This window comes from Aquisphaera insulae (assembly GCF_011064615.1).
Taxonomy (GTDB): Bacteria; Planctomycetota; Planctomycetia; order Isosphaerales; family Isosphaeraceae; genus Aquisphaera; species Aquisphaera insulae.
Window position 1 is genome coordinate 1 of record NZ_JAALJH010000034.1, and the last position, 57,671, is coordinate 57,671.

General features: G+C 68.0%; 27 protein-coding genes and 2 tRNA genes (1 of these 29 running past the window's edge). 18 read left to right on the forward strand and 11 right to left on the reverse strand.

Features of this window, described 5'->3' with window-relative positions; translation table 11 throughout:
- Nucleotides 1-63: 63 nt before the first annotated feature.
- The 4 genes from G6O54_RS18410 to G6O54_RS18425 all read left to right on the forward strand — a co-directional run bounded on the left by G6O54_RS18410 (nucleotide 64) and on the right by G6O54_RS18425 (nucleotide 25,060).
- Nucleotides 64-21,042 (forward strand): CARDB domain-containing protein, encoded by a 20,979-nt coding sequence (locus tag G6O54_RS18410; RefSeq protein WP_205678900.1) that lies wholly within the window; start codon nucleotides 64-66, stop codon nucleotides 21,040-21,042.
- A 185-nt stretch (nucleotides 21,043-21,227) separates the two neighbouring features.
- Entirely contained in the window at nucleotides 21,228-23,339 is a 2,112-nt protein-coding gene (locus G6O54_RS18415) for a LamG-like jellyroll fold domain-containing protein (RefSeq protein WP_165227130.1), read from the forward strand.
- Between the two features lie 153 nt (nucleotides 23,340-23,492).
- A complete protein-coding gene (locus G6O54_RS18420; RefSeq protein ID WP_250846965.1) occupies nucleotides 23,493-24,341 on the forward strand; it encodes a hypothetical protein in 849 nt (282 codons plus the stop codon).
- A 23-nt stretch (nucleotides 24,342-24,364) separates the two neighbouring features.
- Nucleotides 24,365-25,060, forward strand: a complete 696-nt coding sequence (locus G6O54_RS18425) for a hypothetical protein (protein WP_165227131.1) — start codon at nucleotides 24,365-24,367, stop codon at nucleotides 25,058-25,060.
- 15 nt (nucleotides 25,061-25,075) lie between these two features.
- On the opposite strand, the gene G6O54_RS18430 is transcribed toward G6O54_RS18425, so the two are convergent.
- Nucleotides 25,076-26,194: an alpha/beta hydrolase gene (locus G6O54_RS18430; RefSeq protein ID WP_165227132.1), complete on the reverse strand. Its 1,119-nt coding sequence runs from the start codon at nucleotides 26,192-26,194 to the stop codon at nucleotides 25,076-25,078.
- Nucleotides 26,195-26,538: 344 nt separating this feature from the next.
- Between G6O54_RS18430 and G6O54_RS18435 the strand changes: the two genes are divergently transcribed.
- From G6O54_RS18435 to G6O54_RS18445, 3 genes are all read left to right on the forward strand, one after another.
- Nucleotides 26,539-31,449 (forward strand): MBG domain-containing protein, encoded by a 4,911-nt coding sequence (locus G6O54_RS18435; protein WP_165227133.1) that lies wholly within the window; start codon nucleotides 26,539-26,541, stop codon nucleotides 31,447-31,449.
- 191 nt (nucleotides 31,450-31,640) lie between these two features.
- The gene (locus G6O54_RS18440; RefSeq protein ID WP_205678902.1) at nucleotides 31,641-33,239 is read left to right on the forward strand and encodes a pseudouridine synthase; all 1,599 of its coding nucleotides are present in this window, start codon (nucleotides 31,641-31,643) and stop codon (nucleotides 33,237-33,239) included.
- 119 nt (nucleotides 33,240-33,358) lie between these two features.
- Nucleotides 33,359-34,198, forward strand: a complete 840-nt coding sequence (locus tag G6O54_RS18445) for a dihydroorotate dehydrogenase electron transfer subunit (RefSeq protein ID WP_250846971.1) — start codon at nucleotides 33,359-33,361, stop codon at nucleotides 34,196-34,198.
- Nucleotides 34,199-34,221: 23 nt separating this feature from the next.
- On the opposite strand, the gene G6O54_RS18450 is transcribed toward G6O54_RS18445, so the two are convergent.
- Together G6O54_RS18450 and G6O54_RS18455 are read right to left on the reverse strand one after the other, a co-directional pair.
- Nucleotides 34,222-35,004: a UvrB/UvrC motif-containing protein gene (locus tag G6O54_RS18450; RefSeq protein WP_165227135.1), complete on the reverse strand. Its 783-nt coding sequence runs from the start codon at nucleotides 35,002-35,004 to the stop codon at nucleotides 34,222-34,224.
- Between the two features lie 166 nt (nucleotides 35,005-35,170).
- Entirely contained in the window at nucleotides 35,171-35,335 is a 165-nt protein-coding gene (locus tag G6O54_RS18455; RefSeq protein WP_165227136.1) for a hypothetical protein, read from the reverse strand.
- A 166-nt stretch (nucleotides 35,336-35,501) separates the two neighbouring features.
- Between G6O54_RS18455 and G6O54_RS18460 the strand changes: the two genes are divergently transcribed.
- Nucleotides 35,502-35,574, forward strand: a tRNA-Lys gene (locus tag G6O54_RS18460).
- 43 nt (nucleotides 35,575-35,617) lie between these two features.
- Here G6O54_RS18460 and G6O54_RS18465 read toward each other — a convergent pair.
- Nucleotides 35,618-39,454: an ankyrin repeat domain-containing protein gene (locus G6O54_RS18465; protein ID WP_165227137.1), complete on the reverse strand. Its 3,837-nt coding sequence runs from the start codon at nucleotides 39,452-39,454 to the stop codon at nucleotides 35,618-35,620.
- A 246-nt stretch (nucleotides 39,455-39,700) separates the two neighbouring features.
- On the opposite strand from G6O54_RS18465, the gene G6O54_RS18470 reads away from it, so the two are divergent.
- Nucleotides 39,701-41,029, forward strand: coding sequence for a 4Fe-4S binding protein (locus G6O54_RS18470; RefSeq protein WP_165227163.1), 1,329 nt, complete (start codon nucleotides 39,701-39,703; stop codon nucleotides 41,027-41,029).
- An 18-nt stretch (nucleotides 41,030-41,047) separates the two neighbouring features.
- Here G6O54_RS18470 and G6O54_RS18475 read toward each other — a convergent pair.
- The 3 genes from G6O54_RS18475 to amrA all read right to left on the reverse strand — a co-directional run bounded on the left by G6O54_RS18475 (nucleotide 41,048) and on the right by amrA (nucleotide 42,276).
- Nucleotides 41,048-41,119, reverse strand: a tRNA-Lys gene (locus G6O54_RS18475).
- A 9-nt stretch (nucleotides 41,120-41,128) separates the two neighbouring features.
- Nucleotides 41,129-41,566, reverse strand: coding sequence for a response regulator (locus tag G6O54_RS18480; RefSeq protein ID WP_165227138.1), 438 nt, complete (start codon nucleotides 41,564-41,566; stop codon nucleotides 41,129-41,131).
- 119 nt (nucleotides 41,567-41,685) lie between these two features.
- Nucleotides 41,686-42,276, reverse strand: a complete 591-nt coding sequence (amrA, locus tag G6O54_RS18485; protein ID WP_165227139.1) for an AmmeMemoRadiSam system protein A — start codon at nucleotides 42,274-42,276, stop codon at nucleotides 41,686-41,688.
- Nucleotides 42,277-42,414: 138 nt separating this feature from the next.
- Between amrA and G6O54_RS18490 the strand changes: the two genes are divergently transcribed.
- The 4 genes from G6O54_RS18490 (at nucleotide 42,415) to G6O54_RS18505 (ending at nucleotide 46,211) form a co-directional block, all read left to right on the forward strand.
- A complete protein-coding gene (locus G6O54_RS18490) occupies nucleotides 42,415-43,254 on the forward strand; it encodes a M90 family metallopeptidase (protein WP_165227140.1) in 840 nt (279 codons plus the stop codon).
- A gap of 110 nt (nucleotides 43,255-43,364) precedes the next feature.
- A complete protein-coding gene (locus G6O54_RS18495; RefSeq protein WP_165227141.1) occupies nucleotides 43,365-44,072 on the forward strand; it encodes a 3-keto-disaccharide hydrolase in 708 nt (235 codons plus the stop codon).
- Nucleotides 44,069-45,388 carry an MFS transporter gene (locus tag G6O54_RS18500; protein WP_205678906.1) on the forward strand — a complete coding sequence of 440 codons (1,320 nt, stop codon included), beginning with the start codon at nucleotides 44,069-44,071 and terminating at the stop codon, nucleotides 45,386-45,388. Before G6O54_RS18495 ends, G6O54_RS18500 begins: the two co-directional genes overlap by 4 nt.
- 55 nt (nucleotides 45,389-45,443) lie before the next feature.
- Nucleotides 45,444-46,211, forward strand: a complete 768-nt coding sequence (locus tag G6O54_RS18505; protein WP_165227142.1) for a class I SAM-dependent methyltransferase — start codon at nucleotides 45,444-45,446, stop codon at nucleotides 46,209-46,211.
- An 81-nt stretch (nucleotides 46,212-46,292) separates the two neighbouring features.
- Here the strand turns inward: G6O54_RS18505 and G6O54_RS18510 are convergent, their stop codons facing one another.
- Nucleotides 46,293-47,456 carry a prenyltransferase/squalene oxidase repeat-containing protein gene (locus tag G6O54_RS18510; RefSeq protein WP_250846966.1) on the reverse strand — a complete coding sequence of 388 codons (1,164 nt, stop codon included), beginning with the start codon at nucleotides 47,454-47,456 and terminating at the stop codon, nucleotides 46,293-46,295.
- A gap of 520 nt (nucleotides 47,457-47,976) precedes the next feature.
- Here G6O54_RS18510 and G6O54_RS37970 point away from each other — a divergent pair.
- Complete coding sequence (locus tag G6O54_RS37970) at nucleotides 47,977-50,145, forward strand: alpha-amylase family protein (RefSeq protein ID WP_250846967.1); 2,169 nt, start codon at nucleotides 47,977-47,979, stop codon at nucleotides 50,143-50,145.
- A 78-nt stretch (nucleotides 50,146-50,223) separates the two neighbouring features.
- Here the strand turns inward: G6O54_RS37970 and G6O54_RS18530 are convergent, their stop codons facing one another.
- Both G6O54_RS18530 and G6O54_RS18535 read right to left on the reverse strand, forming a co-directional pair.
- Nucleotides 50,224-50,628 (reverse strand): Imm1 family immunity protein, encoded by a 405-nt coding sequence (locus tag G6O54_RS18530; protein WP_165227144.1) that lies wholly within the window; start codon nucleotides 50,626-50,628, stop codon nucleotides 50,224-50,226.
- Between the two features lie 142 nt (nucleotides 50,629-50,770).
- A complete protein-coding gene (locus G6O54_RS18535) occupies nucleotides 50,771-51,187 on the reverse strand; it encodes a hypothetical protein (RefSeq protein WP_165227145.1) in 417 nt (138 codons plus the stop codon).
- 246 nt (nucleotides 51,188-51,433) lie between these two features.
- Between G6O54_RS18535 and G6O54_RS18540 the strand changes: the two genes are divergently transcribed.
- The 3 genes from G6O54_RS18540 to G6O54_RS18550 all read left to right on the forward strand — a co-directional run bounded on the left by G6O54_RS18540 (nucleotide 51,434) and on the right by G6O54_RS18550 (nucleotide 56,144).
- Complete coding sequence (locus G6O54_RS18540; protein ID WP_250846968.1) at nucleotides 51,434-52,795, forward strand: APC family permease; 1,362 nt, start codon at nucleotides 51,434-51,436, stop codon at nucleotides 52,793-52,795.
- A 216-nt stretch (nucleotides 52,796-53,011) separates the two neighbouring features.
- Nucleotides 53,012-53,965 carry a HEAT repeat domain-containing protein gene (locus G6O54_RS18545; protein WP_250846969.1) on the forward strand — a complete coding sequence of 318 codons (954 nt, stop codon included), beginning with the start codon at nucleotides 53,012-53,014 and terminating at the stop codon, nucleotides 53,963-53,965.
- A 601-nt stretch (nucleotides 53,966-54,566) separates the two neighbouring features.
- The gene (locus tag G6O54_RS18550; protein ID WP_165227148.1) at nucleotides 54,567-56,144 is read left to right on the forward strand and encodes a hypothetical protein; all 1,578 of its coding nucleotides are present in this window, start codon (nucleotides 54,567-54,569) and stop codon (nucleotides 56,142-56,144) included.
- A 108-nt stretch (nucleotides 56,145-56,252) separates the two neighbouring features.
- On the opposite strand, the gene G6O54_RS18555 is transcribed toward G6O54_RS18550, so the two are convergent.
- Nucleotides 56,253-56,738, reverse strand: a complete 486-nt coding sequence (locus G6O54_RS18555) for a hypothetical protein (protein ID WP_165227149.1) — start codon at nucleotides 56,736-56,738, stop codon at nucleotides 56,253-56,255.
- A 664-nt stretch (nucleotides 56,739-57,402) separates the two neighbouring features.
- Between G6O54_RS18555 and G6O54_RS18560 the strand changes: the two genes are divergently transcribed.
- Nucleotides 57,403-57,671: the 5' end (the start) of an alpha/beta hydrolase fold domain-containing protein gene (locus tag G6O54_RS18560; protein WP_165227150.1), read on the forward strand. It continues 895 nt past the right edge of the window; only the first 269 of its 1,164 coding nucleotides appear in the window; the start codon lies at nucleotides 57,403-57,405; its stop codon lies off the right edge, out of view.

Sequence of the window (57,671 nt, forward strand, 5' to 3'; positions counted from 1 at the left end):
GTCGAATCCAACAACTCCGCGACTCTCGCCAACCGGATTACGCTGACGGAGGTCCTGACGGGGTTGGCCCTCGCTGGAGCCCGCGGATCGCTCTCGACCGACTCGGACACCGATTACTGGTCGTTTGAAGGAACGACAGGGCAAGTCGTCTCCTTCAGCACGGAGAATCCAGGCAGCCAGCCCTACACCGGTTTGCAGTACAGCATCACCGGACCGGGCGGCAGCTATGTCGGGAGCTATGGCTCCTACGACGGCCGCAACCAGTCTCGACTCACCCTGACCTCGTCCGGGACGTATACGATTCGGGTCGGTCGATACTACAACTATGCCGGCGAGTACCGGATCACGCTGGCGTCGGCGTCCCAGCCGCTCGAGCTCGCGGCGGACAATGGCGATACGATCTCGGCGGCGTCTCCGATCAAGCTGACGACCTTCGGCTCATCGCGACTGGGTAGCATCGCCGGCGCGATCTCCGGGCCGGGCGACCTGGATTACTACAGCCTGGGGACGATCGACGCCGGCGAGACCGTGCGACTGTCGCTGCGCCGACCGGCGGGCAGCACGCTGCTGCCGGCCGTCAGCCTCTATGACGCCGCCAACGGCTACCTGGTCGAGGACTTCGGCCAGGTCCCCTTCGACGACATCGCCCAGATTCGCATCCCCTATCGGGGGGTCTTCTACGCGGTCGTCTGGGGCCGCAACGGGACCGGCGGCCCGCGCGAGTACTACGTGCTCGACGTCCAGGTTGGCCCGTCCGGGCCGGCCACGGTGCCCAACCTCCAGGTCAGCGCGGTCGTCACGCCGACGGCCACCGATCTCCGCAGCGGCGGGCCGGTCCAGTTCTCGTACACGGTCCGGAACTCCGGCCTGCTGGCGACCCAGGTCCCGGCCTGGTCCGATCGCGCGGTGCTCTCGAAGAACAGCGTGGCGGGGGACGCAGACGACATCCCCCTGGGCCTCTTCCGCCACGAGGGGGCGCTGGCCGTCAACGGTTCCTACACCGCCACGATCAACACGACGCTTCCGGACGGAATCGACGGCCCGTACTACCTGATCATCTCGGCCGATGCGCTGAACGAGGTCAACGAGTTCCTCGACGAGCGCGACAATTCGCGCGTGTCCGGCTCGACGTTCCGCGTGACGCGAGCCCCCTACCCGGACCTCGTGGTCGAGTCGATCACGCCTTCCGGCGGGGATGCCAACGGCCTGGTGACGATCTCCTGGCAGACGGCCAACCGCGGCACAATCGCCGCCACGGGCGGCTTCCGCGAGCGTGTGACGGTCACCGACAAGGCCGGCGGCTACGTCGTCTACGACCGGACCTATGAGGTGAGCGGCGACCTCGCCACCGGGGCGATCCGCGCCGGCTCCGATCAGTTCTATCTCACGTATGGCCGCGTCTACACGGTCCGGGTGACGACCGATTCCGGCGGTCGGCTCTATGAGTACAACGACACGGGCCATGAGGCCGCGGAGGCCAACAACGTCCGCGATCTGGACTTCACGGCGCAGCAGTTGGCCGACGCCGACCTGGTGGTGTCCGTGTTCACGGCCCCGACGAGCCTGCTCGTCGGCGACCCGGCGACCGCGGCCCTGAGCTGGACCGTGGAGAATCGGGGCGAGTCCACGGGCTCGGCCACGCGCTGGATCGATCGCGTGGTCCTCAGCCGCGACGCCGTGCTGGGCAACGGCGACGACGTGACGGTGGTCGAGGTCGAGCATACCGGGGCGCTCGCCACGAATGGCTCGTACTCGGTGAGCCGGTCGGTGACGCTGCCGGGCGGACTCTCCGGCGATTACACCCTGTTCGTGGTCGCCGACGCGACCGGCCAGGTCTCCGAGGGGGGCGACGAGTCGAACAACGCCTCCGCCGGCCGCGCGATCGAGGTCGTCCCCCGAGCCTTCGCCGATCTCGTGGTCGACACGATCTCCGCTCCCGGAGCCGTCCGCAGCGGCGGCTCGGTCACGGTCGGCTGGACGGTCTCCAATCGGGGTATCGCGGCAACGGGTGCAGGCCCGTGGATCGATCGGGTGGTCCTCTCCAGTGATGCCGTGCTCGATACCGGCGACCTGGAGCTGGCGCGAGTCTCGCACGGCGGCTCGCTGGCGGTCGGCGGCTCTTACCCGGCCACGGCCACGGCCGTCGTGCCCAACGGGATCTCCGGCACGTACTACGTCTTCGTGACGACCGACGCGGGCGAGGTCCTCTACGAGTACCGCTACGAGGCGAATAACACGCTCCGCGCCGCCGACCCGGTCGTGGTCTCGCTTACTCCGCCCGACCTGAAGGTCACCTCGATCTCAAACCCGACGCGCGGCCAGGCAGGGCAGGTTGCCCACATGGCCTGGACCGTCAAGAACGACGGGACCGGATCGGCCGACGGGTCGTGGGACGACCGCGTCTACATCTCGGCCAACGGCAGCCTCTCCGGAGCAACCCTCCTGACCACCGTACGGCGGACGTCGTCCCTGGCCGTCGGCGCCAGCTACTCGGCGTCGGCGGACGTCTCGCTCCCGGATCTCGCGGACGGCAGCTACACGATCCTGGTGGTCACCGATGCGTCCGGCGAGGTCTACGAGGATCAGTTCGAGGGGAACAACACCACGGCTTCGAGCAGCGTGCTGGTCCTGGGCCATCCCGACCTCGCCGCGCAGGTGCTCTCGCTCCCCGCCTCGGCCGTGGCGGGCACGTCCATCACGGTCCGCTGGTCGGTCCGCAACACGGGCACCGAGGTCGCCACGGCCCCGTGGGCCGACCGAGTCTACCTGTCAACGGACGGGACGCTCGACCCCCAGGACATCCTCCTGGTCGAGGTCGCCCGCGCCTCGAGCCTCGCCCAAGGGGCCTCGTACGAGGCCCAGGCCGCGGCCGTGGTGCCGCCGATCGGCCAGTCCGGAACCTACTACCTCATCATCCGGGCGGACGCCGGGGAGAAGGTCGCGGAGAGCGGCTCCGAGGCGAACAACGTGGCGTTGTCGTCGATTCGCCTGGCGCGGGAGCCGTACGCCGATCTGACCGTCGCCGACGTCGTGGCACCCGCGCTGACCGTCGGCGACCCGGCCAGGGTGACGGTGAGCTGGAAGGTGGCCAACCAGGGCACCGGAGCCGGCTCGGCGACCGGCTGGACCGACGTCGTCATGGCCTCGACCGACGACGTGGCGGGCAACGGCGATGATGTCGTCCTCGCCCGCTTCTCGCACGCCGGGGCGCTGGCCGTCGGCGAGTCGTACGCGCGATCGGAGACGTTCCGCCTCCCCCCGGCCTTCCAGTTCCACGGGCGGCTCTTCGTCAAGGCCGACGCGGATAACGCCGTCGACGAGTTCGACTTCGAAGGCAACAACGCGGCCCGGTCGCCTGGTGCCTTCGATGTGACGCCGAGGCCCTACGCCGACCTGGTCGTCCGCTCGGTCGTCCCCGGCGCCGGTGCGTCCAGCGGACGAGCGTTGCACGTCACCTGGACGGTCGCCAACCAGGGGATCGGCCTGACTGACATCCCGGATTGGAACGACGCGGTCTACCTGGCCACGAGCCCCGACGGATCGGGGGCTCAATACCTCGGAAGCTTCAGCCATCAAGGCCACCTCTCGGTCGGGGCGTTCTACACTCGCGAGGCCGATGTCGTCCTGCCGAACGGCATTTCGGGCACCTACTACCTCATGGTGGCCACCGGCGGGCCTTATGAGTTTATTTACGGGAACAACAACTCGACCGTATCCGCCGCGTTCTCGGTGCAACTGACGCCGCCTCCCGACCTGACCGTGGTCGACATCACGGCCCCGCCCGAGGTCGTGTCGGGCACCAAGATCGACCTGACGTGGCAGGTCCGCAACGTAGGGCCGGGCGCGGCGCTCGGCTCGTGGTCGGATTCCGTGGAGCTCCGCTCGACCGACGGCGCCAGCGTGATCCCGCTCGGCAACTTCTCCTACAACAGCGGCCTGGAGGCCGGGAAGTCCTACACGCGGAGCGAGCAGTTCGCCCTGCCCGATAACATCCAGGGCCTCTACCGCGTCCAGGTCCGGACCAACGCGAACAACGCCCTGTACGAGCATGGCGCCACCGGCAACAACTTGGTGGCCGACGACGCGACGATCCTGGTCCGCCTGGCCCCCCATCCCGACCTCCAGGTCTCGTCGGTCTCCGCACCCGATCGGGTCCAGGGCGGCGGCACGATCGCGGTCGAGTTCACGGTGCGGAACCAGGGGACGGCGATGACCTCGACGCCCCGCTGGACCGACTACGTCTACATGTCGATCGACGACACGATCTCGGGAGATGATATCCTGATCGGGGCTTTCGAGAACGGCTCGGCCCTGGCACCCGGCGACAGCTACCCGACCCGCGCCGGAAGCCTGGTGGTGCCCAAGCGATTCCGCGGCGACGCGTATATCCTTGTGCGGACCGATGGCAACGACGCCGTCAACGAGTTCCCCAACGAGGACAACAACCTCTTCGTGAAGCCGGTCTACGTCCAGCCGCTCCCCCCCGCGGATCTGGTCATCGGGGCCGGCGACGTGGTGGCCCCGGCCCAGGCCTTCAACGGCTCGTCCATCGACGTCCGCTACACGGTCCGGAACCTCGGGGCGAACTCCACCGACCAGGACGCCTGGACCGACACGCTCTGGCTGATGCCCGACCGCAAGGAGCCCCGCGCGCGGGTCCAGAACCCGTTCAAGGAAGGGGGCATCCTGCTGGGCAGCTACTACCACTCCGGCGCCCTGGCCGTGGGCGGGAGCTACCAGACGACCGCCCGCGTCACCCTGCCCGAGACGATTTTCGACGAGAACGGCGTCCAGGTCGCCCTGTCCGGCCAGTGGTACATCACGCCCTGGGCCGACGCATACGACGTCGTGCTCGAGGATACGTTCTCGAACGTCCTGAACCCGGACGACCCGACCGAGACGGACAACAACAACTACAAGGCCCGGCCCATCACGATCCTCGTGGTTCCGCCGCCGGACCTGGTCGTCACGTCGGTCTCGCCGACGGCCTCGGCGGTGGGGGGCGACTCGTTCAAGGTCCAATGGACGGTCACCAACCGCGGCGCCGGCGAGACGATCCAGGACGGCTGGTACGACGAGGTCTACCTCTCCGACAGGCCCACGCTGAACGCGCCGGGCGCGAAGCAGTGGCGGCTCGACAACTACCCGGGCATCCTCCACAACGGACGGCTCGGGCCCGACCAGTCGTATGCGGCCGAGGCCACGTTCGCACTGACGCCCGAGATCGCGGGCCTGTACGTCCTGGTGAAGACGGGCGTGGGGGCCTGGGAGGGCCCGTACACGACCAACAACACGACGTCCGCGGGCACCTCGGTCGTGCCGCTCGCGCCGGCCGACCTCCGCGTCGAGTCGATCACGGTGCCCGCGTCCAACTCCTCGGGCGAGAAGGCGACCATCTCCTGGACGGTCGTCAACGCCGGAGCCTCCGCCTGGGAGGGGACTCGGTACTGGTACGACGCGGTCTACATCTCGCCGGACCCGGAGTTCATCCCGAGCCGGGCGATCGGCCTGGGGTCGTTCTACCAGGGCAACGCCCCGGGCCTGCCCGCGGGGGCGAGGTACACGCGGACAGTAGAAGTCACGCTGCCCCGTGGCATCGGCGGCGAGTACTTCATCCACATCGTGACGGACCCGAACGGCGCCCTCTCGGCCGGGTTCCCCAGTAATGACAACAGCCGGGGCTACTTCACGACGAACGGCTACGAGGATCCGTCGAACAACCTCAAGAGCGTGCCGATCCCCGTCGTCTACCGCGAGCCCGACCTGAAGGTGACGAGCCTCACGGTGCCGAACACGACGCCGAAGTCGGGCGAGACCATCCGCGTCGGCTGGACGGTCAGCAACATCGGCACCCGCGCCACCCGCGAGGACGAGTGGGTCGATCGGGTCTACCTCTCGCTCGATCCGTCGCTCGACTTCGGCGATCAGCTCCTGGGCGAGTCGCTCCGGTCCGGCGCCCCGCTCGCGATCGGCGGGACGTACGACCGCACCCTCGACGTGTCCCTCCCGGACGGCATCCAGGGCACGTTCTACATCCTCGTCTTCGTGGATTCGAACGTCACCGGCCCCCTGCCCCCGGCCGATCCTTCGCTCCGCTACGAATACTACTCCGGCGACTTCGTCAGGATGGCGCGGGTGCAGGAGTTCCAGGACGAGGGGAACAACGTGACCTCGAGCTCGCTGCCGATCACGCTGACTCCGCCGCCGGACCTGAAAGTCTCGCTGGTTGACGTCCCCGCGCAAGTGATCGCGGGCCAGCCGTTCAGTCTGACCTACACCGTGACCAACGCGGGCCCGGGGGGCACGCCCGCCCGGCAGTCGTCGTGGGACGATTACATCTACCTCTCTCGCGACGCCTTCCTGGACCTCCAGGCCGATCGTTACCTCGGGGCCGTGTCTCACCAGGGCGGCCTGGCGGCCGGCGATAAGTACACGATCACCCAGCTCCTCCGCGCCCCTCGCGACCTGACCGGACCGTTCTATGTCTTCGTGCTCACCGATCCGCCCCTGTACGGCAACCGCGGCCGGGTCTTCGAGCTGGACAAGGAAGGGAACAACGCCTCCCCCTCTCCACAGCCGATGATCATCAGCGTGCCCCCGCCGTCCGACCTGCAAGTGCGCACGATCAACCTCCCGGACACGGTGAAATCGGGCGAGCCGATCACGGTCTCCTGGACGGTTGGGAATGAGGGCCGCAACCCCGCCGAAGGGTCGTGGACCGATGCCGTTTACCTGTCCGTGGATGCCACGTGGGACATCGGCGACATCCCGCTCGGCCGCGTCGTCCACTCGGGGACGCTCGGCCGCGGCGAGTCGTACACCTCGACCCTCAACGTCGCCCTGCCTCCCGCGCGTCCGGGAAGCTACCGGATCATCGTCCGCCCGGACATCCTGAACGAGGTTTACGAAGGGCCGGACGAGGCCAACAACCGAACGGCCTCGCCGAACGTCCTGCGCGTGACCGTGGACGAGCTCCAACTCGGTGTGCCGAAGCCGATCACGCTTAGCACCGGCCAGGAATTGCTCTTCCAGGTCACCGTCGATCAGGGCCGCACGCTCCGGATCAGCCTCGACGGATCGGCCGTCGGCGCGGCCAACGAGCTGTTCGTGCGATTCGGTGACGTGCCGACCGGGATCGCCTACGACGCCTCTTATGAAGGCCCCCTGGCACCCGACCAGATTGCCGTCATCCCGACGACGAAGCCGGGCGTGTATTACATCCTGGTGCGAGGCCATTCCGAGCCTGCGCCGGGGACGCCGGCGACGATCCTGGCGGAGCTGGTGCCGCTGGCCATCACGTCCATCACGCCCGACTCCGGCGGCGACAGCCGATGGGTGACCACGACGATTCGCGGCGCGCGCTTCGATCCCTCGGCCATCGTCAAGCTCGTCCGCCCCGGCTTCGCGGAGTACGAGCCGGTCCAGTATCAGGTCATCGACAGCACCAGGATCATCGCCACGTTCGACCTCAGGGACGCGCCCCACGGACTGTACGACGTCCGGGTCACGAACCCCGGCGGCGAGTCCGCGGTCGTCCCGTACCGCTACCTGGTCGAGACGGCCCTCGAGCCGGAGGTCCGCGTCGGCCTGGGAGGCCCCCGCACCCTGGCGCCGGGGGCCACGGGGACCTATGGGGTCTCGCTCGAGAATCTCAGCAACGTCGATCAGCCCTACATCTACTTCAAGTTCGGCGTCCCCGAGCTCGGGGTGAATCCCAACCTCGACCTGCGCTATCTCAACTTCTTCAACAACCTCCGGGGCAGTCCGGATCTCGGCGGCCTGGACAATCTGCCCTGGGCGAGCCTGGAATCGACCGTCAACACAACCGCGGAGGATCTCGCGCCGGGCTTTGCCTTCGATCTCTATGCCCGCGGCTACGTCGGCATGACGTTCAACGTGGAGACCTATCCCGGGCTGGCCGAGAAGCTCAAGCAGGATCCCGACTTCCTGCTCAAGTTCGCGGACACGCCGGAGGAGATCGCCTTTCAGTTCTACATGCTCGCCGCGGCGACGCCGATGACCCGCGCCGAGTTCGTCGCCTTCCAGCGTGAGGAGGCGGAGAAGCTCCGCCTGCGAGCGCTCGCCGATCCGACGGCCAGCCAGGCCCTCTCGGTCCTGGCCGCCGACGCGACCACGTGGGGCGACCTCTACATCGCCGCGCTCGAGGACGCCGGCCTGCTCCGGCCCGAAGACCAGGCGCCGCCGATCCGCCAGGATCCGAAGGTGATGAGCCTGGTCGCGACCCTGGCCAGCGGCCTGCTCGTCGGCCCGGCGGGCGACCAGATCGTCACCAACGGCAACCTGCTGAACTTCTGGGCGCAGGTCCGCCGCTGGTACGGCAACGACCCGAGCCTCGTCGCGCCGGGCGCCGGGGATGAGCCTCGAATCGTCCCCGCGCCGGGCTCCGATGCCTACGACCTGAAGATGTCGAGCGCGACCGCCTTCGAGGCGTTCAACCTCTACGTCCCCTTCGGCGACATCACCTTCGAGCGAGGGATCGCCAAGGCGCCGCCGCCGGATTTCGCCCAGTACTTCAATCTGCCCGGATCCACCACGCGGAACGTGGCGATGACCGGGCCGGAAGGCCAGGGTCCTCGACAGTTCGTCCCGGTGGGTCAGTCGCTGCCTTACACGGTCAACTTCGAGAACCCGGCCACGGCCGCCTCCGCCGTGGGCGAGGTCCAGATCGTCCAGAAGCTCGACTCCGACCTGGACCCACGCTCCTTCCGGCTGGGCGACCTTCGGCTGGGCGATATTACCGTGCACATCCCGTCCGGCCGCGGGATCTTCCAGGGCGAGTTCGATTTCACCAAGTCGAAGGGCTTCATCCTTCGCGTGAGTGCCGGGCTCGACGTCTTCTCGAACACCGCCACCTGGCTCCTCCAGGCGATCGACCCCGACACCGGCGAGGTCATCCAGGATCCCGCGCGTGGCCTCCTGCGTCCCAATGACGCCGCCGGCCTGGGCAGCGGCTACGTCGGCTACACGATCGAGCCGCTCGAGGCCACGCCGACCGGCACCGAGATCCGGTCGACGGCGCGGATTCTCTTCAACAACGCGCCGCCCCAGGATACCGAGGAGATCGTCTCCACGATCGACGGCCAGGCCCCGACGACGACGCTCACGGTGGCCCCCCTGACTTCCGGCGGGAGCGACCTCCTGGTCTCGTGGTCGTCGGCGGATGACGGCGGCGGCTCGGGCGTGAAGCATGTGACGGTCTACGTCTCGGAGGACGGCGGCGACTACACCATCTGGCTGCGGCAATCGACGGCAACGTCCGGCGTCTACGCCGCGAAGCCCGGCCACAACTACCGCTTCCTCGCCCTGGCCACCGACCTCGCCGGCAACCGCGAGCGGCCCGGCGCGGGCGTCTCGGCCCCCGACGACGGGTCGACCGTGAACCTCGGGGCACTCCCCGTCGCCCCCGAGACGACCACCGATGAGGACCTCGGGCCGGTCGCCTCGCCGAGCCCGTCGCCCTCGACCAACCCGCTTTTCCTGGAGGCCGAGCAGGCCATCCCGTCGGCCGGCAACGCGAGCCGTCCGAGCGAGTTCGCCACGGTCCTGCGGCCGTTCGTGGGCGAGTCGTTCGCCACGGGCATCGCGACGAGCCACGCCGGGATCGGGCCGATGGCGATCGTCGTGCTGCCCGATCGCTCGGTGATCATCAGCGGCGGGGCTGGCCGGAACCAGCTCTTCCGCCTGACGGCGGCCGGCGGCGCCGTCGGGACGCCCCTGGCAACGCTCGATGTTCCCGTCTTCGACCTGGCCCTGGACGCGTCCGGCCAGCTCTGGGCGTCGACCGGCGGCGGCCCGCTCCTCAAGCTGGATCCCGCGACCGGAGCCGTCCTGGGCCGCTACGGCGATGCGATCACCCAGGCGGTGGCGGTCCAGCCCTCGACGGGGCGGGTGTATGTCTCCTCCAGCGGCGGTGTCGAGATCTTCGACCCGGTCTCTCTGACCTTCAGCCACTTCTCGGACGTCCGCGTGGGCAACCTCGCGTTCGCCCCCGACGGCACCCTTTGGGGCACGACCTGGCCGAACCGCGGGAGCGTCGTTCGGTTCGACCATCGGGGCCGCGCCGAGCGGATGCTCGCATTCGACACGCCCGTCGATTCGATCGCCTTCGGCCAGGCGGGCAGCCGGCTCGATGGGCTGCTCTTCGTCTCGAACAACGCCGGCAAGCAGGCGGGCGCCGGCGGCGACGTCGTCATGGTCGACCTGGTCACCCTCAGGACGGTCGTGGTGGCGAAGGCCGGGACCCGCGGCGACATCATCCGGACGACGCCGGACGGGCGAGTGCTGATCAGCGAGTCCCACCAGGTCGATGTCCTGAGCCCCGCCCTCGCCCCGCGCGTGGCCGCGACCAATCCCGCGCCCGGGGGCGTCGTCGCGCTCCCGCTCGGCTCGCTCACGGTGACGTTCGACCGCGACATGTACGACGGGCCGGCCGACGATCTGACGTCGGTCCTGAACCCGGCGAACTACGCCCTCTCCGGCGACGTCTCCGGGGTCATCCGGATCCGGGGCGTGGCCTACGATCGCACCAGCCGGACGGTCGCCTTGAGCGTGGAACCCCTGGTTCCGGACCGCTACTCCTTGAAGGTCGTGGCGAACGTCCGGAGTGCCGATGGCCTGTCGCTGGCCGAGCCGTACGAGGGACGCTTCACCGGGATCTCCGATTTCACCTCGCAGGTCCGGGTCAGCCTCAGCAATGTCCGCGTCGATTCCAGGTCTGGCACGGTCACCTACGACGTGCGTGTCACGAACACGTCGTCGTACGACCTTCGCGGCCCGCTGATGTTGAGGCTCGACGGCCTCCAGCCGGCCGACGCCCGATTGCTGGGCTCTCGCTTCGATCCGTCCGACGGCACCTTCTGGCTGGACCTCACATCGGCCGCGACGGGCGGCGTGCTCACGGCCGGCCAGACGACCGCGGTGAGGCCGCTCACGATCGCCTACCCGATCGGCTCCAAGCTGACGTTCCGCCCCGCGCTCCTCGCCCTGCCCTACCCGAACGCGGCCCCGGTATTCGATTCGCTGCCGATCACGACCGCGACCGCCGGCACCGCATACCGCTACCAACCGCAAGCCCACGATCCAGACGGCGTGAGCCTGGGCTATCTGCTGGTCAAGGGCCCGGCCGGGATGACCGTTGACGCGAAGACCGGGCTCGTCTTCTGGGCCCCCGATGCGTCCGCCCCGGCGCTGGCGCAGGTCATCCTCCACGTGTACGACGCCCGGGGCGGCCGCGGTTCGCAGGAGTTCGCCATCTCCGTCGCCGGGGTGAATGCCCCGCCGACCCTGGGCGCAATCGGGCCGATCGTCCAGGCCACCGAGGGGCAGCCCCTTGCCCTGCCCCTTCAGGTTGCGGATCCCGAGGGGGACACGCTCCTCTCCTGGGCCGAGAACCTGCCGCCCGGCGCGACCTATGACGCCGCCGCCCGGACCCTCAACTGGACCCCGGGATTCGACGCGGCGGGGACCTACGAGGACGTCCGCCTGGTCGTCAGCGATGGCTACCATCGCGTGCTTCGTACGTTCACCATCCTCGTTGCGCCGGCCAACCAGGCGCCCACGCTTGTCCGACCGGCTGATCGCGTGGTCCGCGAAGGAGACCCGATCCGGATTAACCTCCGGGCCCAGGATCCCGAGGGGTCGGCGCTGACCTTCTTCAGCGACTTGCTTCCCGGCGGCGCCACGATCGATCCGGCCACCGGCCTGTTCGAGTGGACGCCGCTCTTCATCCAGCACGGCGAGTACGACATCCCGATCAGCGTGAGCGACGGCGTCAACACCACGACCCGGACCATGCATCTGACGGTGCTGAACGTCAACGCACCGCCGGAGTTCGACGACCTCAGCCGGTGGGAGGTCCAGGAAGGGCAGGTGCTCCACTTCCGCGCCTTCGCCTTCGACCCGGATAACCCGACCTTCGTGCTCCAGACCAGGATGGCCAATGGCGAGTTGACGCCCCTTGAGGAGACGGCGGCCAGTGTGACCTATGCTGTCGAGGGGCTTCCCGCCGGCGCGAATTTCGATCCCGTGAGCGCCACTCTCACGTGGGTGCCCGGCTACGACCAGGCCGGGACCTACACGATCACTTTCACCGCCACCGACGACGGCGACGGCACCGGGATCCCCGCCACCGCCACGGCGACCGCCCGGATCACGGTGAAGAACACGAACCGGCCGCCGGTGCTGACTCCCATCGACAACCTCAGCGTCGACCGCGGCGCGAGCGTCTCGCTGGTCGTCCAGGCGGTCGATCCCGACGGCGACCCGATCCGGCTGTCGGCCACGGGCTTGCCGGGCTTCCCCATCCCCGGATTCGCGACCTTCGTGGACAACGGCAACGGCACCGGCCGTTTCGTCTTCGCCCCGAGGCCCGGCGATCGCGGCAACCACACGATCACGATCGTGGCCGCCGACGATGGCGACAAGGACGGCCCGTGGGCGGTCAGCACGTCGGAAACCAGCTTCGTGGTCACGGTGGTCTCTCCCAACGAGCCGCCCAGCCTCGCCTTCATCGGCGACAGCGTCGCGATCGTGGGCAGGACGCTTCACCTCCCGATCTCGGCCTTCGATTTCGACGAGGAGCCCCTGACCTTCACGGCCACGGGACTCCCCGCGGGAGCCAGCCTCGTCCCTTCGTCGACCTACGGCCAGGCCGAGATTGTCTGGACACCGTCGGCCGCCACCTCCTCCACCGTGACGGTCCGCGTCGCCGACGGCGGCAACGGCGACATCTCGCGCGGCCTCTTCGCCGAGCGGACATTCCGACTCGTGGCCAGGGCCGCCAATGCAGCGCCGGTGCTTGCACCGGTCGGCTCGAAATCCGTCACCGAAGGGCAGCTCCTCGGCTTCACTCTCGCGGCAACGGACCCCGACGGCGACACCCCGAGCTACCGCGTCGACACGCTCCCCCCGGGAGCCTCGTTCGACCCGGCCTCCGGCCGGTTCTCCTGGACCCCCAACCTCTTCCAGGCCGGTTCGTACAGCCTGGTCTTCTCGGCGACCGATGGGAACCTGTCCGACTCCGAATCCGTAACGATTACGGTGGCGAACAAGAATCAGTCGCCCACGATCGTGCCCCTGGCCCCGCAATCAGGCCGCGAAGGCGTGACGCTCCAGTTCACGCTTGCAACGGGCGATCTCGACGGCGACTTGCTGCTGAATAGCCTGGTGTCTCCCCTTCCGGCCGGGGCGAGGTTCGACGCACGGACCGGGCAGTTCACCTGGACGCCCGGCTATGAGCAGGCGGGAACCTACACGCTCACCTTCCGCACCGTCGATCCGGAGGGCCTGACGGCCACGGCGGACGTCATCCTGAAGATCGAGAACGCGAATCGCTCCCCCTCGCTCCAGGTCTCGAGCCATCAGGTCGCGCTCGGCGAGCCGCTGACGTTCACGCTCCGCGGCTCCGATCCGGACCTGGGCACCACGCTCGTCTACTCGGCCGTCGGCCTGCCCGACGGCGCCACGATCGACCCGGCCACCGGTCGATTCTCCTGGCGCCCAGGGCCGGGCCAGGCCGGCGATGCGGTCGTGCAGTTCTCGGTGAGCGACGGCGAGGCAACCGCGATGGTCCCGGTCGTCCTGCGGGCCGCGATCGTGCCCGAGCCGCCGGCCGTGAGCATCGAGCTGACGCCCAGCTTTCCGGTCGTCCCCGGGCAGAAGGTCCTGGTCCACGCGATCGCCGCCGGACTGGCTGAGATCGCCGGCCTGACCCTCTCGATCGACGGCCAGTCCGTCACGCTCGACGCCCAGGGCCGGGCCCAGATCGTCGCCGGGGCGCCGGGCCGTCGCGTCGTCGAGGCGCTCGCCACCGACATCGACGGCCTGGTGGGTCGCACGACGGCCGTGCTCAAGGTCCGGGACCCGGCCGACGAGCAGGCGCCGACCGTCGCGCTCGCCTCGTCGCTCGCCGGCTCCCGGCTGACGGCGGCCGTGGACGTGATCGGCACGATCGCCGACACGAATCTCGACACCTGGACGCTCGAACTGGCCCCGCTCGGCTCTGACGCTTACGTCCGGCTTGCCTCGGGCTCCTCGCCCGTCGCGAACGGGCTCCTCGCCCGACTCGACCCGGCGACGCTGATCGACGGCTCGTACCGCCTACGGCTGACGGCCACCGACATCTCCGGCCGGACCAGCCGCGCCGAGGTCCAGGTCGAGGCCAGGTCGGCGACCAAGCCGGCGCGGTATGAGCGCCGCGAGACCGACCTGACCGTCTCGCTCGACGGGGTCACCGTCGAACTCGCCCGCGCCTACGACTCGTTCGCGTCGGGGCAGCCCGGCTCCTTCGGGGCCGGTTGGCGGATGACGCTGTCCGAGTACGAGATCTCGACGAGCGTGCCCCCCACCGGGCGTGAATCGCTGGGGGTCTACGAGCCGTTCCGCACCGGCTCGCGCGTCTATCTGACGCTGCCGGACGGCCGTCGCCTGGGCTTCACCTTCACCCCGGTCAAGCTGCAGGTCGCCGGCCTGACCTACTACCGCCCGGCCTTCTCGGCCGACGCCGGCAATCCTTACACCCTGGAGGGCCCCGAGGCCCGGCTGACGCTCGCGGGCGATCGCTACTTCGACGTCCTCACCGCCCGGCCTTACAATCCGGCCAGCCCCGAGTTCACCGGCTTCGCCTACACGCTCGTCGGCCTCGATCGCAGCGTAATTCGGCTCTCCGCCTCGGGCGAGGTGCTGGAGCAGGTCACGCCCGACGACCGCAAGCTGATCGTCCGCGACACGGGGATCATCGGCCCGGCCGGTAGCACGATCCAGTTCCTCAGGGACGCGTCCGGGCGGATCACGACCATCCTCGCCCCCGACGGCACCCGACTCAATTACGAGTACGACTCCGCCGGCCGGCTCGTGTCCGCCCGCAACGTCCAGAGCGGGCAGGCCAGCCGCTACGGCTACGACGCCGCCGGGCGGCTGACGCTGGCCGTCACGCCGACGGTCGCAACCAGCCAGGTCGTCGTCTACGGTCCGACGTCCGCCCAGCCGCTGACGCTCGCCGGCAACCTCGGTGGATCGGGGCAGTATCTCGCCGCGCCCACCGCCGGGAACCTCGCCGCCGGCCGGACCGACCGGTACGCATTCGCCTTGCGGCCGTCCGAGCGGCTCGCCACCGCCTCGGGCCGCGTGCTGCTGTCGGTCGAGATCAAGACGGCGACCGGGAGTTCGTTCCGGCCCGCCACGCCGAGCATCGCCGGCCTCACCCCGCTGGTGGTCCGGACGACGGTCGGCGGTGCATACGCCCTGTTCCTCGCGGATCGCGACGGCCTCTTCGAGCTCGACATCGCCGGCGCCGATACGTCTTCATCCGGCGGCTACACGCTGGCCCTGTCGGTCGTCGGCGACGTCGACGGCAATCGGAAGGTCGACGGCGTCGACTCCCAGCTCCTGCAGGCGGCGTTCGGCAAGTCCGCCGGCCAGCCCGGCTACGTCCTTTCCGCCGACACCGACCGCGACGGCGTGATCACCGCGGCCGACGTCCAGAATCTGGCCTCCAACCTCGGCTTCGCCGCCAACTCGCCGCCGGTGGTCACTCCGACCACCATCCTCACCCACGTGGGCTTGGCGGTCGAGTACACGCTCGGTACGCTCGTGTCCGACCTCGAGGACGACCCCGTCTATTTCCGCATCATCTCCTCCAGTAACGGAACGGCTCGCCTCAGCCCCGACGGTCGGACTCTCGTCTATGCACCAATCCCTGGATTTGGCGGTCCGGGAAAGGTGTCAATCCTGGCGGACGACGGCTACGCCATGTCGGCGGTGACCGAGGTGACCATCAATGTCAGCAGCGCTCCACTGATCCGGCTCGACTTCGCCCAGCGGGCACCGGTGATCGTCCTGGGGAGCCGCATACAGATGGAACTCGTCGGAGACTTCGCCGACCAGCAGGATGTGCGCCTGGCCCCTGCCTACGCGAATCTCTCCATCAGGAATTCGGGGATCGCCACGGTTGGGCTCGATGCGGTCGTGACAGGGGTAGGACTCGGCGGGACTGCTCTCGTGGCGTCAGCCGGCGGCCTGGTCGCGGCCACCGGAGTGCAGGTCGTGACGTCCGATGAGTGGCTTCTTGGCGATTTCGGCTCGGCGCTCTCGCTCTATCCTGGCGGCGTCAGTCTGGCTGTTGATGGCACAAGGGCCCTTAGGGTTTACGACGACCCTGAGTTGGACCTCTCGTCGACATCCTCTGGGACGGAGTACTTCGTCAGCCAGCCCGCAGTAGCGACCGTTGACGCGAACGGCGTGATTACGGCTCACCAGTTCGGTGAGGCCCGAATCATCGCGATCAACTCGGGCCGTGAAGGCTCCTTGCCGATCCGGGTGATCGCCCCGGTTGACGGTCCCCTGATTGTAGGGCCGGAGGGTGCGATCGTTCGAGGACCAGACGGTTCTACGGTGCAGATTGCCCCGAATGAGCTACCTGAAGGAACTGCCGTCTCAGTCTCCCCGGTGAGCGAGGCGCAGCTACCGGCCGGCTATTCGGTCCCGGCCGGGATGGCATACCTCGCGGCGGTGAACCTCGACCTGGGAGGCCGCGAGGTCAATACTCCGCTCCAACTCTCCGTGCCGGTCGCGCCGGGGACGCCGGCCGGAACGAGAGTCTACTTCTTCGCCCAGGGGACAGTCCCGGATGAGGCTGGTGTCGAGAAGCCGATCTGGCTCCAGACCGAAGTCGGCGTGGTGGGCTCGGATGGATTCGCTCGAACAACGTCGTTCCCGTTCCCCGGGCTTCTCGGAGGTGGGATCTATCTGCTTGCGGTCGGCGTCGTCGCCTTTGAACTCGTCCTGATCGACATCGGGAATGATCTAGCCTCTGGTACGGCGATCGTCGCACCTCAGTACGTTGATACCGCTCCTCTCCTCGGGATCCCATTCGGGTGGATTCCCGGTTATTTCACCGGTGCATTATTCATGCGTCCGGGGAACGCTCAGAGCGTCAAGGTGGTCCAGCCGAGCGTCGCGGGACCGCCACGAATCGACACGCTGACATTCGACGTGGGCTCTGGGACCAACAGGGTTGTGGCCAGGGTCCAGCCGAACTTCGCGGGGGCGACCGGTCGAACGTTGGAGAGCCCAGCCATCACCGAGACGAGCCTGGAGTTCGAATCCGACGATACCCCGGTGCTGACCATCAGAGGAGAGGGATTCGCTTCAACCACGACTGCCAGAACCGAGGTCGTATTCGTCCTCGGCCAGTCCGATGTGGAGAGTCGGACGGCGAGCGGGCAGATTGATCTGCTCAGCTTGCCGCGCGATGTTATTGTGACCGACTTCATCTCCATCAGCGCGACTGAGATCCGGCTCAGGGTGCCGAGGACGGTCCCACTCGGCCTGGCAAGCATCTTCGTCGCCCGCCGACCGGTGAGTACCCCATATCCGGCAGTCACGCCATCGACTCCGGTTCGGACGGCGACCAACCTCGCGACGTTCCGGTCGGTGCCTCGACGCAACGCGACGGATCTGAGCCTGGAAGCCACTTACCTGCGTTCGAACCAGATCCAGGTTCCGTTAGCGGACGACCGCCTGCTGGGCTTCGTGGTGAACTCGTCAGGCCCATCGGTCTACGTATTTGACACAGGAGACTCCGGCACGTCCCGTACTCCGGTGTTCCTCCAGGAGATCGAAATCGTGGGGCCAGCCGGTGATCGACCTTTCATCCGGGATGTCGCCACGACTGCCGACGGGACTCGAGCCTACGTCACTTCGCGAGATCATGGCGTTACCGTGATCGACGCCTTGACTTTGAGGCAAATCGACGCCGATCCGGCTCTAACCAATGCCAACCCAGCCCGCCAGCCGACAGCGGACGTGGATTGGATCCCGGTCAACGGTCATGTCCGTGGGATCGCCATTGATCCGGCCGACCGGTTTGCGTTCTTGGCCGATGAGAATGTCGGCATGGTCTATGTGCTGGACATTCGCCCGTGGTCGCAATTCTTCCATCAGATTATCCTCAGCATCCCTATTTCCAATGCGCCGAACGGTCTTGAAGGCGTAACGGTGGCTCCGGACGGTGACACCATCTACGTCACCGTCCCCGGACGGGCGACGGCTCAACTGTACGGGACCGGCAACCCCGGGAAGGTGGTGTCCATCGACATCCGCAACCCGGACCCCTCGTACTGGCGAGTCGGCTCAGCCAAGGGGACCGGAGGCGAATATCCCGCCGGGGTAATCGTTGCTCCGGGAAACAGGAACGACCCGGATAGGCTCCTCGTGGCGAACATGATCGGCGATTCGGGGGGACTCGCCACATTCGGGGGAGGCGGCCTCGTCAATATTGGGATGAGCCTTGGTCAGAGTGACGATTCTTATGACGTGGACAACGTGCGTGACGTTGCCTTCCTTTCTTCCTCGATCTCCAGGAGATCCGTGGACTTTGCCTTCGTCACCGGCTACAACATCCCCGGAAATGCCGACCAACCTAGCCACTTCCACGGCTATCGCTACCAGAGCCGGTACGCGGCCGGCAGCAACATCGGCATAGTTCGCGACCCCTTCGGAACCGGCAAGTTGGTGGCCGGGACTATCCCCATTCCGCTCGGATGGTCGCAGGGCATCTCCCTGACTCCGGACGGTCGATATCTGTACGTTTCTTACGTTTACGAAGGCCAGCTTCGGATTTATGACGTTGATCGTATGCTCGATGTCATTGAGGGCAACTCCCAAGACACACTTGACCGCCGCGCCGTTGACGATCTCGACTCCTCGATCGTCCAGGTGATTGCAATCCCAGGACTACTCCGGGACATCGCGATCCAATCCCCTCGGCTGACCGTCACTGCGACTGGGCTTCAGGGGGAATCGATTCCGATTGATATCCTCAACCAGTTGCGCAACCAGTTAGGACAGTCGAACGCCCAGGGCCTGCAACTCACACTCACCTCCTTCGTCGGTGGCCAGGTCGCACTGACCGCGGACGTATGGGCAAATGCCACCCAGAACAACGCGATGAAGAATGGCGTCACGGCGCTCTCTCTCATCAATCAGGCCACCCAGTCTCAGATCCTTCAGGCCACCACTGACACTCCCTACAATCCTCCGGCCTTCGATCCCCCCACCGGGCCGCCGCAGTTTCCGGAACTGGCCGGGCACCAGGATCTTGTGACCCTCGGGACGAGCTTCGCGACCTCGGGGGCGTTCTTTTTCCTGCCGGATCTCTATGCCACGGGATCATTCGCCATCCCGGTGACCAACGCCGCGTCGACCGCTTCAGGCCAGTTCTCATTTCGCGATCAGTCGGGATCTCTTCGGATAGGACGGATACAGGTCAGAGTCAATCCGTCGCCGGAGATCAAGCCATTTTCATTCGACACGGCCGGCCTCAATTTCACCTATCAGAACGAAGAGTTTCGAACCATCCCCTACCTGGTGTTCGACGGCAGAACGGCGGATATCGCCGGCCGATCTGGGATCACGGTCTCGATCGGATATGACGCCGGCCAGCAGTCCGCTCAGACCATCCTGAAGGAATTCACCGCGGCCGGCGTGCCTCTGTCTACGGCAATTGTATATGCAAACGCATATAATCAAATCCGCAATACAGGTCGTGATTACTTCTGGCGTCATGAGGGAGAGTTCAATCACCTGACGACCCGTCAGGCGGAAAAGCTGTATCGTATCGTCTACGAACGTCATGTTGACCTCGCCCGAAGTACGTACAATGGCGCGGGGTTGACGGGGGCCCCGAGTTGGGAAAACCTCAACGGCACGATCCGGGACATCCTGGTGGACATGCGATACCGAGGCGACTTGACTCGAGGTGAGTTGCAGGGGATCTTCCGGACCTCATTGGTCAATAACAGTCTCCAGCAATTCCGAGCGGCACTTGCCCTGTCAACCATGAGCCAGCGTGAGGAGCATCGGCACGATGCCCGGCTCGCCTTCGTGGACCAGGCCCTCGGCTCCCCTTTGCTCGCGTTCGGCGAGCCGCCCTCCGCCGCTCTCGGTGAGTTGCTCACACCAGAAGTTCTTCTGCCGGTTGCTGCGGAAGCTCTCGCTCGATGGCTCGGGGCGTCCCCTGGGCTGGCGAACTTGCGCGGCGACATTCACTTTGTGGTTAGCGAGCTACCCCGTGGCGTCCTCGGGCTTGCTCATGCGACCGCGACGGCTGGAAACCTGGTCATTGAGGTCGATGACAATGCGGCTGGCTTCGGCTGGTTCATCGACCCCACTCCAGGCAACAATTCGGAGTTCGAGTCTACGGGCGCTCCAGGGGAGCTTCGTGCAGCAACGGGAAGTCCGGCGTATGGTCAGATCGACCTGCTGACGGTGCTCTCGCACGAGTTGGGGCATGTCCTCGGGCTCAAAGACCTCGATGCTGAGCAGCATCCGCATGAAGTGATGACCGAGTCCCTGAGATCCGGCGAGAGGAGACTACCTGGAGCAAACGGCACCGGATTGACCTCTTCAACCACGGCGGAGGCGAGTGGGGTATTCGTCGTGAGCAACGGCTACGTCGCACTCGCCACCGGCGGCAACGACGACAGTATGGTGGTCGATGCACGAGCGATCGAGTTCGAGGCTGGGGCAGTTGTGACCATGAAGATGGTCGCGGCACACGTGGGCGATCAAGTCGGACCTACCAGGGTTTCGACGGTCCGTCGCGATGACAGGTCCTGGGGCGCCACCTCGGTGATCGATCGAACGCCGGTTTATCGACCACTCTCACTCGATCCGATTTCACTCCGCGTCACGGTCTCGACTTCGCCCGCCGGGGCGGGGCCGGACCCCGACGCGGTCGCCGGTTCGCCGGCCTGGGACCTTCCCGAGGACTCCGGCCGGCTCGTCGCCGACTCAAGCCTCGATGACCTGGCCCGCGTGCTCGCGGCGGACTCGACCGCCGGGGCTGGCGGCGTTCGCGACAACGCGACGCCCTCGCCGTCACCGAAGACAGTCCGACTCGCTCGCCGTCAGCGACTGGCGAAGGCCGGCCCGGCGTCGGAGCGACCTCGGCTTCCGTTGAGCCGCCTCTTCCGGCACCCGTCGAATCCCGGCCAGAGCCGGCCGGGACGCCTGCTCGACTGAGTCCATTTCAACCTCAGAGGCCGACTGTCCCGACCGCGACACCGGGGCAGTCGGCCGATGGTGTCTCGGGGGGCCCCCGCGTCCACCTTTCTTCGCCGCGTCCAGCCTCTATACTGGCGAGCATCGGAGAGCCCCGGGAAACTCGTCCGGGCTGCGAGCGATCACCGACGCGGGGAGCGAGCGACATGAACGGGCATCGACAGATCGGATGGTGCTGCGCCGTAGGGTTGTTGGCGATCGCCATCGCGACCGGAGTGGCGGCCGCAGAAAAGACTCCGCCGCTCAAGGACAGGACACTCGTGGTCTGGGCAACGCTCGGCGACCTCCAGCAGCGTGGAGGCGGCGTGTTCGGGCTCGCGGACCCGGCGGAACGGTTCGACGCGATCACCTTCGGCGAGATCACACCCGGCAAGTGGATGGCCGGGAGCGACTTCTTCCGCCGGACCCCGCAGGACCAATCGGGCTGGGCTGCCGAGACGGCCGGACCGGACGAGACGCTCCAGCTCGCCATCGTCATCCAGGGGCATCAGTCCCGGTTCTACCGCAACGGCACGCTGCTGACCGCGAACGACTTCAAGGATGAGCAGACATACGGCGACGACCTGGCCGCGGTGATCGGCCTACGACACCCCAGCAGCGCCGCCGATGGCGAAGGCGCGGGCTTCTTCCACGGCAGCGTCAGCGAGGCCAGGCTCTACGACCGCCCCCTCGACGCCGCGACGATCGCGAGGCTGAAGGCTGGCCGGGACGACGATGGCCCGCCGCCGCTGGGCCGGTGGATCTTCCGCGATGGCAAGGCGATCGAGACGACCGGGCACTTCCCCTACCTGAAGCTTCACGGCGGTGCCCGCGTCGAGGGGGATCGCCTCCTCCTCAACGGCGAGGACGCGTCGCTGATCAGCCGCCGCCACTTGCCTCCCCCGACCTACCGATCTCCGATCCACTACCGTCCCGAGGTCGGACGGCTGGCGGACACGATCCCCTTCTACCACGAGGGCAAGTACCACGTCTTCTACCTGCGAGCCCTGAGCAAGGTCCCCTGGGAGCACATCGTCTCCACCGACCTGATCCACTGGACCGAACTCCCGACGGCGTTGAAATCAGACGGCCCCGCCGATGGGCCCGACGGCCTGCACATGTTCACGGGGAGCGTCGTCCAGGGCGGAGGCAAATTCCACATCTTCTACACCGGCTGGAACGACCGGAACCCGGCCGGCCAGGAGTTCCTCCGCCACGCCACCAGCCCCGATCTGGTCACCTGGACGAAGGACCCGAAGTTCCTCTTCGGTCCCGACGGAGCGCTCTACTCGAAGGCCCGCCAGCGCGACTTCCGCGACCCCTACGTCTGGCGGAACGCGGACGACGGAAAATACTGGATGGCCTTCTGCTCGACCGGCAAGACCGGCGTGGCCACCTCCCCGGACCTCGAGACCTGGACACTCCAGCCCCCCCTGCTCTCCGACTACAAGGACATGGGCACGCCCGAATGCCCGGACCTCTTCAAGATCCGCGACACCTATTACCTGATCATGTCGCCGACCGCCACCGCGAGCACCTTCGCCCGGTCCTCGAGAACCCTCCGAGGGCCATACCTCGACCCGGTTTCGCCGGCCCTGGATACTCGGATTCTTTACGCCGCAAAGCGGATGGACGCCCACGGGCGGCATGTCCTGGTCGGCTGGATTCGCGACCTGGCCGGCAACCGGGACGACGGCGCCGAGCAATGGGGCGGCACGATGTGCGTCCCCCGCGAGCTGATCCCCGGTCCCGACGGCCAGCTCCATTCCCAGCCCGCGCATGAGGCGCTCGCCCCGTTCCAGAAGACGGTCCTTTCCCTGGCCGGCCGACCTGGAGGGACGGGCCACGGATGGCTCTACTCAGGCCCCGCGCTCGCCGCCGATCCGATCCTGGATCCGCACGCGATGATCGACTTCGACGTCCCCGATCATTTCCTGCTACAGGCCACCGCTCAGCTCGATTCGAGGGCCGATTTTTCGCTGATTTTCCGGGCCCAGGACGAGGAGTCGCAAGGCTACCATCTGGCTCTCCACCCCGCCTCGCAGGAGGCCGAAATCCGCGGCCAGGGCTTCCGCTACGCCCGCAAGATCCGCCTGGATACGTCGCGGCCGGTGACGATCACGGCCTTCGTCCAGGGGACCATCATCGAGTGCTTCATCAACGACGCCTACGCCTTCAGTTGCCGCGCATACAACCATCCGAAGGGCCGGCTCCGGATCGTGGCATCCGGTGGCTCCGCAAGGGTGCTCGACCTCGCGGTGAAGACGACCGGGGATTGACGACGCCTCCCGCTGGAGCTGGCTCCGCCTGGCGACCACGCAGGCCGTCGCCTTCTCTCAACTGCAACAGCGACCGCCTCTCTTGACAGGAGTAACTTTACTCTGCAAAGTAAAAGACCGTGACGATCCCTGCGTCCATTTGGAGGGCGAGCGATGGTGCTGGGCGAGGACGGGGTGAAGGGCGAGCGGGGGCTGCGGGCGTGGTTCCGGGACCTTGACCGGATCCTGGGCGGGGACCTGACGGGGCTCTCGACGCTCCGGGAGCGGGGGCTCGGGGTTTCCGCCTGGAGGCTGTCGGCGTGCGTGGTCATCTTGGGGATGCTCTATGGGGCCTGCATGGGGACCTTCGCGGTATTCGGCGTGAAGGGGCCGAACCTGATGCAGGTCGTCGCGAGCACGATCAAGGTGCCGCTCCTGTTCTACCTGACGCTGGTGGTGACGTTGCCATCGCTTTATGTGTTCAATGCGTTGGTGGGTTCGCGGCTTTCGCTCCCGGACGTCTTGCGGCTGCTGGTCGCGTCGCTCGGGGTGAACGTGGCGGTGCTGGCGTCGCTCGGGCCGATCGTGGCGTTCTTCTCGGTCTGCACCACGAGCTATCCGTTCATGGTCCTCTTCAACGTCGCGGTCTTCGCCGTGGCGGGAGCCTTCGGGTTGAGGTTCCTGCTCCAGACGCTGCATCGGCTGAACCTGGCGACGACGCTCCCGCCCCCTCCTTCGGCACGCACGGGGTCGGCGGCGATGATCGCCGGCGACGACGCAGAGGTCGAGGTCGCGGCGGAGCCGGCCGGGGCGCTCGAGCCGGTGCCGAATCGCGCGATCGCGGAGCACGTCCGGACGGTGTTCCGGATCTGGGTGATCGTCTTCGGGTTGGTCGGGGCGCAGATGGGCTGGGTGCTTCGGCCGTTCATCGGCAATCCGAACATCCCGTTCACCTGGTTCCGTGCGCGCGAATCGAACTTCTTCATGGCGGTGATGCAGGCCTTTTCGCACCTCTTCCAGTGATCGGACGAGGAGGCGCGGATCCCATGCATGTCCTGTTACGCCCGCTCCGGTCGGCGGAGGCCGTGCTCCGGGGCCGGGGCGAGACGACCGTCGGGCGCGATGTCCGGCCGGTGGCGGGCCCGACGCTCGGGCTGATGATCCTTGGTTTCGGGATGTTCTACGGCGGGGTGATGGGCCTGTACGGCGGGCTCTCGGGCCATCGGCTCTGGCAGCCCGTCTTCTCGGCCGTCAAGGTCCCATTCCTGATCGTCACGACGTTCGTCCTAAGTGTGCCGAGCTTCTACGTTGTCAACGCGCTCCTCGGCCTCCGGGCGGACTTCCCTCGCGTGCTCCGTGCCCTGGTGACGACCCAGGCGGGCCTGACCGCGATCCTGGCCTCGCTGGCCCCCTTGACGGCGTTCTGGTACGCCTCGAAGAGCCCTTACCAGGCGGCGATCCTCTTCAACGGCCTGATGTTCGCCGTGGCGAGCCTCGGCGCCCAGTGGATCCTCCGCCGCGAGTATCGGCCTCTGATCCAGAAGGACGGAAGGCACCGATGGCTCCTGCGAGCCTGGATCTTGATCTACGTCTTCGTGGGCATCCAGATGGGCTGGGTGCTCCGGCCCTTCATCGGCGACCCGCTCTCGCCGGTCCAGTTCTTCCGGCAGGATAGCTGGAGCAATGCCTACGAGGTCGTTCTCCGGATGGGCTGGGACGTGCTGGCCGGGCGGGGGCGATGAGCGGACGGCTGGTCGTCACCGAGGGCTGGGCGTCCCCCTCCGCTCGCCGAACGGCCGCGGCGGGTTGGCGACGTAGGCCGCGACGTCCTTCGCCGCCTTCGTCTCCACGCCGGGCTTCTGAAGGAAGCCGAGGTCGCGGGCCCAGTCGATGAAGCGGTACTGCCAGGTGCCGAACGGGATCCCGTTGCGGTCGGTCAGGCCGCCGGACATTCGCGAGCCGTCGGGCAATGCGTCCCCGGGATGACGGCCGTTGCCGTAGAGGTGGATCTCCACGTTGGGAACCCCGGCATGGAGCATGGCCTGGTAGTAGTCGAGGGCCCAGACGGCGTGGACCTGGTCCCCCGCACCGCCGCAGACGAGGAACGCGGGCGGCACGTCCTTCGGGATCGCCGGCGCAGTCCGGCCCCGAGCGAAGGGGGTCGGGCCGGGGTAGATGATGCCGGCGAAGTCGGGCCGCGAGGAGACACCGGCGAACGGATCGGCGGGGTCGCTGTTCGCCTTATCCCATTCCTCGTACAGGAGCGCGGACGGTGCGGCCAGCTCGGCGCCGGCGGAGAAGCCCATGACGCCGATCCGCTTCGGGTCGATCCGGAACTCCTTCGCGTAGGCGCGGACCATCCGGACGGCCTGCTGGGCATCGTGGACGGCGTCCACCTCGGCCACGTATCCGTCGGCGCGGAGGCGGTTGCGGAGGATGACGGTGCTGATCCCGTAGTTGGCGAAGAAGGGGACGAAGTCCGCCGCCTCGCCGCCGACGTTCAGCGTCCGGTGCCCGCCCCCGGCGATGACGATGATCGCGGTTCCGGTGTTGATCCCCTGCTCCACCGTGTGGATCTCGATCGACGGATTGTGGATCGAGACGATGCTGCTGATCCGTCCGGGGACCGCCCCGCTCATCTTGTAGACCTCGGGCGAGTGGACCTTGTCGGCGTGGAGATACGGGGAGCCCGGAGCGTACAGGGGCACGACGACGCCCCCCGGAAGGATCGACTGGGGCGAGTACGGGCCGCCGGTGTCGGCCGCGGGCTTCGGCACCGACTGCGGCGGCGGCAGGGGCGGCAACGGGGCCTTCGTCTGGGCGTTCGCGTCGGCGGCAAGGGACGCGAGGATGAAGAGGAGCAGGGCGCGTCTCATCGGTTCTGAAATCCCGTGATCCTTCCCGCGGCGTCGGCTCGCCTCCACGCCGGATCGACACCTCGCCGCGCGCCAGGCGGGATTCTACCACGCCCCGTCCTTCGAGACCGGTTGCGTCTTCTCGAGCCGGTCGAGACTACATTCTGGACTTCGGGGTATTTTGGATCAAAATAGTGGGATAGGGCGACGAGGGCGACCGTGGAGCCGCCAGACCTTCTTGCATCCCCACGGCCTACGAGCACTCCGCATCGACTCGCGGACGATCCCTCCACTCGCCTGCGCTCAAAAGCTGGTGCGACGTCGCTGTCACCGGCCTCGCTCGACGCTCAGAGAGGATCCGACCGATGTTCGTGATCTCCCCCCCATCCTCCCATCGCTGTCCCGGATTCGCCCGGTATCCCCACGCAAGGCGAGGCCGGCGCCGGCAGACTCCTCTCGTCGATTCGCTCGAGGATCGGACGCTCCTGAGCTTGCAGCCGACGCTGACCACGATCATCCCGCCGGCCGTCGCCCCGGTGTACGGACAGGCGATCACGCTGACGGCGGCGGTCGCGTCGTCCGCGGGCGTCCCGACCGGAGGCACGGTGGCCTTCCTGGACGGCGGAGATGTCCTGGGGACCGCGGCGGTGGTTGACGGGACGGCCGCGCTCACCACCGCGGCCCTCGGCGTCGGCTCGCACACGATCTCCGCGACCTACACCGGCGACGGCACGACCTTCGCGGGGAGTGCGACCGGCGGCATCTTGGCCGTGGCCGGCACCATGTTCACGAGCTTCCGCGGCGATGGCGGTCCCGCGACCTCCGCGAGCATCCTGCGGCCTTCGGGCGTGGCGGTGGATTCCGCGGGCAACCTGTACATCGCCGACATGGACAACAACCGGATCCGCGAGGTGATCCGGGCCACCGGGCAAATCATCACCGTGGCCGGCAATGGCGGCCAGGTCTATTACGGCGAAGGCGGGCCCGCCACCGAGGCCTCGTTCGGCGCACCCACGGGGGTGGCTCTTGACGCCGACGGCAACCTGTACATTGCCTCCCAGTCCGGCAACCGCATCCTCAAGGTGATCCGGGCCACGGGGGTGATCGTCACGGTCGCGGGCGACGGCCGCCTCGGCTATCCCGACGACGGCGACGACGGCGATGGCGGGCTCGCGACCTCCGCCAGGCTCGGATGGCCCGCGGGCGTCGCGGTCGATGCCGAGGGCAACGTCTTCATCGCGGACACGAACAATTCACGCGTTCGCATGGTCTCGAAGGCGACCGGAGTGATCACCACCGTCGCCGGTGATGGCTCGTCGGGCTATGCCGGCGATGGCGGGCCGGCCACCGCGAGCCGGGTCAACGCCCCCCAGGGCGTGGCGGTGGACGCGGACGGCAACCTGTACATCGCCGATTCCGACAACGACCGGATCCGCGAGGTGATCCGGTCCACCGGCATCATCACCACCATCGTCGGGGACGGCAACCCAGGGAGCGGCGGCGACGGCGGGCTCGCCGCGGAGGCCCGCGTGTATCGGCCCTGCGGAGTGATGGTGGACAGTCAGGGCGATCTCTTCATCGTCGATTCGGGTTCGTCCCGGATCCGCCAGGTCTCGAAGTCGACCGGGCTGATCACCACCGCGGCCGGATCCACGTTCGGCTACTCCGGAGACGCTGGGCCGGCCACCGCCGCTCGCCTCAACCTCCCGAATGCCGTGGCGGTGGACGCCTTGGGCAACCTCTTCATCGCGGATACGAACAACAACCGGATCCGCGAGGTGGTCAAGGTCACCGGACGGATTGATACCGTGGCGGGCGACGGCACGTTCGGCTTCGGCGGCGAGGGGGGGCCGGCGACCGAGGCCCGGTTCTACAACCCGACGAGCGTGGCGGTCGATCCCGCGGGCAACCTGTACATCGCCGACACCAACAACCATCGAATTCGCGAGGTCGTCAAGGCCACCGGGATCATCGTCACCATCGCCGGGACGGGGACGGCGGGCTATGGCGGAGACGGCGGCCCGGCGACCGCCGCCAGGCTCAGCCGGCCGTCGTCGATCACGCTCGATGCCCAGGGCAATGTCTACTTCGTCGATCAGGACAACAACCGCGTCCGCAAGGTCGTGAGGGCCACCGGGGCCATCGTGACCGTGGCGGGCGACGGACTTCCGGGATACGGAGGAGACGGCGGCTCGGCGACCGCCGCCCGGCTTTCTCAGCCCGAGGGGCTCGCGGTGGATGTCGACGGGAATCTCTACATCGCCGACCAGGGGAACAACCGCATCCGCAAGGTCATCAAGGACACCGGCATCATCATCACCGTGGCCGGCGACGGCACCGAGGGGAATTCCGGCGATGGCGGACCGGCCACGGCCGCGAAGCTCCACGGGCCGGCGGGACTTGCCCTCGACGCCGCGGGCAACCTGTTCTTCGCGGATCGGGGCAACTTCACCGTCCGCGAGCTGATCAGGTCCTCCGGCAAGATCGTCACCGTGGCCGGCAATGGGACCTATGGCTACGCGGGCGATGGGGGGCCGGCCGTCGCCGCCGGGTTCATCTGGCCGTCGACCCTGGCTTTCGACGTCGCCGGCAATCTCCTCATCGGCGATGCGTACAACATGCGCGTTCGCCTCGTCGACCGGTCGACCGGCCTGATTTCCACCGTCGTCGGTTACGGGATCGGTGGCCAGGCCGGCGAGGGGGGGCCGGCCGTCGCCGCCCAGTTCAACGGGATCTCGAGCCTGGCGATCGATGCGGCCGGCAACCTCTTCATCGCCGACCCCGGCAACGCCATCATCCGCGAGGTGTCGGCTCCGGTCACGCTGGTCGTCTCGCCGTCCGCCCCGAGCGTCCTGCTGAGCGCCTCGACGGAGAGCCCGACGTTCGGTCAGTCCGTCACGTTCACCGCCATGGTGTCTTCCAGCTTCGGCGACGCGGCGGCCACGGGCACGGTGCAGTTCGCGGTCGACGGCGCGACGTTCGGGCCCGCCGTGGCCCTGGTCGGCGGTTCGGCCACCAGCCTGGCGCTCTCCTCACTGACCGCGGGTGACCACGTGGTCACCGTCCGGTATTCGGGCGACGCCAACGTGCTGTCGGCCGTCGCATCCATCCCCGGGTTCGCGGTGGCGAAGGCCCATCTCAGGGTCAAGGCAGAGGACCAGCTCCGCCCTCGAGGCTGGGCCGATCCGACGTTCACGGCCTCGATCACGGGCCTCGTCAACGGCGACTCGGCCGAGGTCGTCGCGGGCTCGCCGGCCCTCAGCACGACCGCCACCGTCTCCAGCCCGATCGGAGCCTATCCGATCACGGTCAAGGCGGGAACCCTGTCCGCCGCCAACTACGACTTCGAGTTCGTCGACGGGACGCTGTCGGTGACCGCGCCACCGCTTCCACTGGTGACCATCGCTTCCGTCGTCGTCTCCCCGGCCTACGGCCAGGCCACCAGGCTCACGGCGAGCGTCGGCTCCTTGCCAGGCGGGCCGGTGCCGGGCGGCTCGATCCAGTTCGTCTTCGACGGCGTCAACCTGGGACCGCCCGTGGCCCTCGTCGCCGGCTCGGCCACGAGCATCGCCGTGGCGCCGCACTCCGCGGGGGATCATGCCATCGGCGCCGTCTACACCGGCAACACCGCCTATGCCTCCGTCAAGGGGAGCGGGACGATGTCCGTGGCGAAGGCCCAGCTCACGGTCATCGCCGAGGATCAGGCCCGATACCGTGGCTGGTCCAATCCGACCTTCTCCGCCGCCATCACGGGCTTCGTCAACGGCGACTCCGCGAGCGTTGTCTCCGGCATCCCCTCCCTGACCACGACGGCCGCCGTCGCCAGCCCGGAGGGGTCCTATCCGATCACCGTGGGCGCGGGGACGCTCTCGGCGGCCAACTACGAGTTCGTCACATTCATCCCCGGCAAGCTCTCGGTGGTCGCGTCTCCCGCGCCCGCGTTGACCGTGACTCCCGGCACGTCATCGCCCGTCTACGGCCAGTCGCTCGCTTTCAGGGCGAGCCTGGGGGCCCTCCCCGGCGGGCCGGCTCCGACCGGGACGGTACAGTTCGTCGTCGACGGGGCGAATTACGGGGAGCCCATCCCCCTCGCCGGATCGACGGCCGACAGCCTCGCCTCGACCACCTTGCTGGCGGGCCGCCATTCCATCGGCGTGATCTACTCCGGAGACTCCGCCTATTCCGGGACGACGTCCGACCAGTCCGTCATCGTCGCCAGGGCTCGACTCGTCGTGACGGCCGACTCGCAATCGCGGCCTCGGGGTGCGGGTAACCCCACGCTGACGGCCAGGATCGCGGGGTTCGTCAACGGCGAGTCGTCCGCGGTGGTCTCCGGAGCCCCCGTGCTGGCAACCGCCGCAACAGCGGCGAGCCCCGCAGGCACCTATCCGATCACCGTGGCCCGGGGGACCCTGGCGGCGGAGAACTACGACTTCGCGCTCGTCGCCGGCAGCCTCATCGTGACCGCGCCCTCGGCGGCGGCCGTGTCCGTCGTCCCGAGCCTCACCTCGCCGACCTACGGCCAGGCCGTCGCCTTCACCGCCACCGTCGCCGATCTTTCCGGCGGGCCGGCGCCCGGCGGGACCGTGCAGTTCCTGGTGGACGGCGCGAACTTCGGGCCGGCGGTCGTCGTCGTCAACGGTGCCGCGACAAGCCCGGGGACGTCCGGACTCGTCGCGGGCAGCCACACCGTCGCCGCGGTCTACTCCGGCGACTCGGGGCACGACGGCAACACGGCGAGCGCCAATCTGTCCGTGGCGAAGGCCCCCCTCACGGTCACGGCGGCGATGACGAAGGTCTACGGCGCCCCGATGCCCCCCCTGGCCGTGAGCTTCATCGGCCTGGTTAACGGCGACACGGCAAGCGACATCGCCGGCGCCCCGACGCTCGTCACGACCGCGACGGCGAAGAGCAATGCCGGCACCTACCCCATCGTCGTCGGTCGTGGGACGCTGTCCGCGGCGAACTATGAGTTCCCTACGGTCATCGACGGCACGTTCACCGTTGCCAGGGCGCATCTCTACGTCACGGCGGCGAACAAGGCCCGGAAGCAAGGGGCGGCGAATCCGAAGCTGACGTACAGCATCGGCGGGTTCGTCAACGGCGAGAGGTCGAAAGTCGTCCACGGCAAGCCAACACTCCGGACCACGGCCGTGAAGTCCAGCTCGCCGGGGATCTACGCGATCGTGGTCAACACGGGTTCCCTGACGGCGATCAATTACGACTTCGTGGGGATCAACGGCACGCTCACCGTCAAGCCGAAGGGGCGGCGCTGAGGGTCCTCGGCGCCGGCCGCCTCGAGCCGGGTTCGCCCTGCGCGGTCGGTCCCGGCTTCAGTCCCCTGGGCAAGGCGTGGCCGGGGCCCTAAGATGTGAGGGGTCCTGGAGGCGTCATCAAGCGGGCGCGAGGCGAAGTGCCGGCTACGGAGGTCGGGCCGCTGCCGGGCTTCGTGGTGGAGCAGATTCTCATGGCTCATCATTCATCTCCTCGTGGCGGAGGTCGCGGCCCCTCGAAGAAGGGCCCGAGGCCCGGCGGCAACCCAGGCGGCGGACCGCCTCGGAAGTTCGAGGGCAAGCGCCCCGCGCCGGGCGGTCCCGGCGGCTCGCGCAAGCCCGGCCCCGGCGGCCCGCACAAGCCCGACCCCGGCGGCCCGCGCAAGCCCGGTCCCGGCGGGCCAGGGGCGAAACCTCGCCCCGCGCTCAAGGATGTGACGAAGTCCCAGGCCCCGCATGAGACCCGGGGACCGGAATCGGGGAAGCCGGAGCGGCTCCAGAAGGTGCTCGCGCACGCCGGCCTCGGGTCGAGGCGGGAGTGCGAGGAGTACATCCTCCAGGGGCGGGTCACCATCGACGGACAGGTGGCGAAGGAGCTCGGCACGAAGGTCGATCTCGAGAGTCAGGCCGTGGCGGTGGACGGCGAGCGGATCAAGCTCGAGCGGATGGTCTATTTCGCCGTCAACAAACCGAAGGGCTACGTCTCCACGAACTCGGACCCTGCCGGTCGCCCGCGCGTGATCGACCTGCTGCCGGAGGTCCTGGAGCGGGTCTACTCGGTCGGTCGGCTCGACGAGGACAGCACCGGGCTGATGATCCTCACCAACGACGGCGAGCTCGCCAACCGCCTGGCCCATCCCAAGTTCGGCGTGGAGAAGACTTACCGGGCCCTGATCGCCGGATCGCCCGGCCGCGAGCTCCTCGACAGGCTGACGGAGGGGATCTGGCTGTCCGACGGCAAGGTGCGCGCCAAGCGAGCGAAGATCGTCGGCTCGCAGGGCGAGGCCACCTTGCTGGAGCTGGTCCTGGCCGAGGGCAAGAATCGCGAGGTCCGCCGGATGCTCGCAAAGCTCGGGCACAAGGTGATGCGGCTCAACCGCGTGGCGATCGGCCCTGTCGTCCTGAAGGGGCTGCCGATCGGCGAGCATCGTCCCCTTTCGCGGACCGAGATCGATCTGCTGCGGAAGGTCGCCGCCGGCATCGAGGTCGCCCCGCCCCGATTCTCCGATACGGGGGGCGGCCATCGCCCCGGTCGTGGAACGAAGCTCGTCGAGGGCCCCAGAGCCCGACGCGAAGCTCCCGCGCCGCCACCTCGCTCCGGTCGTCCCGGAAGACCCGGACCCGCGGCTCCCGGGAACAAGGCGATGCCGGGCAAGCCGGCCATGCCGGGGACGAAGCCCATGCCGGGGGCGAAGTCCATGCCGGGGGCGAAGCCCATGCCCGGTTCACTTGCGGCGAAGCGACCCCCGATCGCCGCCGAGGGCAACCCCGGAGCGCCGAAGCGGCCGCGGATGCCTGGCCCCGTGGGGGGGACTCCCAGACCTCCCCTCTCTGGCGGGGCCGGTGGTCCGGCGAGCCGCAAGCCGGGACCGGCCAGGCCGGCCCCGAGAAAGGCCGCTGAGCCGGTGGCTGAGGGACCTCCCCCCAGGCGGATCATCGGCCTCGATCCGAAGGTTGCGGCCGAGGCCGGACTGGGGCTTTCGGGCAAGCCGCCGCGGAAACGTCCGACGATCAAGCGCAAGCCACCGCGGCGGGCTTCCGGAATCCGCCGGCCTGGAGAAGGTGAAGGATGAGCGGCATTCCCGAAGGAGCGCACGAAGCGGACGATCAACCCGCGTGCTCCGGTCCCCGAGGGGGGGGATACTCACCGGCGGCGACTCCGGAGTCATCATGGCGGCGCTGGGCTGTCGTGATGGAGAATGTCCCGATCGCGCGCGACACATATCGCCTGCGACTGGCGGAGCCGTCGATCGCGAGCGCGATCCGGCCGGGCCAGTTCCTCATGGTTCGGCCGGGGCCCGAAGGGGCTTCCGACCCCCTGCTTGGCCGTCCCTTCGCCCTCTACGACGTGGTGCTCGACGGCGCCGGAGTGCCCGCCGCGGTGGACATCGTCTACCTCGTCATCGGTCGCGGCACCTCGGCACTCGCGAGCCGCCGGCCGGGCGAACGGCTCTCGGTCTGGGGGCCGCTCGGCAACGGCTTCGGCCCTCCGCCTGGCGGCGAAGGCGGCGTCATCTTCGTGGCCGGCGGGATCGGCCAGACCCCCTTCCTCGCGCTCGGCCGATCCTGGATGGGCCGCCAGGCGTACGGCGGCGAGCGAACCGATCCCCCCCTGCCCGCCTCGCCCGTGATGCTTTACGGCGTCCGGAACGCCGGCCTGCTTGCGGGCGTGGACGACTTCCGCGCGGCGGGGATCACCGTAGAGATCGCCACCGACGACGGCTCGGCCGGACATCATGGTTTCGTCACGGGGCTGCTGGGCCGTCGCCTGGAGCGGGGCGAGCAGCCCTCTCGCGTGATCGGCTGCGGGCCGGCCCCGATGCTCGCGGCCCTGACGCGGCTGACGGCGCGATACCGAGTCTCCTGCGAGGTCTCGCTCGAGAATCACATGGCCTGCGGCTTCGGCGCCTGCTTCAGTTGCGTCGCACCGATCCTCCAGTCCGATGGTTCCACGGACCTTCGCCGCGTCTGCGTCGAGGGCCCGGTCTTCCCCGCGGAAGCCGTGGACTGGTCCGGGATCTCCGGGCACTGAGGAAAGCGAATCGTCTCCGTGAATCACCTGCGGGCGCGGGTCTGCTGGGCGCGGATGAGGTCGCGGATCCTTGCCGCCTGCTCGTAGTCCTCGCGGGCAACGGCCTCATCGAGCTGCTCGCGGAGGGTCTTCTCGACGGCGTAGTTCCTGCGGATTTCCTGTTCGAAGTGGCGAAGCTGGTCGAGCAGCGAAGGGTTGGGCGACTCGCCGGTTTCGCCCTCGCGGGCGTCCCACCAGGTGCGCTGGTGGGCGGAGATTTTCTCCATGCCGTCCCGGAGGGCGTCGATGGCCTCTTCGGGGTGGCGTTTCTCGATGGCGATCAGGGCCTGCGCCTGGCTGCGGTGGAACTGGACGAGGCCGCGGAACTGCTCGTGCGAGGCGATGTACTCGTCGTCATTGCCGTGGCGCTTGACGAAGTCCATCAGGGCCAGGGTATGGTCGGCGTCGAGGAGGGCCTTGTCGTAGCGGCGGAGGGAGAGCCAGGCCATGCGGCGGTGGTAATACTGGAGGAACTCGCGATCGGCGTCGGCGCAGTGCTCCTGGTCCATCGTCCACGGGGGGGCCTTGCCGCCCGGCGCCTGGCCGCGACTGGCGGCACAGTAGCGTAGGTAGTCAAGGTAGGTGGCGAAACCATGCGGCCGCGAGCCATCCGGCCTCCCGGAGATCTCGAGCTGAAGGACGCCGAGCTCGATCCGAATCTGGAGGACGCTGCGGCCATCGCGAGCGCGGACCTCGCGTGCGAGGACCTCTCCCGGCTCGGGATCGTAGGGCCATCCCTGGATCACGTCATCCAAATCCCGCCGCATGGAAGACCCCCGCGCGCCGAAAGAGAGTGTCCAGGGAACCGAACAGGCCCGGGAAATCGATCACTGCCGGCTCGGACCTCGATGGGTCACCGGCGGGGACATCTGGAGGAACACGCCGCGGGCCCCGGCATTTGCTTGAAGGTGAAGCGTGCAGGGATCCGCGGATCTAGACGGCAATCCTGGCTCCGACCTCGATGCTCACGAAAGGATTATAGCCGCCGCCCTGCCGGGATCCCACCTCACCCGTCAGGTCGCCTCTCAAAACCTTCATCATGTCACGAGCAAGCAACATGTCGGTTGCCTTGCCTCCTCCCGGCAGGATCATCAGCAACGCCTCGGCTTCCCCACAGCTCCGGTCCAGAAATGCCGCTCATCGCCCCGGTCCGCCGAGGGCACTGGTTTGACCCCCTTGAAAATCCGCCCGCCGTCTGCAACAATACCTTCCTGCCAAGTGGAATCGGGTCTTCACCCGTGGCGTGAGAAACGCACTCCACCCCGCCTCCTTAGCTCAATTGGCAGAGCAGCTGACTCTTAATCAGCGGGTTGTAGGTTCGAGTCCTACAGGGGGCACTTCTCCTTCCTTGCATCACCCGCAAACTCGCGGGTTTCGCTCTCACTCCCAGTAGAACCCAATTCGGGCGTGCGAGCCGAAGTACTCCATCAGTTCCTCCTCCTCCGGATACTCCGAGAGGCCGGTGACGCCAAGGGTCATTCGGATGGTGAGCAGCCGGCGGACCAGCTCGGCCGGGTCCGCAATCGGCGTGGTGAATTCCAGCTCCAGCCAGTGGGACGAGCAACCGATCAGGCGGAAGGGGAAGTCTGCCTCAAGGGACCTGAGGTCGCGGATCGTGAAGGCGGGACAGACCCAACCGAAGTCTGTCCCCGGCGCGCAGAGCGCGGCGATCGCGACATAGGGATCGTCTGTGGGTAGCAGGCCGATTTTCTGGGTGTCTCCATCGAAATCGAAGCCGCCGAAGGAGTCATCATCCCGGGTCATGCGGTACGCTTCGGTCCGGACGGGGAAGACGCCCCGCCGTCGCCAGTTCTCCTGATCGGCCAGGATCGCCTCGGACACCGCGCGGGTCGTCTCGAACTGAGCACCGATCGTCGGCCCGAGCGGGAACCGGCCAAGACGGTCCGGGTTGCGGAAGTCGCGGCTCGAAGGGTGACCGATCAAGGGCTGCGACTCGACGTCATAATGAGCGGCGAAGGCCCCGGCCTGGGACAGGAACTCCGGCGATCGCGCCGCGCGGGAGAGCTCCCTGGCCTTCAGGTAGGCGGCGCTCACCTCGTCGCCCCCCGCGCCGGCCGCGAGCAGGATTTCGGCAATCTCCGGTTCGTGCACGTCGAGCGCGTACCAGAGCGGCTGACTGCCATCGTCATCCGCCAGATTGACGTCCGCGCCGGCATCGATGAGGGCTCGAATCATCGCCAGCGGAACCTTCCTGGCGAGGGACTCGTCCTCCGCGTCCGCTCCCGCCGGGACGGCATCCGAGGCGTTATCGATGACGACGAGCAGGGGCGTCCGCCGCTCATCGCTGCGGTGCGTCGGGGCCCCGGCATCGGGGTCAGCCCCGGCGGCGAGGAGGAGACGAACGAACTCGAGCCGGTTCGCCTCGATCGCGGCCATCAGCGGCGTGAGGTCGTCAGCGTCGCGCTTGTTGGGATCGGCGCCAGCGGCAAGCAGCATCTCCACAGCCTGGGTGTATCCTTGCTCCACGGCGATCAGGAGCGGCGTCTTCCCGCCCGAGAGCCGCGCATTCACGTCTGCTCCGGCGTCCACAAGCGTCCGGATCGCGTCGACGTCGCCCGCCTCGACGGCCTTACAGAGTCGCCCGGTCAGGGACTTGCCGGGGCGAGGACGATCGGCGGCCTGGGCATGAAGTTCCCGGGCGAGCGTCTCGTGGCGGCCCCGGCGCGCGAGGTCCTCGGGCGTCAGGCCGTCGGCGTCCTCGGCCAGGACGTCGGCTCCGGCGGCGATCAGGAGGCGGGCCGCACCCGTCCGACCCGCGTGCGCGGCCCAGTGCAGGGCCGTGCGGCTATCCCGATCGTCGCGGGCGTCCACCTTCGCACCGGCCTCCAGCAGGACACGGACGATGTCCTCGCGTGCCTCCTCGGCCGCGTGCATCAGGGCGGTTCGACCGCCGGCCTCGTCGCGGGCCTCGAGATCGGCGCCGTGGGCGATCAGGATGCGGACCATCTCGAGGCCGTGAGCCCAGGCTCGGGTCTGGAAATCAGGATTTCTCGTCCAGGTCCAATGCGATTTCAAACCCTGGCCGGAAAGGGTGATGAGCGCCGTCTCGCGCTTCGACGCGTCGCCGATTCGACCATCCGGATCGGCGCCTCGTTCCAGCAGCAAACGGAGGACATCCGGGCCGCCGGAGAAGATCCCGGACCGGATGCTCGGCCCCTGCGGGCGGGTTGCGTTGAGATCCGCGCCGGCGTCCAGGAGGAGCCGGACCATCTCGATGCCTGATTCACAGGCCCATTCCAGCGGCGACAGGTCGCTCGAGTCGTGACGCGATGGGTCAACACCGGCCTCCAGAAGATGCCGCACGAGGTCGATCTTCTTGGAGAAGACCGCGCTCCCCAGCGTCTTCGGCTCCGGCTCGATGTTCCGGACTTTCAGGGCGTCGAGCAGGACGATCGCGGTCTCGACGTGTCCATGCAGGGCCGCGTTGGTGAGATCCCGTGGCCTGGGTGTGGCGCCGGCGTCCAGGAGCGCGCGGACGCAGTCGGGGTTGCCTCCCTGGGCCGCGAGCTCGAGCGGTGTCTGGCGATTGTGATCCTTGAGGTCCACCCTCGCCCCGGCCGCGATCAGGTCGCGGACGATGTCGGCGTGACCGGCTTCGGCCGCGCGGAAGATCGGGGTCTGGCCGTTGGGGTCGGCTTCCTCGACGTTCGCACCGGCGGTCAGCAGGCTCTGGACGAGCTCGCGTGGCCCTTTCTCCGCGGCCACGCCCAGGGGGATCGTCTCCTTCCGGCCCAGCCGGGAGCCTGCCGTGCCCTCGGTGGACGCCCCTGCTGCCAGGAGGACGGCGGCGATCGACTCGTGCCCGCGCTCGATCGCCAGGGCGAGAGCCGATCGACCGGCGTCGCCGAATGTACCAGGGCCACGGTCCCTGCTCGGGTCGAAGTCGCCGAAGTTATCTCGCAGCTCGCAGCGAAGAAGGTAGTGATACTTGAATGTGTCAGGAATGGTCGCTCGCGGGTCGGCACCCGCTGCCAGCGAGGCCCGGACGGCCAGCTCATCGCCGCGTCGAACGGCCGCGATCAGCTCGTAAGCGCGGAGGACCGGAATCTCGTCCTCGGTCGGGGGAGCGGCCGATCGCAGGAGGTCCGCCGCCTTGACGTCTCCGGTCGCCAGGGCGAGAGCCAGCGGCGTGAAGCCGAGCGAGTCCTGCCATTGTGGATCGGCACCCGCCGCGAGCAGGTCGGCGACGCATTCGGGCTCCTCGCGGCAGGCCGCTAGGTGCAACGCGGTCGCTCCTTGAGGGAGGGCTTGGGGGCCGAAACCCTCGCTGCGCTTGCCACCCGTGAGGGCCCGATTCAGATCGACGCCGGCCGCGAGGAGATGCCGCAGGGCGGCACGATCGCCGCGGGCCACGGCGATGAGCAGGGGCGTGAGCCCGCGGCCGTCGCGCTGCTCGAGATCCGCGCCGCCGACTGCGAGCAGAGCGACGATATCGGCATGTCCCTCCCGGAGTGCCAGGTCAAGAGGTGTCCTGTCGAAGATCTTCTCCTCTGGATCGGCGCTCGCCGCGAGCAGGATGCGCACTGCCTCGACATGGCCGTATTGAGCCGCGGCCTGAAGTGGCGAGTAGGCATCGTTCGCCGCGGACGTCAGGTCTGATCCCGCTTCCGCCAGGGTTCGCACCGCGCCGACCTGGCCGAGCAGGGCTGCGATGCCGACGGGCCGCATGCCGTGGTGATCGACCGTGTTGAGATCGGCCCCCGATTGGATCAAGGTGTCAACGATCTCGTCGCGTCCGAACGCCGCTGCGTAGGCGAGTGCCGTGAAGCCATCGCGGTCCGTCCGTTTCACATCGGCACCGGCGCCCCGCAGCATGGCGACGATTCCCGCATGGCCGGCCGCGGCGGCGGTCATCAGCGGCGATGGCCCGTCCTGGTTCCCCTTGCGGCGTCCGCGGACGGTAAGCTGGCCGCCCAGGATCGGCCAGATCCGGTCGATCAGGCCGCGGCGGCAGACGACCGCAAGGATCGGGCCCGTGGGCGGCTCGTTCGAGTCGTCGCCCGGCGGCAGCACCGGGGCGTTGACGTCGGCCCCGGCCTCGATCAGGGCACGGACGGCGGCGACGTGTCCGGCCTCGGCGGCGATCAGGAGCGGCGTCCTCCCCTCGTCGTCGCGAGCCTCGATGTCTGCCCTCTCGTGGACCAGGTCGCGGATCACTTCCGCCTCGCCGCGCCGCGAGGCTTCGTGGAGAGTCATCGTTCTTGCTCCTCCAGGCCGAATCGGCGGCCGTGTCTGTACCAGCGTTCATGATACCCCGTCGTCGAAGGCAATCTCCTCCCTCCGTCGTCGACCGCGCCCGATCGAGGCCGACGAGAATCGAACTCCCGCGTCCCTTGACGTGCCCTTTGGTCGTATATACAACTTACTCGTGGGCCGTGAAGTCGAGGTTCTCTGGCGGATCGCCGCGGCGCAAAAGTTGTAAATACAACGAAGGGGCGAATGATGGCGAAACTGGACGAACATCCGAGCGTGGTCCGCCACCGCGAGCGGCCGAGGACGGTCGAGGCGACGGCGCTCGATGCGGGATGGCTGCGGCAGATCTGCCTGGACGCCGGCGCCGACGACGTCGGGTTCGTCGCGATCGACCGGCCGGAGCTCGGCGAGCAGCGGTCCGAGATCCTCGCGGCCTTCCCCGGGGTGCGGACGCTCGTCAGCCTCGTCTGCCGGCTCAACCCCGAGCCGATCCGGAGCCCGGCCCGGTCGATCGCCAATCAGGAGTTTCATGCAAACTATGATCACGTCAACGAGGTAACGCGACGGATCGTCCGGGTCCTGGGCGATGCGGGCGTGCCGGCGATGAATCCCGCCTCCGCCTTCCCGATGGAGATGGACCGCTATCCGGGGCGGATCTGGGTCGTGGCGCACAAGCCGGTCGCGGTCGCCGCCGGGCTGGGGCAGATGGGGATTCATCGCTGCGTCATCCATCCGGTCTTCGGCAGCTTCATCAACCTCGGGACGGTCCTGGTGGGGCGTGAGGTCTCGGACCAGGGAGCGCCCGTCGATTTCAACCCGTGTGTCGAGTGCAAGCTCTGCGTGGCGGCATGCCCGGTGGGGGCCATCGGGCCGGACGGGCATTTCAGCTTCTCGGCCTGCGTGACGCACAACTATCGCGAGTTCATGAGCGGCTTCACCGACTGGGTCGCGACGATCGCGGACAGCCGCGACGGCGATGACTACCGGCGCCGGGTCCCGGCGAGCGAGTCGGCGTCGATGTGGCAGAGCCTGTCGTTCAAGGCCAACTACAAGGCCGCCTACTGCGTCGCGGTCTGTCCCGCCGGCGAGGATGTCATCGGCCCGTTCCTCGATGACCGAAAGGGCTTCCTCGAGACGGTCGTCGATCCGCTCAAGGTCAAGGAGGAGCCGGTCTACGTCGTCCCCGGCTCGGACGCGGAGGCGCACGTCGCCAGGCGATTCCCGAGCAAGACCATCCGGCGGGTGCGTGGGCTTCGGCCGGTCTCCATCGCGGGGTTCCTGTTCGGGATGAAGCTCAACTTCCAGCGCGAGGCGTCGCGAGGGCTCTCCGCGACCTATCACTTCATTTTCACCGGCCGGGAGCCGGCCGAGGCGACCGTCGAGATTCGCGATCGTGGGCTCACGGTCCGACAAGGGCTCGCGGGCGAGGCCCAGGTCCGCGTCACGGCCGACAGCGACACCTGGATCGGCTTCCTGAACGGCACGCGAAGTCTGGTCTGGGCCATGCTACGGAGGAAGGTCCGGGTCCGCGGCCGTTTGCGGCTGCTCGCCGCCTTCGCGAAGTGCTTCCCGAGCTGATGACCCCCCCCGCGGGACTGAGCCCGGCCGGACTCGAACCGACAACCCGCTGATTAAGAGTCTGCTGCACTGACAATTGAGCTCGAGCTCGACGAAGGCTCACTCTACGCGGCTCGGCCGGGCGGCGAGGATGGCGAGGATGTCGCCCAGCTCGACGGGCTTGACCAGGTGATGGGCGAAGCCCGCTTCCCTCGACCGACGACGGTCTTCCTCCTGGCTGTAACCGGAGACGGCGACGAGGACGGCGTCTCGCCCCGGGCCTTCTTCGCGGAGTCGGGCGGCGACCTGGTAGCCATTCATGATCGGCAGGCCAATGTCCATGAGGATGAACTCCGGCCTCTTCTCCCGGGCGAGGACCAGGGCGTCCGCTCCGCTGTGGGCCGTCGCGACCTCGTGCCCCAGCACCTCGAGGAGCATGGCCAGGCTGCGGGCCATGTCCGGGTTGTCGTCGACCACCAGGATCCGCCGGCGCACATCCGCTGCTCCGGGCGGGGAGTGGGACGATGGGCGGTCGCTCGGGGAGTAGATCTCGGACATCGGGGAGGCCTTCTCTCGGAAAGGAATGCGGATCCGGACCGCTCGCGTCCGGGGCGGCGATCATGGCTCCAGCCTATCGGGTCCACGCCTCGGCGGCCAAGCCGGGATTCTCGGACTGGTCATCGAGCCATCGATTCATCGGAGAACGACGACTCCGCGCCTTCACCCCAGGATTCGGTTTCGAAGGCCAGCAGACTGTCCTGCACCGGATCGAAACTCCCGGGGGAGATCCCGGCCTTGTGGTAGAGGGCCGACAGGAACTCCTCCGGGGTCCGCAGCCCGAAGTGCAGCGGGACCTCCGGCAGGAGCAGCCCGGACCGCCTCCACCGCTTCACGATCAGGCCGTGACGGCCCACGACGATCTCCTCGGGCGCGATCGGCTTCGGGACGGTGAGCGCGCTGATGCGGATGCTCAGCCCGGGCAACTCCTCGGGCGTGACCGGCGAGAATCGGGGGTCATCCGTGGCTGATGCGATGGCCTCTCGGATGATGGACTCGATGAGGGGGCGGGTGGGGTTGCACTCACCACGGCAGCCTCGAAGCTCGCCTCCGTCGCGGCGTCTGAGGGTGATGAAGGCTCCTCGCGCCTCGAGCAGGCAGGGGGCCCGAGTGTCGACCCGGATGACGGCCTCGTGGTCCAGATATTCCGCGATGGCCCTGCGGGCCGCACCGATCGCCAGGGCGCGTTCCTCTTCTCCGACGGGAAGCATGGAAACCTCCCTTCCTGTCCTTGCTATCATAGATCGGCCCGCCCGGCGGGGCGAGGCTGCGGTGCCGCGGCGATCCTCGACCTTGCCACCCTCGCCCGTAGAATGTGCGGGTGGAGTTCAGCGCGTGGAGACGACCGCATGTTCGGCTTCCTCAGGCGGCGCCGCCGCGAACGAATCCGTGGCCGACCACTCCCGGAGGAATGGCTGCGGATCGTCCGCCGGAACGTGCCGATATTCGACCGCCTCACGGATAGCGACCGCGAGGAATTGCTGGGACACGTCCAGGTCTTCGTCGAGGAGAAGTACTATGAGGGCTGCGGCGGCCTGGCGCTGACGGAGGAGATCCGGGTGACCATCGCGGCGGCGGCCTGCATACTCCTCCTCCACCGACAAACGGACTACTTCCCCGGGCTGACCTCCATCCTGGTCTACCCCGATGCTTACGTCGCGCCGACGACCACGCCGATGGGGGGCGGCCTGGTCATGGAGGAGAGCCAGATCCGACTCGGCGAGGCCTGGAAGGGGGGCGTCGTCGTGGTTTCCTGGAAGGACCTGATGGAGACCGCGGCCGGCCGCGACGACGGCCGCAACCTGGTCCTCCACGAGTTCGCCCATCTCCTGGACATGGAGGATGGGGCCGTGGACGGCACCCCGGTCCTCGAGACCCGAAAGCAGTACGCGCGGTGGTCGGCCGTCATGGAGCCCGCGTTCGAGCGGCTCCGCCGCGACCGGGCGCTCGGCCGGTACTCGGTCCTGGACCCCTACGGGGCCACCGATCCGGCCGAGTTCTTCGCGGTGGCGACCGAGGCATTCTTCGAAAAGCCTGGCGTGCTCCGCCGCCGCCAGCCCGACCTCTACGAGGAGCTGCGTGCCTTTTATCGTCAAGATCCGGATCGCTGGCAGCCGCGGTCGAGGGTCGCCCTCCACCAACCGGAGGTGGACACGGAGGAACTCCCGGCCGTCGAGGAGCCGTCGTGATGCGGCCGGCGGGAACCCATGGCGTGGCGGCCCCGCGGCCGGTAAGGTCGGCTCCCGGCGAGTCCTCGCCCCGCGAGATCAACGAGATTGGAATTGGGAGAGCCCCTGTCATGGGTGGATCACGCCGTGAGGCGATTGGTGAGATGGTCGTCGTGATGATCATGATCTTCGCTGCTGCCGTCCCGTTCGCGACGTCAGGTCGGTCCGTCGCCGATGACACGGCTGCGGGTCGCCGCGTGCTCTTCGACGGCAAGTCGCTCGAAGGCTGGACGAAGACCCCGTTCCCGGGCGCCGGTTCGGTGGAAGTGAAGGATGCGACGATCATCCTCTCGACGGGCCAGGCGATGACGGGGATCACGACCACGCTCAAGGATCTGCCGAAAACCGACTACGAGCTGAGCTACGAGGCGATGAAGCTCTCCGGCCAGGACTTCTTCGCCGCCGCCACGTTCCCGGTCGGCGACGCCTTCATCACCTTCGTCAACGGCGGCTGGGGGGGGAACGTCACGGGGCTCTCCAGCCTGGACGGGCAGGACGCCTCGGAGAACGAGACGACCCGATCGTTCCGCTATGCCGAGAAGACCTGGTACAAGTTCCGCGTCCGCGTGACCGGCACCACGATTCGAACCTGGATCGACGGCAAGGAGATGGCGGCCGTACGATACAAGGGTCGCCGGGTGAATACCCGCATCGAGACCCGCCGCAACCAGCCGCTGGGGTTCGCCTCGTACGAGACGGCCGGCGCGATCCGCAACGTCGAGGTCCGCCCGCTCACGCCCGCCGAGGTTACGCAGGCCGAGAAGCCCGAGGAGGAATGACTGCCCCGATGGGAGAGGAGCCCCAGGAGCCCGCGGCCACCGGCCGCTACGCCGTATTCCGGGATATCGGCTTCCGCCACTACATCCTGGCGGGGATGGCCGTGACGATCGGCACCCAGATGCAGGGGGTCGCTGTCGGCTGGGAGATCTACGAGCGAACCGGCAGCAAGATGGCGCTCGGCATGGTGGGCCTGGCGCAGGTGCTGCCCGTCCTGCTGCTCGCCATCCCCTCCGGCCACGCGGCCGACCGCTACAGCCGGAAGTGGCAGATCGTGGCGGCCCTCGGCGTCCTCGTCGCCTCGTCGCTCGGCCTGGCCTGGCTCTCGATCGCTCACGGGCCGGTCGAACTGATCTACGTCTTCCTGGTGCTCAACGGAATCGGGCAGTCGTTCAACCGCCCGGCGCGATGGGCAATCTTGCGGGAGATCGTCGATCGCGACGATCTGGTCTCCGCGATCACCTGGAACTCGAGCACCTGGCAGGTCGCCGCGGTGGCCGGCCCGGCGCTCGGCGGGCTGCTCGTCGCCCAGACGCGCGGGGCGACGGCGAGCTACCTCGGGAACGCGGCTTGCTGCACCCTGGGCGCCGTCCTGATGGCGACGCTCCGGCCGCGGCCGATCGCCCGGGACGTACAGCCGGTGTCGCTGGCCTCGCTGCTTGCCGGGCTCCGGTTCGTCTTCCGGACCGACCTGCTCCTGGCCACGATGACCCTGGACCTGTTCGCGGTCCTGCTCGGCGGCGCGTCGGCCCTCCTCCCGGTCTTCGCGCGAGACATCCTCAAGACCGGGCCCGAAGGCCTGGGCTGGCTGCGAGCGGCCCCCTCCATCGGCTCGTTCGCGATGGCGATCATGCTGGCACACCTGCCGCCGCTCCGGCGGGCGGGCGTGACGCTCCTGGGGGCGGTGGTCGGGTTCGGCGCGGCGACGATCGTCTTCGGCCTGTCCACCAATCCGTATCTCTCGTTCGCCATGCTCCTGCTCACCGGGGCGTTCGACAACATCAGCGTCGTGGTCCGCCAGACGCTGGCGCAGCTCCTGACGCCGGACTCGATGCGGGGGCGGGTGTCGGCCGTGAACACGATCTTCATCACCTCGTCGAACGAGCTGGGCGAATTCGAGTCGGGGGTCGTCGCGAGCTGGCTGGGGACGGTGCCGGCCGTGGTGGTCGGAGGCGTCGGGACGATCCTCGTGGTGCTCTCCGTCGCCGCGAGGTGGCCGCGGCTGGCGGCCCTCGGTAGGCTGGGCGAGCTGGAGCCGCCGGGAACCGCGGCGGTATCGATCGAGGAGGATGAAGAGGCGCGGGCGACTCCGCCGTGACGCGGCACCCGGCGGCTGATTTCCTGGGTCACATCGAGAAGGAAAGGCGAGATCCATGAATCGGAAGTCGAGCGGCAAGGGCGCCTCGATGGCGGCGATGACGGCGGCGGCCGGCCTCGTCGCGGGCGCGGCGTGGGCGGGCCAGGAAGGGTCGGGGAAGCAAGAGAAGCCGAGGGCCGGGCACGAGGCCAAGGACGTACAAGGCGGCAGGGTGGACCACAAGATCAACGCCCAGTTCGAGAAGGCCGACGTCCGCGATTACATCAAGAAGTTCGAGTCCGAGGATCGGGAGGTCTTCGCCCGACGATCGGAGATCGTGTCCTCGCTCGGGCTGAGGCCCGGCATGGCCGTCGCGGACATCGGCGCCGGGACCGGCCTGTTCACCCGATTGATGGCCGACGCCGTCGGGCCGGAAGGCAAGGTCTACGCCGTGGACGTGGCGAGGAATTTCCTGGACTACATCGCGGAGCGGGCGAAGCAGGATGGCACGGGCCAGATCATCACCGTGAAGGGATCGCAGGTTTCCACGAACCTGAAGCCCGGCTCCGTGGACCTGGTCTTCCTGTGCGACGTCTACCACCACCTGGAGGACCACGAGAAGGTCCTCGCCTCGATCCGCGCGGCCCTCCGCGACGGCGGCCGCCTCGTGCTCGTCGAGTTCGACCGTGTGGAGGGGAAGAGCTCGAAATTCGTCCTCGACCACATCCGCGCCGACCAGGCCACGTTCCGCCGCGAGATCATCGCGGCCGGATTCGGGCCGGTCCCGGGCTACCACGCTCCGCGATTGAAGGAGAACTTCGTGGCCATGTTCAAAAAACGCTGATGCGTAAAGCTCATGAATTTGTAGGGCGTGTCGATTGAGAGGCGGGCACACCCTACCCGGTTTCATCCGGCTTGCGAATGCTCAGCCCGCGGCCAGGGCCATGAGGGCGTAGGAGGTGACGATGTTCGGGTCGCCCTCCATGAAGCGGTCGTCCTTGTTGGCCCAGGCGCCGCTCGCGTCCTGGCGCCTGGCCAGGGCGGCGGCGAGGTCGGCCTTCCAGTCGTGCTCCTTGCCCTCGGCGTCGGTGAAGGTCTTCTTGCCGAGCGCGCCCAAGCCCCGGCCGAACATGAGGTAGTAGTAGTAGAGCCCTCGCTGGCCGCCGCCGGGGTTCTCTTCCAGGTTGTAGTTCCTGGCGATGAAGGCGAGCGCGGCCTTGACGCGGACATCGTCCGGGTGGAGGCCGGCGTAGACCATGCTCTTGAGGCCGGCGTAGGTCATGCCGGCGGTCGAGCGGATGCCGCCCACCGGGGCCTTGGCGTCGGCCTTGGCCTCGGCGCGCGTCTTGGCGGCCTCGCGGCCCCTGCCGGCCTTGCCCGGCGCCGGAGCGACGGCGCCCGACGTGTAGATGAATCCGCCGTCGTTCACCCTGTCGGCGAACGGCTGGTCGTTGAACTCGCTCTTGAGGTTCTGGCACCGGGACACGAAGATCAGCGCCTTCTGGAGCGCCGGGTCGTCGGGCGGCAGGCCGGAGTCGTGCAGCGCCTCCATCATGAACGAGGTGTTCGAGAGGTCCGGCCGGCTGCGGTCGCCGCCGTAGCCGAGGCCGCCGTACTGAGGGTCGGACCTGTCCTTCTTCTCCCCCTCGTCGAACTGCGACTCCTTCAGGAAGTCCTGGCAGCCCTTGATCACGCGGTCATACTTGCCCCCGACGTTGGCCTCGTGGAAGGCCATCAGCGCCACGGAGGTCGCGTAGACGGAGTGCGGGGCCTCGGACATCCCCCCCCTGGCACCCACGTACTTTTCCAGATAGGCGAGCGCCTTCTCGATGGCCGGGTCGGCCGGCGGGACCTGCTTGCTCCGGAGCAACGCCGTCACCACCAGCGCCGTGATCCCCGGCTCCTGGCGGTCGCCCGACCAGCTCCCGTCCCTGCCCTGCTTCGACCGCAGGTAAGCCACGGCCTTGGTGACCATCGCGGGGACGTCCACCGCCGCGGTCTCCTGGGCGAAGGCCGCTCGTGGGCCGATTCGGAGGCCGGCCAGGCCGGCGGCACCAAGGGCCAGGAACGTGCGTCTTGTGCTCGTCATCGTTGTCTCCATCCTTCTTCCACGGGCCGGGTCGCCGTCTCGCAGGAAACACCGCCGGGACCCCGACGCATGGACCCCGAGATCACGCCGGACCATTCCCGACCTGCCGAAGCGCTCCCCCGAATGCATACGGTGAGCCAGCCCCAGGCCCGCGGGATCACGACGGCGAGAGTCCCCCACGACGAAGCCAAGGGACGTGCTGTAAAGACTTTGCTGATAGATCTTTCCTCGCCGCTCATGGGGAGCTGACTCGGATGGGGCTCGTACGCCCGGCCTCTTTACCGGTAAGCGATCTTCGGGTGAAGAACCGCCATTTCGGCCGTCATTTCGCCGTCAGCGGCCAAAAAGCCGCCGCCCCGCATTGACGGAGTTTCGGCGTCGGCGGAAGGCCGCTCCGTGCTCGCCGTTCGGGGGCCTCTTGCCTCAGGCTCACCGGTTGCGTTGAATGAACTCCGGCATGGAATCGCACGCGAACATCCCCGCCTGTCATCCCCCCTGCTCTTTCTCTCCGGAGCGTCTCATGGATCGCAAGGTCGTCACGCTGCTCGTGCTGGCCTGGATCGTCCCTGCGTCTCGAGCCTGGGCCGACGACGTGCCGTGGTATCAGCGGAGTCTCGTCGGCATGGAGGTCGGCCCGACCGGCGCGCAGTTCGGGGCCGATCCCTCCGACGTGGGCTATGCGGCGCGGTTCGATGGCCGCGAGGTCGTCCGCCGGTGCGCGGAGGCGGGATCGGAGTACGTGGTGATCTGGGCGCGAGACGGCGAGTACGCCTACTACGACTCGAAGGTCGTGGCGAAGTGCCCGGGGCTCGGGGCGCGCGACGTGCTCCGCGAGGCCGTGGAGGAGGGCGCGAAACGCGGCCTCCCGATCATCGCCTACTGCGTGGTCCAGCAGGGCGGGCATTACCTCGAGCAGCACCCCGAGTTCGCCATGCGCGACGCCGCCGGTGCGATCATCCCGGGGCGTTTCTGCCTCAATTCGGGATATCTGGAGACCTTGAAGTCGCTCGCGACGGAGATGATCGGGTATGGGATCGCGGGCTTCCACATCGACATGCTCGACCAGGGCTTCGGCCGGCCTTACGGTTGCTGGTGCGAGGCTTGCCGCAAGCTCTTCGAGGCGGAACATCACGCGAAGCCGCCGGGCGGGGCTTCCTGGGACGAGGGCTGGGACCGGATGCTCGCCTTCCGGTACGCATCGAGCCGGCGGTTCGAACGGGCGCTCTATCAGCACGTGAAGGCCGTGAAGCCCTCGGTCACGGTGGATTTCAACTATCACGGCAGTCCGCCGTTCTCGTTCGAGGTCGGCCAGCAGCCGGTGGCCCACGGCGAGAACGGCGACTTCCTCACCGGCGAGACGGGCGTCTGGGGCTTCAGCGCGCTGGGCGTGGGCCTGAACGCGGAGTTCTACCGGGCCGCCACCCCCGGCAAGCGGTTCCAGGTCGCCATGCAGCGCGGGGTCCGGATGTACCACGACCAGACGACCCGGCCGCTCAACGACATTCGCTGGGAGCTCGCCACGCTCCTCGCCCACGGGGCGTTCGTGACGATGGTGGACAAGACCGGCTACGACGGCGGACTCGACCCGGTCGCCTACCGACGCATCGGTGAGGCCTTCCGCGACGCGAGGGCCGGCCGCGCGGACCTCACGGGCGAGCCGGTCCGGGACGTGGCGATCTACTTCTCGTCGCGAACCAGGGACTGGTACGGCCGCGAGGAGCCGTCGCGGATGTTCCGGTCGATCCAGGGTGCCCATCGGGCGATGGTGCTGGAACACATCCCCTGGGGCATTGCCCTCGACGAAAACGCGACGGAGGCCACGTTGGGGGCGTTTCCGGTCGTGTTGCTGTCGAATGCCGCGATCCTCTCGGACGAGGAGGTCGCGCGGCTCACTCGCTACGTGGAGGCCGGGGGGGCGCTCCTCGTCACCGGATGGAGCGGGACCCTGGGTGGTCGCGGCGAGCCACGTGATCGGTCCTCCCTGGAATCGCTGATCGGCGCCCGGTTTGTCCGCCGACTCGATTCGGAGGATAACCACGTCCGTCTGCCGGCCGATGCTCCGCCACCCTTGCTCACCGGGATCGAGCCGGCCTGGCCGTTCCTCGTCGAGGGCCCGGCGTGCGTCTATCGGCCGACGACGGCGAGGCCGATCGGCGAGCTGATGGCCCCGCATCGGACGGTCCGGCAGAAGCAGGGGAAGGAGGGGACCGGCTGGCCGATGAGCGCGGGAACGCCCGTCGGTCCGGCCGTGCTGCTACACCAGGTCGGCAAGGGCCGCGTCCTGACGATCGCCGCCTCGCCCGACGCCGCGACCGGGGGCGAGCATCCGATCGTCGAGGCCCGCCGGTTCCTGGTCAACTCCGTCCGCCTGCTGCATCCGTCGCCCCGCGTGCGGGTCGAAGCGCCGGCATTCGTCGAGTCCGTCGTGACCGACGACCCCTCCAGTCGAACCCTGCGAGTCCACCTGATTGCCTACGCGTCCACCCCGGCCACCACGCCGGCCTCGAACCGCCCCGCCGTCATCCCGGGGCTGATCGAGGACGCCCCGATGTATCGTGTGCGGGTCATGCTATCGACCCCACCGCGGGCGGCACGCGCCGGGCATGCGGGGCAGGCCGCGACCGTCGACGGTGGTTCGGTCGTCGCGACGGTGGGCAACATTCACGAGGTATTACTGATCCAGTATTGATCGTCGAGCCCCGGCGGCCTGGCTACCGCGAGCGTCATGTATCGGTCCTCCTGCAGGTGCCTCACGCTGCTCCGACGCTCAGGGGTTCGGGGCCATTTCAGGCAACCAGAAGACCTGAGGGGAAAGTCCTCCTCTCGTCTCGCAGAAGTGTCGGAGCACCTCGATGGCGACCTTCCTCGGGAGCCGCATGTTGCGGGGGAGCTGCGTGTGCTGGCCGCCGTATGTTATGTTGACGCGTTCGCGTGAGACCTCGGGGGACGTGGAAGCGTCCAGCAGCCTCGGATCTTTCGAGTCGTCGTGAAAGATGATCGCCATGCCGCGTCGGTTGATGACGACGACAAGGTAGACGTGGCGATGGAGTTCGAGCAAGGCGCCGTCGAAACCGGCTCGTTCCAGTTCCCTGATAAGCCGCGGCATTCGCACCGGCGTGTCGACGGGGAGCTTGACCGTACCTCTCGCGTTCGTGGCGATGAACGTGCACATGGTTTCTCCTTGAGCCGGCGAGTACCGCCCAAGCCGGGGCTCGCGCAGTCGCCGCACGGACCAGGCTCCTTCAGGGCAAGAGCGGCCATGTGAACGGTTCAGAGTCGAGGGTCCCGCGGGGACCGTGACACAGCTCGATCGATCAGTTCGCGCCGGGGTCGACTGCCGAGGAGCCGGCAATCTCGCCCTGCCTCATCTCATTCCAGGCCTCGACGAACGCCTGGGTCTCGGCATCGCGCCAGGAAAGGCCGGTGTCCTCGAGCTCGTTGGCGCGGAGGCCCCAGCGCTCGCGGCGGTCGATGGGCCACTCGGCGATGATGCTGCGATAGGCCAACGGGTGGAAGATGGGCGCCGGCCGCCGCGAGTCGTCGCGGTTCTCGGCCTGCGGCCGCGCGGCCTTCGACGGCCGGCGGGCACGACTCGGCCGCGCAAATTTCGGTGGCTCGACCCGTGGCAACGGGTCATCAAGGCTTTCGTCGAGGTCGATGGAGAGCCTTCCCTGGACGCCCCGAACTCGCGGCCCTCCTCGGGCCGGCTTCAGCGTTCGAAGTTCACTCATGAGAGGTCCTCCAAAAACAGCCTCGTAGCTGTGGAGCACTCCTGAAGTCGGACTCTCGATCCTTTACTATTATTCGTTCACGCTCCCCGGTTTCCAGATGTTCACTAAATCTTCCTGGATTACTACCTCAAATTACCCGGGCCCATACACTTTACCAGAATTATACGACATCCTATGCAAGAAAACGACAGTCCTCGCGAGATTGATGGCAACTCAGGCTCGACATGGCGTGATGACGCCACGTCGATGCCCGCCGAGTTCGGCCTGCCGATGGCGACGTTCGTGGTGATCGCCAGCATGGTGGGCGTGGGCGTGCTGACGACGTCGGGCTACACGATGGCCGGGGTGGGGAGCAATCAGTACATGCTGCTCCTCTGGGTGGTCGGGGGGATCATCGCGCTTTGTGGCGCGCTGACCCTGGCGGAACTCTCCGCGGCCTTGCCCCATACGGGAGGAGACTTCGTCTATCTCCTCCATGCATACGGGCCGCTCGTCGCCTTCCTGTCCGGGTGGGTGTCCTTCGTGTGCGGCTTCTCGGGGCCCTGCGCGGCGGCGGCTCTCGCGTCGGCCAAGTATGTGCTCGCCCCGTTCGCCATCGATCCGGCCAGGTTGACGCTGATCCAGCGAGTGCTCGCGACGGCGGGGATCCTCTCTTTCGCCGTCGTTCATGTCTCCGGGCGGAGCCGGACGGCCCGCGTTCAGGGGTGGATCACGGGGCTGAAGGTGGGCCTGCTGGGCCTGCTGGTCGTGGCGGGCCTCCTCGTGGGCTGGCCCAACCTGGCCAACCTGAACGACCCCATGCCGGTGGATGGGCCTCTGGCGGAGTCGATGCTGTTCTCGCTCGTCTACATTTACTATGCCTACATCGGATGGAACGGAGCCTCGTACCTGGCCGGGGAGATACGCGAGCCCCAGCGGATCCTGCCCAGGGCCATCCTCTACGGAACGGGAGGCGTGACGATCCTCTATCTGGCGCTGAACGCGGTGTACGGCCTGGCGCTCACGCCGGCGGACTTGAAGGCGATGATCGATGCCCCGGGCAACCAGCAGGGCATGGATGTTGTGGATCCGATCGCGGAGATCGCGGCGAAGCGGCTCTTCGGCACGTCGTGGTCCACGCCCCTGAGCCTCGCGATCGGCCTGATGCTCCTCTCCACGCTGAGTGCCTATCTGCTGCTGGGCCCGCGAGTCATCTACGCGATGGCGCGGGCCGGCCAGTTTCCGGGGATCGCGGCGAGGCTCTCCCCATCCGCCGGCACGCCCTTCGTGGCGACGGCCCTGCAAGTGGCCATGACGCTGGTGCTCCTCTGGACGGGATCCTTCCAGTGGATCGTCCTCTACGCCAGCGTGGGGCTGTCCCTCTTCTCCATGCTGGCGATGAGCTCGATCTTCGTCCTCCGCTGGAAGCGGCCCGACCTGGTTCGGCCGTTCCGAACTCCCGGCTATCCCGTGACCCCGCTGATCTACCTGATTCTGACCGCGGCCCTGGCGCTGGCAGCGTTCCGGAAGGAGCCCTGGATCTCGACCGCGGCCCTGGCGAGCATCCTGGCCGGCATCCCCGTCTATTACCTCATGAAGCGTCTCGTCCCGGGCGGTCCCGTTTCTTGACGCGCGTCCCCCGCCCTTTACACTGGACGGGACATCGCCGGCGGGCCAAGGCCGCGTTCTCCTTGCCCATCAGCCCGGAAGATGGCGCCTCTCCCCCGATCTCGTGAAAGCCCACCCACCGTGCAAGACCGCCATGCCCATGATCCCGCGGATCCGAGAGTCGGCCCGGATGGCTCCTTAGGAGGCCTTCCGCCGGAGCTGCCGGACCTGCCGCCGGTGGAAACGCCCTCGGCCGGGTTCGTGGTGCAGCTCTTCGTGATCCCAGCCATCGTCGTGGCGGTGGTCATCTTCGTCTGGCTCCTCTTCGGCAAGCTCGCCGGCGGCGAGCGGGACCCTGCGGAGTACGTCCGGAGGTTTCGCGAAGGGAAGGGGGACTGGCGATCGGCGTTCGAGCTGGCGAGCCTGATCCAGAACGACTCGCGGCTGGCCGCAGACCCGCACCTGCTCGGCGAGCTGACCGAGCTGCTGGACGGCGAGCTGAAGCAGGACGCACCTGCCACCGACCTTACGGTCTACCTGATCAAGACCCTGGGTATCTTCGGGACGCTGGAAGCGACGCTCAACGACGGCCGGAAGGTCGACCCGATCGGCACCCTGGCCGAGGCGCTCGCACCCCGCTTCAAACCGTCCCTCCGCATGGAAGCTGCGGCGAGCCTCGCCAGGCAGGCGGCCCGCCTGGAGGGGACTCTCGAAGACCCCAGGGTGGTAGCAGGCCTCTCCGCCGCGGCCGCCGAGGGCGAGCCCGAGCTCCGGCAGGTCGCCACCTATGCGCTCGGGTTCGTCGCCGGAGCGAAGGCGACCGATGCGCTCCGGGAGCGTGTCCGCGTCGACGAGGACCGGTTCGTCCGCTATAACGCCGCCGTCGCGCTCGGCCGTCGGGGCGATCTCGTCGCGGCGCCGACCCTCAAGGAGATGCTCTCCACCGCGGACCTGGACCGGGTCGTCGAGGCCCCGAACGCGGACGAGAAGCAGGGCCGGGTCGAGGCGATCCAGCTCGAGGCCCTGGGCGCGCTCGATGCATCGATCTCGTCCGGCGAGCCGGATCTCGTCGCGATGCTCCGTCCCCAGGTCGAGGAGCTGGGACGGTCGGGCCTGATCGGCGTCCGCACCCTGGCCCGGTCGGTCTTGCAGAAATTACAACCGCCGGGACGATCGTTGCCGACCGGCTGAGACGATCGCGACGCATCGAGCGAACGGGGCGGTCGTTTCGATGTTGTGGATCTGTCTGTCCTTGTGACTCACCTTCGACTCGCGGGACGGTGCGCCCGTGCGTCCCGGCGCGCCTTGTGCATCTCAACGTCGACGGCACAGGGGCACCGGTGCGATGTCAACGTGTTGTGATCGGTACAGGATGACCGCGGACTTGAGGAAAACTGCGCGATTCCCGGTAGGACAATCGCCCGTGGTGATATACTGCTCTGGAAGGCTGGTCGCGGGCCTCAATCGTTATTTCATCGGCCGGCTCCTACTGCCGGCTGGAGAATTCCCCGAGAACTTTCGAAGGGGTGATGAGCCCCCGTTTCGGATGGGGCGAATGTAGCGATTCTGCGGCCGCGGGGCCGGCCGATGGCCATGGTCCTTGCACTCGCGAACAGGGCGCCGTCTGGCCGCGTCTTTCTAACCGTCTGCCGTGCTGTAACAGGAATTGCCGTCGTTGTCACGCGGAGGGCCTTCTCAGGGACGAGACAGTGCACTCCTCTGGGCCGTGCGAGATGACCCCGTTCTGGCGACTCGCGACAGGGATGCCCGAGGATCCGCCGAGGAGTAACGCATGTTCAAGTCCTTGAAAATCGTGAGCCTGGCCGCCGCGGCGGCCGCGGCCATGCTGGGCGGGCTGGCACCGCCGGCGCGTGCGTCGTACTGCGGCGGCGGGTGCAACAGCGTCGCCCCGGCCCCCGTGGTGGCGACGCAGCTCAGCGTCGTCACCCTGACGCCGCAGGTGGAGACCGTCTACCGGACCGTGTATGAGACGGTCTACGAGGCCGAGCCCACCACCGTGATGGAGACCCGCTACCGCACGGCCTACCAGACCGAGAACTACACGGTCCAGCGGCCTGTGTGGGAGACCTCCTTCGTCGATCGCAAGTACACCGTGATGAAGCCGGTGTACCAGACGGAGAACCGCGAGCGCCGCTACACGGTGCAGCGCCCCGTCTACCAGACGGAACGCCGCGAGCGCCGCTACACGGTGCAGCGCCCCGTCTACCAGACCGTCAACACCGAGCGGCGTTATACCGTCATGAAGCCCGTCGTCAAGACGCAGCAGATGGAACGCCGCTACGCCGTGATGAAGCCGGTGTACCAGACGGAGAACCGAGAGCGCCGCTACACCGTCCAGCGTCCGGTGTACCAGACGGAGAACCGCGAGCGCCGCTACACCGTCCAGCGTCCGGTCTACCAGACGGAGAACCGCGAGCGCCGCTACACCGTGATGAAGCCGGTCACGGAGACGACGATGGTGGAGCAGCCCTACACGGTCTGCCGCCCCGTCACCACCGTCCGGCAGGAGACGGTAGAATGCGGCTACTATGAAAGGCAGTACACGACGATCCCCGGCCCGGTGGTGGAGCGTCAGGTGAGGGTGCCGGTCGAGGAATGCGACGCTTGCGGAGAGGCGCCTCGTCGGGGGCTCTTCGGCTGCCTGAAGTGCAAGAAGAAGGTCACCGCCACGGTCGCCGTGCAGTGCCCCCCTCGCACGGTCAGCCAGCGGGTCTTCGTCTCCCGGCCGGTCACCCGCGACGTCACCGAAACGACCTATGTCCGCGAAACCATGGTCCGTCAGGTCCCGGTCACTCGCTGTCGGATGGTGGCGGAGGAGCGGGTGGAGCCCTATCAGGTGACCACCTGCCGGTACGTGGCGGAGGAGCGGGTGGAGCCGTACCAGGTCCAGACCTGCAAGATGGTGGCGGAGGAGCGGGTGGAGCCTTACCAGGTCCAGACCTGCAATTACGTCCGCGAGGAGCGGGTGGAGCCTTACGAGGTCCGCACCTGCGAGATGGTGGCCGAGGAGAAGGTCGAGTCCGTCCCGGTCACGACGTGCAGCTATGTCAGCGAGGAGCGGGTGGAGCCGTACGAGGTGCAGACCTGCCAGCTCGTCGCCGAGGAGCGCGTGGAGCCCTACCAGGTGACCACCTGCAGCTACGCCGCCGAGGAGCGAGTGGAGAAGGTGCCCGTGCGGACCTGCCGGATGGTCTCCGAGACCGCTTCGCGGCAAGTGCCGGTCTGCGTGGCGGAGCAGGTCCCCGTCACCGTCAATCGCGTCGTCGCCCGCCAGGTCGCCCGCACCGTGGCGGTCCAGCAGACCACGGCGGTCCCTGTGGTCGTCCCGACCTGCCTCTCCTGCCAGTAGCTCCCAATCCCCGAGATCGACAACCCGAAATGAGAAGAGCCCGCCGGATCCAGGCGATCCGGCGGGCTCTCTTGCTAGTTCCCGACCAGCCCGCCCCAAGGCGGTCGCTCAGGCCTTGGGCTCGCTGCGAAGATCAATCTGGATCCAGCGGGAGTTCCGCTCCACTTTGGCCCAGATCCCGGACTGCTCGGCGCTATAGAACCGGTCGGGGAGTTCCACAGCCGTCGCCGTCGCGGCCCTGCCCTCTCGCTGATCTCCTTCTTCGGCGTTCCGCGAGCCGGGCCGCTTGCGGAGGAAGATGTTGTAGACTCCCGGCGCCAGGCTATCGTCATGCAAGCAGGCCGAAACGGCAAAATTGCCTTCGGCGTCGGTGACGGCCATCCCCCAATTGTCGTATTTCGCGTCCTTGGGGGTGAAGACGATCATCTGATTCGTGAGCGCCTGGCCGTTGTAGGTGATGCGGCCGGCGAATTTCGGGGCGACCGGCCCGGCGGACGAGGTTCCGCACCCCGGGGTTGCCAGGGCACCAACCATCATCGCACCAGCCAGTGCGAGCGAGGCGCCCAGGGGGGCGCGGGCCATGAGACCGTTCATGCGTCTTCCTCCCGCCCGGTCGACTGGAGAGGTGCCTTCGAGCGTCCGCTCGACAGACGCGAGCGAGCGGGAATGCACGGGTGTCAACCGGGCTTCGTCTCGGATTTCGAGGTCGTACGTTTTCGACCGGCTCTGGTTCCGCGAGAGGCATCCGGCCTCCGACGGCACCCGCCCTGGCGCATGCAGAAACGATCCGGCCGCACGCGGGACGACGACGAAACGATCGGCGGGTGGAGGAACGTTCTCCTCCGCGCGCCCGGGGACCCACTCGCCGGCCGCTCCCGGATCTTTGCACAACCTCTCCTAAACCTTACGGAGGATTTCCCCCCCGGTCAAGTCGCAAAACGTCCAGGCTGGGGAGGATGTTTCGATCTTTCGGCGCGGGCCTCGCCTCCCGGTCCCTGTTATGCTGAATGCGCGGCTCGCAACGCCCATGATCTCGCTGAGGAAGTTGTGGACGTGGCTGGAGCCGGGCACCTTGGCGACGACACCAGAGTCGGCGGGGCCAGGCTCGTCGAATTCCCTTCCCAGGGCGCCTCCCGGGTCAGCTACTGAGGACCTGACCGGCGGATCGAAGGGAGCCCATCCTGGACATCGGCCCGCGGAGGCCATCGTCGGCCCCTCCCCGGTCGTCATCCGTCTCGCTGTCCGGAGTGAATGATCGATGAGATGCAGAACCAGCCTCGGGGCGTCGCTCCTTTCCATCGGCCTGCTTTACGCCCCGGCGGCGACGGCCCAGCCGCCGGGTGGAGCGGGGAACGGGAGCATGTTCGACCGGCTCGACAAGAACCAGGACGGCAAGCTGACGAAGGAGGAGTTTCCGGAGTTCCTCCGCGGCGGTTTCAAGGCGGTCGACACGAACGGTGACGGTTCCGTCTCCCGCCAGGAGGACGCCGCCTTCCAGAAGAAGTTGTTGCAGGGAGGACCGGGAGC

Excerpts from the sequence above, each read along its gene's own strand:
- G6O54_RS18440 (WP_205678902.1), top strand. The coding sequence starts at position 31,641 with ATGGCTCATCATTCATCTCCTCGTGGCGGAGGTCGCGGCCCCTCGAAG.
- G6O54_RS18550 (WP_165227148.1), top strand. The coding sequence starts at position 54,567 with ATGTTCAAGTCCTTGAAAATCGTGAGCCTGGCCGCCGCGGCGGCCGCG.
- G6O54_RS18420 (WP_250846965.1), top strand. The coding sequence starts at position 23,493 with ATGGTGCTGGGCGAGGACGGGGTGAAGGGCGAGCGGGGGCTGCGGGCG.
- amrA (WP_165227139.1), bottom strand. The coding sequence starts at position 42,276 with ATGCTTCCCGTCGGAGAAGAGGAACGCGCCCTGGCGATCGGTGCGGCC.
- G6O54_RS18500 (WP_205678906.1), top strand. The coding sequence starts at position 44,069 with ATGACTGCCCCGATGGGAGAGGAGCCCCAGGAGCCCGCGGCCACCGGC.
- G6O54_RS18505 (WP_165227142.1), top strand. The coding sequence starts at position 45,444 with ATGAATCGGAAGTCGAGCGGCAAGGGCGCCTCGATGGCGGCGATGACG.
- G6O54_RS18490 (WP_165227140.1), top strand. The coding sequence starts at position 42,415 with ATGTTCGGCTTCCTCAGGCGGCGCCGCCGCGAACGAATCCGTGGCCGA.
- G6O54_RS18510 (WP_250846966.1), bottom strand. The coding sequence starts at position 47,456 with ATGACGAGCACAAGACGCACGTTCCTGGCCCTTGGTGCCGCCGGCCTG.
- G6O54_RS18535 (WP_165227145.1), bottom strand. The coding sequence starts at position 51,187 with ATGAGTGAACTTCGAACGCTGAAGCCGGCCCGAGGAGGGCCGCGAGTT.
- G6O54_RS18495 (WP_165227141.1), top strand. The coding sequence starts at position 43,365 with ATGGGTGGATCACGCCGTGAGGCGATTGGTGAGATGGTCGTCGTGATG.
- G6O54_RS18465 (WP_165227137.1), bottom strand. The coding sequence starts at position 39,454 with ATGACTCTCCACGAAGCCTCGCGGCGCGGCGAGGCGGAAGTGATCCGC.
- G6O54_RS18540 (WP_250846968.1), top strand. The coding sequence starts at position 51,434 with ATGCCCGCCGAGTTCGGCCTGCCGATGGCGACGTTCGTGGTGATCGCC.
- G6O54_RS18435 (WP_165227133.1), top strand. The coding sequence starts at position 26,539 with ATGTTCGTGATCTCCCCCCCATCCTCCCATCGCTGTCCCGGATTCGCC.
- G6O54_RS18430 (WP_165227132.1), bottom strand. The coding sequence starts at position 26,194 with ATGAGACGCGCCCTGCTCCTCTTCATCCTCGCGTCCCTTGCCGCCGAC.
- G6O54_RS18530 (WP_165227144.1), bottom strand. The coding sequence starts at position 50,628 with ATGTGCACGTTCATCGCCACGAACGCGAGAGGTACGGTCAAGCTCCCC.
- G6O54_RS18480 (WP_165227138.1), bottom strand. The coding sequence starts at position 41,566 with ATGTCCGAGATCTACTCCCCGAGCGACCGCCCATCGTCCCACTCCCCG.
- G6O54_RS18415 (WP_165227130.1), top strand. The coding sequence starts at position 21,228 with ATGAACGGGCATCGACAGATCGGATGGTGCTGCGCCGTAGGGTTGTTG.
- G6O54_RS18470 (WP_165227163.1), top strand. The coding sequence starts at position 39,701 with ATGGCGAAACTGGACGAACATCCGAGCGTGGTCCGCCACCGCGAGCGG.
- G6O54_RS18450 (WP_165227135.1), bottom strand. The coding sequence starts at position 35,004 with ATGCGGCGGGATTTGGATGACGTGATCCAGGGATGGCCCTACGATCCC.
- G6O54_RS18445 (WP_250846971.1), top strand. The coding sequence starts at position 33,359 with ATGGAGAATGTCCCGATCGCGCGCGACACATATCGCCTGCGACTGGCG.
- G6O54_RS18555 (WP_165227149.1), bottom strand. The coding sequence starts at position 56,738 with ATGAACGGTCTCATGGCCCGCGCCCCCCTGGGCGCCTCGCTCGCACTG.
- G6O54_RS18425 (WP_165227131.1), top strand. The coding sequence starts at position 24,365 with ATGCATGTCCTGTTACGCCCGCTCCGGTCGGCGGAGGCCGTGCTCCGG.
- G6O54_RS37970 (WP_250846967.1), top strand. The coding sequence starts at position 47,977 with ATGGATCGCAAGGTCGTCACGCTGCTCGTGCTGGCCTGGATCGTCCCT.